General features: G+C 68.5%; 56 protein-coding genes (1 of these 56 running past the window's edge). 32 read left to right on the forward strand and 24 right to left on the reverse strand.

The window, feature by feature from the left end:
- Positions 1-262: the final stretch of a class II fumarate hydratase gene (locus ABL838_RS23055; RefSeq protein ID WP_418122089.1), read on the forward strand. Its footprint begins 1,136 nt before the window's first position; the window shows 262 of its 1,398 coding nt (coding positions 1,137-1,398); its start codon lies beyond the left edge, outside the window; its stop codon occupies positions 260-262.
- Between the two features lie 7 nt (positions 263-269).
- Here the strand turns inward: ABL838_RS23055 and ABL838_RS23060 are convergent, their stop codons facing one another.
- From ABL838_RS23060 to ABL838_RS23070, 3 genes are read right to left on the reverse strand one after another with little or no spacing between them, the layout of a single operon-like run.
- Entirely contained in the window at positions 270-491 is a 222-nt protein-coding gene (locus ABL838_RS23060) for an oxidoreductase-like domain-containing protein (RefSeq protein ID WP_184641181.1), read from the reverse strand.
- Between the two features lie 13 nt (positions 492-504).
- The gene (locus tag ABL838_RS23065) at positions 505-1,857 is read right to left on the reverse strand and encodes a sensor histidine kinase (protein WP_418122091.1); all 1,353 of its coding nucleotides are present in this window, start codon (positions 1,855-1,857) and stop codon (positions 505-507) included.
- 7 nt (positions 1,858-1,864) lie between these two features.
- Positions 1,865-2,548 carry a response regulator gene (locus ABL838_RS23070; protein ID WP_369661207.1) on the reverse strand — a complete coding sequence of 228 codons (684 nt, stop codon included), beginning with the start codon at positions 2,546-2,548 and terminating at the stop codon, positions 1,865-1,867.
- Positions 2,549-2,674: 126 nt separating this feature from the next.
- On the opposite strand from ABL838_RS23070, the gene ABL838_RS23075 reads away from it, so the two are divergent.
- Positions 2,675-3,373, forward strand: a complete 699-nt coding sequence (locus tag ABL838_RS23075; RefSeq protein WP_418122093.1) for a phosphatase PAP2 family protein — start codon at positions 2,675-2,677, stop codon at positions 3,371-3,373.
- Between the two features lie 4 nt (positions 3,374-3,377).
- Here the strand turns inward: ABL838_RS23075 and lpxO are convergent, their stop codons facing one another.
- The 3 genes from lpxO to ABL838_RS23090 form a co-directional block, all read right to left on the reverse strand.
- Positions 3,378-4,274 (reverse strand): lipid A hydroxylase LpxO, encoded by an 897-nt coding sequence (gene lpxO, locus ABL838_RS23080; RefSeq protein WP_126023442.1) that lies wholly within the window; start codon positions 4,272-4,274, stop codon positions 3,378-3,380.
- A gap of 111 nt (positions 4,275-4,385) precedes the next feature.
- The gene (locus ABL838_RS23085; protein WP_418122095.1) at positions 4,386-5,813 is read right to left on the reverse strand and encodes a sensor histidine kinase; all 1,428 of its coding nucleotides are present in this window, start codon (positions 5,811-5,813) and stop codon (positions 4,386-4,388) included.
- Positions 5,810-6,493, reverse strand: coding sequence for a response regulator (locus ABL838_RS23090; RefSeq protein WP_184641178.1), 684 nt, complete (start codon positions 6,491-6,493; stop codon positions 5,810-5,812). Before ABL838_RS23090 ends, ABL838_RS23085 begins: the two co-directional genes overlap by 4 nt.
- A gap of 231 nt (positions 6,494-6,724) precedes the next feature.
- Here ABL838_RS23090 and ABL838_RS23095 point away from each other — a divergent pair, with 231 nt between their 5' ends.
- Complete coding sequence (locus ABL838_RS23095) at positions 6,725-7,798, forward strand: alpha/beta fold hydrolase (RefSeq protein ID WP_418122097.1); 1,074 nt, start codon at positions 6,725-6,727, stop codon at positions 7,796-7,798.
- Between the two features lies 1 nt (position 7,799).
- Here the strand turns inward: ABL838_RS23095 and ABL838_RS23100 are convergent, their stop codons facing one another.
- Complete coding sequence (locus tag ABL838_RS23100) at positions 7,800-8,702, reverse strand: NAD(P)-dependent oxidoreductase (protein ID WP_418122098.1); 903 nt, start codon at positions 8,700-8,702, stop codon at positions 7,800-7,802.
- Positions 8,703-8,827: 125 nt separating this feature from the next.
- Between ABL838_RS23100 and ABL838_RS23105 the strand changes: the two genes are divergently transcribed.
- Positions 8,828-9,181, forward strand: coding sequence for a winged helix-turn-helix transcriptional regulator (locus ABL838_RS23105; RefSeq protein ID WP_184641175.1), 354 nt, complete (start codon positions 8,828-8,830; stop codon positions 9,179-9,181).
- Complete coding sequence (locus tag ABL838_RS23110; protein ID WP_418122099.1) at positions 9,178-10,368, forward strand: serine hydrolase domain-containing protein; 1,191 nt, start codon at positions 9,178-9,180, stop codon at positions 10,366-10,368. Before ABL838_RS23105 ends, ABL838_RS23110 begins: the two co-directional genes overlap by 4 nt.
- Positions 10,369-10,383: 15 nt before the next feature.
- Here ABL838_RS23110 and ABL838_RS23115 read toward each other — a convergent pair whose 3' ends face one another.
- Genes ABL838_RS23115 through ABL838_RS23125 form a run of 3 tightly spaced genes read right to left on the reverse strand, consistent with a single transcriptional unit; the run spans position 10,384 to position 11,781 of the window.
- A complete protein-coding gene (locus ABL838_RS23115) occupies positions 10,384-10,785 on the reverse strand; it encodes an OsmC family protein (RefSeq protein ID WP_418122100.1) in 402 nt (133 codons plus the stop codon).
- On the reverse strand, positions 10,782-11,309 hold the full coding sequence (locus ABL838_RS23120; protein ID WP_418122101.1) for an N-acetyltransferase family protein: 528 nt from the start codon (positions 11,307-11,309) through the stop codon (positions 10,782-10,784). Before ABL838_RS23120 ends, ABL838_RS23115 begins: the two co-directional genes overlap by 4 nt.
- Positions 11,310-11,313: 4 nt before the next feature.
- Positions 11,314-11,781 carry a winged helix-turn-helix transcriptional regulator gene (locus ABL838_RS23125; RefSeq protein WP_126023436.1) on the reverse strand — a complete coding sequence of 156 codons (468 nt, stop codon included), beginning with the start codon at positions 11,779-11,781 and terminating at the stop codon, positions 11,314-11,316.
- A gap of 128 nt (positions 11,782-11,909) precedes the next feature.
- Here ABL838_RS23125 and ABL838_RS23130 point away from each other — a divergent pair, with 128 nt between their 5' ends.
- Positions 11,910-13,211 (forward strand): D-amino acid dehydrogenase, encoded by a 1,302-nt coding sequence (locus ABL838_RS23130; RefSeq protein WP_418122102.1) that lies wholly within the window; start codon positions 11,910-11,912, stop codon positions 13,209-13,211.
- Between the two features lie 130 nt (positions 13,212-13,341).
- On the opposite strand, the gene ABL838_RS23135 is transcribed toward ABL838_RS23130, so the two are convergent.
- A complete protein-coding gene (locus ABL838_RS23135; RefSeq protein ID WP_418122103.1) occupies positions 13,342-14,427 on the reverse strand; it encodes a Rieske 2Fe-2S domain-containing protein in 1,086 nt (361 codons plus the stop codon).
- 347 nt (positions 14,428-14,774) lie between these two features.
- On the opposite strand from ABL838_RS23135, the gene ABL838_RS23140 reads away from it, so the two are divergent.
- The 8 genes from ABL838_RS23140 to ABL838_RS23175 all read left to right on the forward strand — a co-directional run bounded on the left by ABL838_RS23140 (position 14,775) and on the right by ABL838_RS23175 (position 22,796).
- Entirely contained in the window at positions 14,775-15,815 is a 1,041-nt protein-coding gene (locus ABL838_RS23140) for an ABC transporter substrate-binding protein (protein ID WP_418122104.1), read from the forward strand.
- Positions 15,812-16,348 carry a nucleoside deaminase gene (locus tag ABL838_RS23145; RefSeq protein ID WP_418122105.1) on the forward strand — a complete coding sequence of 179 codons (537 nt, stop codon included), beginning with the start codon at positions 15,812-15,814 and terminating at the stop codon, positions 16,346-16,348. Before ABL838_RS23140 ends, ABL838_RS23145 begins: the two co-directional genes overlap by 4 nt.
- A 30-nt stretch (positions 16,349-16,378) precedes the next feature.
- Complete coding sequence (locus tag ABL838_RS23150) at positions 16,379-17,209, forward strand: urease accessory protein UreD (RefSeq protein ID WP_418122108.1); 831 nt, start codon at positions 16,379-16,381, stop codon at positions 17,207-17,209.
- Positions 17,210-17,326: 117 nt separating this feature from the next.
- Positions 17,327-18,229, forward strand: coding sequence for an iron-containing redox enzyme family protein (locus ABL838_RS23155; RefSeq protein ID WP_418122109.1), 903 nt, complete (start codon positions 17,327-17,329; stop codon positions 18,227-18,229).
- Complete coding sequence (locus ABL838_RS23160; protein WP_418122111.1) at positions 18,226-19,173, forward strand: methyltransferase; 948 nt, start codon at positions 18,226-18,228, stop codon at positions 19,171-19,173. Before ABL838_RS23155 ends, ABL838_RS23160 begins: the two co-directional genes overlap by 4 nt.
- Complete coding sequence (locus ABL838_RS23165; RefSeq protein WP_418122112.1) at positions 19,173-20,270, forward strand: hypothetical protein; 1,098 nt, start codon at positions 19,173-19,175, stop codon at positions 20,268-20,270. Before ABL838_RS23160 ends, ABL838_RS23165 begins: the two co-directional genes overlap by 1 nt.
- Positions 20,271-20,284: 14 nt before the next feature.
- Entirely contained in the window at positions 20,285-21,103 is an 819-nt protein-coding gene (locus ABL838_RS23170) for a GNAT family N-acetyltransferase (protein WP_184641163.1), read from the forward strand.
- A gap of 148 nt (positions 21,104-21,251) precedes the next feature.
- Positions 21,252-22,796, forward strand: a complete 1,545-nt coding sequence (locus ABL838_RS23175; protein ID WP_418122113.1) for a diguanylate cyclase domain-containing protein — start codon at positions 21,252-21,254, stop codon at positions 22,794-22,796.
- A 5-nt stretch (positions 22,797-22,801) separates the two neighbouring features.
- Here ABL838_RS23175 and ABL838_RS23180 read toward each other — a convergent pair whose 3' ends face one another.
- Positions 22,802-23,680, reverse strand: coding sequence for a LysR substrate-binding domain-containing protein (locus tag ABL838_RS23180; protein WP_369661192.1), 879 nt, complete (start codon positions 23,678-23,680; stop codon positions 22,802-22,804).
- Positions 23,681-23,788: 108 nt separating this feature from the next.
- Between ABL838_RS23180 and ABL838_RS23185 the strand changes: the two genes are divergently transcribed.
- From ABL838_RS23185 to metC, 4 genes are all read left to right on the forward strand, one after another.
- Positions 23,789-24,382 carry a hypothetical protein gene (locus ABL838_RS23185; RefSeq protein ID WP_418117493.1) on the forward strand — a complete coding sequence of 198 codons (594 nt, stop codon included), beginning with the start codon at positions 23,789-23,791 and terminating at the stop codon, positions 24,380-24,382.
- Between the two features lie 88 nt (positions 24,383-24,470).
- Positions 24,471-26,054: a rhodanese-like domain-containing protein gene (locus ABL838_RS23190; protein WP_418122114.1), complete on the forward strand. Its 1,584-nt coding sequence runs from the start codon at positions 24,471-24,473 to the stop codon at positions 26,052-26,054.
- A 59-nt stretch (positions 26,055-26,113) separates the two neighbouring features.
- Positions 26,114-27,133: a Bug family tripartite tricarboxylate transporter substrate binding protein gene (locus tag ABL838_RS23195; protein WP_126023422.1), complete on the forward strand. Its 1,020-nt coding sequence runs from the start codon at positions 26,114-26,116 to the stop codon at positions 27,131-27,133.
- Between the two features lie 45 nt (positions 27,134-27,178).
- On the forward strand, positions 27,179-28,390 hold the full coding sequence (gene metC, locus ABL838_RS23200; protein WP_184641159.1) for a cystathionine beta-lyase: 1,212 nt from the start codon (positions 27,179-27,181) through the stop codon (positions 28,388-28,390).
- 4 nt (positions 28,391-28,394) lie between these two features.
- On the opposite strand, the gene ABL838_RS23205 is transcribed toward metC, so the two are convergent.
- The 6 genes from ABL838_RS23205 to ABL838_RS23230 form a co-directional block, all read right to left on the reverse strand.
- On the reverse strand, positions 28,395-28,916 hold the full coding sequence (locus ABL838_RS23205; RefSeq protein WP_418122116.1) for a lipocalin family protein: 522 nt from the start codon (positions 28,914-28,916) through the stop codon (positions 28,395-28,397).
- 163 nt (positions 28,917-29,079) lie between these two features.
- A complete protein-coding gene (locus ABL838_RS23210) occupies positions 29,080-29,508 on the reverse strand; it encodes a sel1 repeat family protein (RefSeq protein ID WP_418117498.1) in 429 nt (142 codons plus the stop codon).
- Positions 29,509-29,628: 120 nt separating this feature from the next.
- Positions 29,629-31,794 carry a TonB-dependent receptor gene (locus tag ABL838_RS23215; RefSeq protein ID WP_418122117.1) on the reverse strand — a complete coding sequence of 722 codons (2,166 nt, stop codon included), beginning with the start codon at positions 31,792-31,794 and terminating at the stop codon, positions 29,629-29,631.
- 241 nt (positions 31,795-32,035) lie between these two features.
- Positions 32,036-32,839: a class I SAM-dependent methyltransferase gene (locus ABL838_RS23220; RefSeq protein WP_418122119.1), complete on the reverse strand. Its 804-nt coding sequence runs from the start codon at positions 32,837-32,839 to the stop codon at positions 32,036-32,038.
- A gap of 126 nt (positions 32,840-32,965) precedes the next feature.
- Positions 32,966-33,172, reverse strand: coding sequence for a YbdD/YjiX family protein (locus ABL838_RS23225; protein WP_124462312.1), 207 nt, complete (start codon positions 33,170-33,172; stop codon positions 32,966-32,968).
- Between the two features lie 4 nt (positions 33,173-33,176).
- Entirely contained in the window at positions 33,177-35,252 is a 2,076-nt protein-coding gene (locus ABL838_RS23230; RefSeq protein ID WP_126023416.1) for a carbon starvation CstA family protein, read from the reverse strand.
- Between the two features lie 219 nt (positions 35,253-35,471).
- On the opposite strand from ABL838_RS23230, the gene ABL838_RS23235 reads away from it, so the two are divergent.
- The 13 genes from ABL838_RS23235 to ABL838_RS23295 all read left to right on the forward strand — a co-directional run bounded on the left by ABL838_RS23235 (position 35,472) and on the right by ABL838_RS23295 (position 50,347).
- Positions 35,472-35,879, forward strand: a complete 408-nt coding sequence (locus ABL838_RS23235; RefSeq protein WP_126023415.1) for a type IV pilin protein — start codon at positions 35,472-35,474, stop codon at positions 35,877-35,879.
- Entirely contained in the window at positions 35,873-36,430 is a 558-nt protein-coding gene (locus ABL838_RS23240) for a type IV pilus modification PilV family protein (protein ID WP_418122120.1), read from the forward strand. Before ABL838_RS23235 ends, ABL838_RS23240 begins: the two co-directional genes overlap by 7 nt.
- Complete coding sequence (locus ABL838_RS23245) at positions 36,427-37,572, forward strand: PilW family protein (RefSeq protein ID WP_418122121.1); 1,146 nt, start codon at positions 36,427-36,429, stop codon at positions 37,570-37,572. The genes ABL838_RS23240 and ABL838_RS23245 overlap by 4 nt, the downstream gene beginning before the upstream one ends.
- Entirely contained in the window at positions 37,569-38,141 is a 573-nt protein-coding gene (locus ABL838_RS23250) for a hypothetical protein (RefSeq protein WP_184641152.1), read from the forward strand. The genes ABL838_RS23245 and ABL838_RS23250 overlap by 4 nt, the downstream gene beginning before the upstream one ends.
- Before the next feature lie 43 nt (positions 38,142-38,184).
- On the forward strand, positions 38,185-41,265 hold the full coding sequence (locus tag ABL838_RS23255) for a pilus assembly protein (protein ID WP_418122122.1): 3,081 nt from the start codon (positions 38,185-38,187) through the stop codon (positions 41,263-41,265).
- A gap of 20 nt (positions 41,266-41,285) precedes the next feature.
- Positions 41,286-41,801, forward strand: a complete 516-nt coding sequence (locus tag ABL838_RS23260; protein WP_418122123.1) for a GspH/FimT family pseudopilin — start codon at positions 41,286-41,288, stop codon at positions 41,799-41,801.
- Positions 41,802-41,945: 144 nt separating this feature from the next.
- Positions 41,946-42,770, forward strand: a complete 825-nt coding sequence (locus tag ABL838_RS23265) for a DUF6502 family protein (protein ID WP_418122124.1) — start codon at positions 41,946-41,948, stop codon at positions 42,768-42,770.
- Positions 42,767-44,143, forward strand: a complete 1,377-nt coding sequence (locus tag ABL838_RS23270) for a DUF5666 domain-containing protein (RefSeq protein WP_418122125.1) — start codon at positions 42,767-42,769, stop codon at positions 44,141-44,143. Before ABL838_RS23265 ends, ABL838_RS23270 begins: the two co-directional genes overlap by 4 nt.
- Positions 44,144-44,228: 85 nt before the next feature.
- Positions 44,229-45,521: an FAD-dependent oxidoreductase gene (locus tag ABL838_RS23275; RefSeq protein WP_418122126.1), complete on the forward strand. Its 1,293-nt coding sequence runs from the start codon at positions 44,229-44,231 to the stop codon at positions 45,519-45,521.
- 135 nt (positions 45,522-45,656) lie between these two features.
- Positions 45,657-46,373, forward strand: coding sequence for a DUF3348 domain-containing protein (locus ABL838_RS23280; protein WP_418117509.1), 717 nt, complete (start codon positions 45,657-45,659; stop codon positions 46,371-46,373).
- Positions 46,370-49,003 (forward strand): DUF802 domain-containing protein, encoded by a 2,634-nt coding sequence (locus ABL838_RS23285; protein WP_418122128.1) that lies wholly within the window; start codon positions 46,370-46,372, stop codon positions 49,001-49,003. The genes ABL838_RS23280 and ABL838_RS23285 overlap by 4 nt, the downstream gene beginning before the upstream one ends.
- Positions 49,000-49,656 (forward strand): OmpA family protein, encoded by a 657-nt coding sequence (locus tag ABL838_RS23290; protein WP_418122129.1) that lies wholly within the window; start codon positions 49,000-49,002, stop codon positions 49,654-49,656. The genes ABL838_RS23285 and ABL838_RS23290 overlap by 4 nt, the downstream gene beginning before the upstream one ends.
- Complete coding sequence (locus ABL838_RS23295; RefSeq protein WP_418122130.1) at positions 49,649-50,347, forward strand: DUF2894 domain-containing protein; 699 nt, start codon at positions 49,649-49,651, stop codon at positions 50,345-50,347. Before ABL838_RS23290 ends, ABL838_RS23295 begins: the two co-directional genes overlap by 8 nt.
- Here the strand turns inward: ABL838_RS23295 and ABL838_RS23300 are convergent.
- The 5 genes from ABL838_RS23300 to ABL838_RS23320 all read right to left on the reverse strand — a co-directional run bounded on the left by ABL838_RS23300 (position 50,344) and on the right by ABL838_RS23320 (position 53,037).
- Positions 50,344-50,901, reverse strand: a complete 558-nt coding sequence (locus ABL838_RS23300; RefSeq protein WP_206169530.1) for a C40 family peptidase — start codon at positions 50,899-50,901, stop codon at positions 50,344-50,346. The two genes, ABL838_RS23295 and ABL838_RS23300, sit on opposite strands and share 4 nt — an antisense overlap.
- 134 nt (positions 50,902-51,035) lie before the next feature.
- On the reverse strand, positions 51,036-51,323 hold the full coding sequence (locus tag ABL838_RS23305) for an HU family DNA-binding protein (protein WP_125946996.1): 288 nt from the start codon (positions 51,321-51,323) through the stop codon (positions 51,036-51,038).
- A gap of 217 nt (positions 51,324-51,540) precedes the next feature.
- Positions 51,541-51,783, reverse strand: coding sequence for a hypothetical protein (locus ABL838_RS23310; protein WP_301505047.1), 243 nt, complete (start codon positions 51,781-51,783; stop codon positions 51,541-51,543).
- Positions 51,780-52,259: a type VI secretion system amidase effector protein Tae4 gene (locus ABL838_RS23315; protein ID WP_301505045.1), complete on the reverse strand. Its 480-nt coding sequence runs from the start codon at positions 52,257-52,259 to the stop codon at positions 51,780-51,782. Before ABL838_RS23315 ends, ABL838_RS23310 begins: the two co-directional genes overlap by 4 nt.
- Positions 52,260-52,410: 151 nt before the next feature.
- Positions 52,411-53,037 carry a DUF938 domain-containing protein gene (locus ABL838_RS23320; RefSeq protein ID WP_418122132.1) on the reverse strand — a complete coding sequence of 209 codons (627 nt, stop codon included), beginning with the start codon at positions 53,035-53,037 and terminating at the stop codon, positions 52,411-52,413.
- A gap of 205 nt (positions 53,038-53,242) precedes the next feature.
- Here ABL838_RS23320 and map point away from each other — a divergent pair, with 205 nt between their 5' ends.
- Complete coding sequence (gene map / locus ABL838_RS23325; protein WP_418122134.1) at positions 53,243-53,989, forward strand: type I methionyl aminopeptidase; 747 nt, start codon at positions 53,243-53,245, stop codon at positions 53,987-53,989.
- A 45-nt stretch (positions 53,990-54,034) separates the two neighbouring features.
- On the opposite strand, the gene ABL838_RS23330 is transcribed toward map, so the two are convergent.
- Positions 54,035-54,853 (reverse strand): class I SAM-dependent methyltransferase, encoded by an 819-nt coding sequence (locus tag ABL838_RS23330; protein ID WP_418122135.1) that lies wholly within the window; start codon positions 54,851-54,853, stop codon positions 54,035-54,037.
- Positions 54,854-54,965 lie beyond the last annotated feature (112 nt).

The following is a 54,965-nucleotide window of genomic DNA, read 5'->3' on the forward strand; positions in this document are numbered from 1 at the left end:
CAGCTCGCTCGTCTTCGCCAACAAGCTGGTGGCAGGCCTCGACGTCGATCGCGAGCGGCTCGAATCGAACCTGGGCAACGCGCTGCTTTCCGTGACCGCGCTAAACCCGGTGCTCGGCTACGACAAGGTGGCACGCATCACGCGCACTGCGGTGGAGCGGCGCATCCCACCGCGGGAGGCTGCCATTGCGCTCGGCTACCTGGATGCCGAGGCCTACGACCGGCTGGTCGACCCGATCCGCATGGCGAAGGGCGGAAGCTGACTGCGCCTCAGGCCAGCAACAGCGAAGCCTCGTCCCGCCAATAGTTCACCGCAGCCAGCCACCCCTCCCACACGCAGCCGTTGCAGCCGCGGCCGCAGCAGGTGGTGGGCTCGGGCGGCGGTGGGCGCAGCATGATGCCTTGGGCGTCGAGCAGCGCCTGCACGCGCACGATCAGCGCCTGTGCGCCGGCGAGGTTGGTGGGTTCGGGAAGCTGGTCGATGGGGTTCATGATGCAGGAATCTTCAGGCCAGCAGGTCCAGTTCGAGCCGCATCTTCGCTCCACCCGATTCGCTGGACCCGATCGTGAGCTGCCCGCCGTGCAGGCGCGCGACCTCGGCCACCAGATGCAGGCCCAGCCCCGCGCCACGCCCGCGCGGCACCAGCCGGTGGAATGGCGCCACCACGCGCTCGCGATCGGCCTCGGGAATGCCGGGGCCGGAGTCGAGCACCTCGAAGCCCGAGGGCTCCCACAGCCGCACCTGGATGTCGCAGCCCTGCCCGCCGTGCTCGATGGCGTTCTGGATCAGGTTGCTCAGCGCCCGCTCCAGCGAGGGCGCGTCGCCGCGCACCCACAGTGGCTTCGGCGCTTCCACCGACAGCGTGCAGCGGTTCATGATGGCCAGCGGCGCGATGTCGCCCGCCACGCGTTCGCACAGCGCCTTCAGGTCGACCTGCTGGCGGTCTTGCACCGCGACGTGGTCCAGTCGCTGCAGGTCGAGCAACTGCTCGGCCAGCGTCGCGAGCCGCGCCGAGGCCTGCAAAAGCTTCACTTTGAGCGGGCCGTCCTGCAGGCCTTCGAGATGGATCTGCAGCGTGGTAATGGGCGTGCGCAGCTCGTGCGCGGCGTCGGCCAGGAAGCGCTCCTGCCGGTCGTAGCCTTCGTTGAGGCGGTCGAAGGCGCGGTTCACGGCGTTGACCAGCGGGCGAATCTCGCTGGCCACGTTGGCCAGCGGCAGCCGCGTGGTGCGTTCGTGCACGTCGATGCTCTCGGCATGCTCGGCCGTGGCCACCACGCCCTTGAGGCCGCGCTTCACGACGAAGGGCGTGGCCAGGATCACGCCGAGGCAGGTCACCAGCGCCATCGGCGCCACCAGGAAAAGGAAGGCGATGGCGGTGCCCTTGAGCGTGTTCTTCACGGTCAGGGGGCTGCCCGTCTGCGTCATCACAGCCACCAGGCCCGCGCGCGTTTCCACGCGATCGAAACGAGCCTTGGGCCGGGTGTTGTCGCTCTCGGGGTTGATGGCCATGCGCTCCATGCCGTCGAGCGAATCGAAGAGCCTGGCGTAGCTGGGCGGCACGTCGCCGTTGCGCAACTCCGCGCCATGGCTGTCGCGCGCGATGAACCAGAAAGGAGGATCGGCCTCCCGCAGGCGCTGAACCTCCGGCGTGGGCTCGATCGCCAGTTTTCCGTCGGGGCCGCGCACCAGCGCGCGCTGGATGGCCGTGATGGTCTCCTGCCCGGTCTCGTCGACCACGCGGCCCAGCACCCAGGCCAGGCCGAGAAAGCCGCCCATCACCAGCGTGCCGACCACCACCTGCAGCAGGATCAGGCTCCAGATGAGCTGCCAGCGCAGCGAGAGCAGGCCTTGTCTCATGCAACCGTCATGCCGCCGGGCGGGCCGCGCAGATCAGGTAGCCCACGCCGCGGATGGCATGGATCTCGACCTGCGCGCCGGCCTTGTCGAGCTTGGAGCGCAGGCGAGACACGTGCGTGTCGAGCGCGTTCGACTGGATGTCGTCCGCATGGCCGTACACGCGGTCCTGCATGGCCTCGCGCAGCACGGTGCGTCCACGATGCTCCAGCAGCGCTTCCAGCACCAGCAGCTCACGGCGCGGCAGGGTGAGGCACTCTTCGCCGACATGGGCCTGCCGCGTGTGATGGTCGAAGCGCAGCTGCCCCAGCGTCATGACGAGGTTCGCACGCACCGCAGGGCGCCGCGCCAACGCACGCACGCGCGCCATGAGCTCGTCCATGGAGAAGGGCTTGGCGAGATAGTCGTCCGCGCCGCCGTCGAGGCTCAGCACGCGCTCCGCCACGTCGGTCATGGCTGTGAGTACCAGCACGGCGGCGGGAATGTCGTTCTGGCGCAGGAAGGCCACCAGCGAGAGGCCGTCGCCGTCGGGCAGGCCACGGTCGAGCACGATCACGTCGTGCTGCGCCGACAGCGCCGCGTCTTCGGCTTCGCGCAGCGAGCCCGCCACGTCGACCACCGCCTGGTTCTGCCGCAGCGCCGAGGCCAGGGCTTGAGCCAGATCGACTTCGTCTTCGACGAGCAGGATTCGCATGGGAGTACGTAGAAAAGGGAGACCAGTGAAAGGCCTGGCAGAGGCCAGGGCCGGCCATTCTAGGAGAGGCCTTTTCTGCAACCGGCGCAATGTTCACGCAATGCAGTTGCATAAGCTGCAACGCCGATGACCCGTCGCGCCGCGCCCTCCTCACCCTTCCCCTCCTCGTGTCCTACACCCTGGTACGGGGCAGTGGGCCGTCGCATCGCCACGCACTGGGTGGCGAAGATGATCGGCACCACGGCGGGCATCACGGGCTTCTTCGCCCTCTACTTCTGGGTGATGCACAACCCGCCGACGCCGCCCACCGTGATGCCGCTCACCGCGCTCGACCACTGGGTGGACGTGAGCGACGAGGCGATGCTCCTGTACGGCTCGCTGTGGTTCTACATCTCGCTGCCGTCCGCCTTCGCCAAGGACTGGGCCGAGTTGCGCGCCTGTGCGCGCGATGCCGCACTGATGGCGGGCATGGGCCTGGTGGTCTTCTGGTTCTTTCCGACGACGGTGCCGGCATTCGCGGTCGACTGGGCGCAATACCCGTCGCTGATGTTCCTCAAGAACGCCGACGCGGGCGGCAATGCCTTCCCGTCGTTGCACGTGGCCTTCGCTGTGTTCACCGCGGTCCTGCTGCAGCGTCAGCTTCGCGAGGTGCGCGCGCCGGCCTGGGTGCGCGTGCTCAATGTGCTGTGGGCCCTGGGAATCGTCTATTCGACTCTGGCGACGCGCCAGCATGTGCTGCTCGACGTGCTCGGCGGCACGCTGCTGGCGGCCGTCGTGAGCCGGGCAGGCACCGCGCGCGCCCGGCTGGCATGGAACGAGGCCTGAGCCCTTACCAGAAGATCCAGAGCGCCAGGCCGCCGAAGATGGCCCACTTCACGAGGTAGTACACCCGCTTGTCCCAGGCCTTCAGGCGCTTGCCGACCACGCGGATCTGGTAGATGTACTTGAACGCGCGGTTGATGCCGCCGGTCTTGTCGCCGGCATCGTTGGGCGATGCGGCCGCGGCCAGCAGGTTCTTCGCGAACCAGCGGTTCACCGCGCTGGCCCATCGGTACTTCAGGGGGCGCTCGATGTCGCAGAACAGGATCACGCGGTCGTGGTCGGTCGTGTTCTCGGCGTAGTGGATGTAGGTCTCGTCGAACACCACCGCCTCGCCGTCGCGCCAGTGGTAGCGCTGGCCGTCCACGTCGATGTAGCAGCCCTCGACGCCCGGCGTCCACAGGCCCAGGTGGTAGCGCAGCGAACCGGCGAAGGGATCGCGGTGGCGCACGAGGCGGCTGCCTGGTGGCAGCTCGGCGAACATGGCGGCCTTGATGGTGCCGATGCCCTTCAGCAACTCGGTGGTGCGCGGGCACAGCACGGCGGCCGAGGGGTGCGCATCGTCGTACCACTTCAGGTAGAAGCGCTTCCAGCCGCTCTTGAAGAAGGAGTTGAAGCCCACGTCGTTGAACTGGCTCGACGCCTTGATGCTGCCGCCGTTGCGCATGGCCAGCGCTTCCTCGCGGATCACTTCCCAGTTTTCCTCGAGCACGCGCATCTCGGGGAACTCGGCAGGCGACAGGTAGGGCGTACCCGGCACCTTCGAGAAAAGGTACATGAAGACGTTCAGCGGCGCCAGGAAGGTCGAGTGATCAGAGAGCTGCCTGAAGAAACGATGCCGTACCTGGCCGCGGAAATGAACGTAGAGCGCGCTGAGCGCGAAGATGGCAAGAATGACCCACTTCATGGGAAAGTGTCCTGTAAACAGCGCCGGGTAGTGTAATTCCTCGCCCCAATTCGGGGCTGACCACGCCCTTTATGCCCTTCGGCCCCTTTCGGCCATGCACCGGGGAAGGTTTCAGCTGCACAGCATGGGTTGCGGCGCGTCGGCCATGGCCAGCGGCAGCCGCACGGTGGCCAGCAGGCCGCCGCTCGCGGTTTCGCCCAGCGTCACTTCGCCGCCGTGGCGGTCGACCACCGACTTGACGATGGCCAGCCCCAGCCCGCTGCCGCTCTGGCTCTGGTCGGGGTTGCGGAAGAAACGGTCGAACACCCGCTCGCGCAGCGCGGCCGGCACGCCGGGGCCCTGGTCCGCCACCGTCAGCAGGGCCTGCGCGCCGTCGCGCGACACATGCACGACCACCGTGCCGTCGGGCGGGCTGTACTTGATGGCGTTGTTGATGAGGTTGTCGATCATCGAAACCAGGCTCTCGCGCTCGCCGAGCACCGGCACGCGGTCTTCGCACACCAGCTCCAGCTCGATGTTGCGCGAGCTGGCCAGGCTCTCGATCATGGCCAGCCGGTCCTGCACCAGCGCGTCGAGCGAAAGCATCACCGGCAGGGTGTTGTCCGAGACCGCGTCGCTGCGCATCAGCTGCAGCAGCTGCCCCACCAGGCGCGCCGCGCGGTCGTTGCTGCGCAGCAGGTTGCCCATGAGCTCGCGCTGGTGCTCGTCGGTGCTCTGCTCCTTCAGTGCCTCCACGTTCACGCGCATCGCGGCCAGCGGCGTCCGCAGCTCGTGCGCGGCGTCTGCGATCAGGCTGCGCTCGCGCGATGTGCTGTCGCGCACCCGCTGCAGCAGGCTGTTGATGCTCTGCACCAGCGGCTGCAGCTCCTTGTGCGGCGGGGTGTACGACAGCGGCGTGAGGTCGGCCGGCCCGCGCTCGGCGGTCTCCTGGCTCACGCGGCGCCAGGGCCGCAGCGCGAGGCGCACCGAAAGCCACGCGGGAAACACCAGGAAAGGCAGGCTGATGACCAGCGGCAGCAGGTAGTAGCCCCGATACATCACGGTGACGGTGAGCCGCCAGACGCTGGGCTCCGCCAGCATCACGCGGATGTCGGAGTCGGGCGAGGCGATCGTGCGCGCGCGCCATTCGCGGTTGCCCGCCTTCACGGTCTCGATGAGGTTCGGCGCGGTGTTGAGGATGACGGGCACGGCCGCCGTCGAGCGGTAGACCAGTCTGTCGCCCTGCCACACCTGCATGACGGGCGAGGTGTCGGAGGCCGCGTCGCCGTCGCCGATGGTTTCGAGCAGCGCGGCGTCGAAGGCGGCGAGCGTCTCCTGCTGCTTGTCGGGCCGGTCGGCGGTGTTCTTGGCGATGGAAATCACCGTCTGGAAGATCTTCTCGAACTTCAGCAGCTCGGGGTCTTCGTAGGAGTCGTACAGCAGAAGCGCGATGGCCATGGTCCACAGCAGGGCGACCACGCCCATCTGCGCAAGCAGCAGGCGCCGCATCAGGGAAGGTTGTTTCCAGTTCTTCCAGCGCTGCGCCAGCGCCTGAATCATTTCTGCGTGCTCCGCGCCAGCGATTGCACGTCGATCACGTAGCCGATGCCACGCACCGTGCGGATATAGCCCTGGCCGATCTTCTTGCGCAGGTTGGAGATGTGCACCTCGAGCGAATTGCTGCCGTTGGCCTGGCCACCGGGCAGTACCTGCTCTTCCATCACGCGGCGCGTGACCACGCGGCCGGTGCGCTTGAGCAGGAGCGCCAGCAGGTCGAACTCGCAGCGCGAGAGCTCGACCGGCTCGCCGTCGACGATCACGCCGCGCGTGGGCTCGTGCAGCGCCAGGCCGCGCATGCGGATGGTCTCGTCGTTGAAGCCGTAGCTGCGGCGCGCGAGCGCACGAACGCGCGACAGCAACTCGGCCAGCGCGAAGGGCTTGACCAGGTAATCGTCGGCGCCGTCGTCCAGGCTGCGCAGCCGGTCGTTGAGCGCGTCGCGCGCGCTGAGCACCAGCACCGGCAATATCTGGCGGTCGCGGCGCAGGCGGAACAGCAGGTCGAGCCCGTCGCCGTCGGGCAGGCCGAGGTCGAGCAGCACCATGTCGAAAGTGCCGCCCTCGAGCGTGCGCAGGGCGTCGTCGAGTCTGCGGACCCACACCACATCCATGCCTTGATTGGCCAGCGCGATGCGCACGCCATTGCCGAGGTCAAGGTCGTCCTCAACAAGCAAGAGATTCATGAGCCTCCACGTGAACTGAACACTCCGCTTCCGGAATGTGGCGGAAGTATCTGCCAGGCGCCAAGGCGGTACTTCAGGAAATCTTCATGAATGCCGAAGCAGCTCTTCAGGTGCGGCCGGGACACTGGAGCCATCCCCTGCACACGGAAACGGAACACCCAAGTGAATCGATTGCCCTCCCTGCCGGCACATACTGCCCGAGCGGACCGCTACTGCCCACGGCGCCGGGACGTGCTCCATGCCATTGGCCTGGCCGGCCTTGCGAGCCTCGCGGCCTGCGGTGGCGGCGGGCATGGTCATGGCGGCGTAGAGGTTGGCGGCGTCGGCACCGGCGGTGGCGGCAAGCCCACGGTCATCGACCGCCGGGTAAAGGTGTCGGCCACACCCGAAGTCTCGCTGCAGGTGCGCGACTGGCAGCCGCCCGGCAGCAGCACAGGGCCTGTCATCGTGCTGCTGGCAGGACTCGGCGGCAATGCGCGCTACTTCGACAGTCTCGCTCCCGCGCTGGCCGCCAGGTCGCGCGTGATCGCGATCAGCCGGCGCGGCTACGGTCTTTCGGACAAGCCGATGCCGGTGAAGACCGTCACGCAGTTCTATGAGGTGGATACGCTGGTTGCCGACCTGAAGGCGGTGCTCGATGCGCTGGGCGTGCAACGCGTGGTGCTGGGAGGCCACTCGATTGCGGGCAACGAACTCACCCGCTTCGCGGGCCTTTACCCCGGCCGGACGCAGGGCCTGATCTATCTCGACACAACCTTCGACTACACCGTCGAAGGCGACAGCGGCGGAGAGAAGATTCCAGAGAACCCGCTGCTCGACGAGCCCAGGCCGACGCTGAATGACGGCCGCTCGCTGCAGGCTGCCATTGCTTTCTTCCGGCGCAACTCGAAGAACTGGTGGCCTCCGCTGGAGGCGAACCTGCGCGATGCGGTAGACATCCATGGCGATGGCAGCGTGAGCCTCAACACCCCTGATGAAGTGGAGACCGCCATGCACGCTGCTTCCCGTTCCTATTCGCCCGACTACAAGGCCATACGCGCGCCGTCGCTTGTCGTGACTGCGCTGCCTTCCGACAACCGCGACATGTTCCCATGGCTGGAATTGCCGCTGGATGCGAAGACGCAGAAAGACGCTGCCGACTACCTGCGCATCTTTCGCCGCGCGTCCATCACGAATTCGAACCAGCTCGTGGCAGCGCTCGACACGTCCAATCGCCTGACCCTGGACCACGCCAACCACGGCGACTTCATCATGGAGCGCGAAGCCGAAGTGCTGCGTGCGATCCAGTTCATGACATGGGCCTGAGCTATGCCTGCACGCCCTTCACGCGCAGCAGCTTGATCAGCGCCGCGAGTTCCTCGCCACCCAGGCCGGCCTCGTCCGCTCGCCGGAAGATGCCCGCCGCGAAGGCCGGAAACTCGGTATCGATGCCCGAGGTTTGCGCCGTCTCCAATATGCGTTTCGTCGCCTCGACCGAGATGCGCATCGGGCTCTGCGAAATGGCGAAGTCGCCCGACTGGATGACGGAGCCTTCGTGCTGAAGAAAGCCGGCGAAGGTCGGCATGATGCCCGCGACGATGCGGCCGTATTCGGCCACGTCGAAGCCTTCGTGCTCGGCAATGCGCGCGCCGTGGATGAAGCCGAGCATCGTGCCGTAGATGGTGGAGAGCGTGGCGAGGTCCATGGCGGCCGCCGCGCTCGCGGCCTCGCCGAGGTAGACGATGCCGCCGGCCAGCGCCTCCAGCCACGGCCGCGCCTCGTCGTACGCAGGGCGCGCGCCCGATACCAGCAGCGGCGTGTCGGGCCGGCCCATCTGGTCGGGCGCGGCCTGGATGGCGCCTTCGACGTACGCGGCGCCGTGCTTGTGCGCCCATGCATGGGCATCTCGCGCGTCCTGCGGGCTGCCGGTGGTCAGCTGCACAAGCAGGCGGCCGTCCATGGCGGCGGCCACGCCGTCCATCGCGAGGATGGCCTCGGCGGCGCGGTAGTCGTAGACGCACATCACGACCACACGCGCAGCGCGCACGGCCTCGCTCGCGCTGCGCGCCAGCACCGCGCCCTTGGCGACCAGCGCGCCGGCCTTGTCGGCGCTTCGGTTCCACACCGTGACCTTGTAGCCCTGGTCCAGGTAGATCTGCGCGATGGCTGCGCCCATGGCGCCCAGGCCCAGGACGCTGACTTCCTTGATGCCGCAGCTCTTGCTGCTCATGACGATTCGCTTGATGGTTGTGAAGACGGACGTATCGTAGAAATTGAGCTCCGATATGGTCAAGTACCTACAATTAAGTGAGGTACTTACCAAAATGTATGTATTACCTACTGATGGGGATGAAGATGAAATCCAGGAAACCCTACAACTGCGGCATCGGCCCGGCCTTCGACGTCATCGGCGGCAAGTGGAAGGCGGTGATCCTGTGGGAGCTGCATGTGCAGCCCCTGCGCTTCGGCGAGCTGAAGCGGGCGCTGCCGGACATCAGCGAGAAGATGCTGATCCAGCAGCTGCGCGAGATGGAAACCGACGGCATCGTCCACCGCGAGGTATTTCACGAAGTGCCGCCGCGCGTGGAGTACTCGGAAACGAAGCTTGGCGCCACGCTCAATGCCGCGCTCGCGCCGCTGGCCGACTGGGGCGACCGCTATGCCAGGCGCGTGGAAGCCGCGCGCACGCGGGCCGAGGCCGCGAAGTGACGACGACACGGGCGAAGACCGCGGCCGCGCTGCTCTTGCTGTGCGCCGCCCTGCATGCTTCGCCGGGCATGGCGCAGACGGCGTGCACACCCTCGCCCTCCTGGGCCGGCCCACCGATGCGCTCCGCGCCCGAGGCGGTCTGGCAGAAGGACTTCAAGCGCTCCATCGACGGCGAACTGCCCGCCCCGCTTCGGAAGGCGCTCGGCGACGCGCTCGACAAGATGCTGCAGCACGTGCCCGCCGCCAGCGTTGCTGTCGCGATTCCCGGTGAAGGCACCTGGTCCGCCACGCGCGGGCTCGCTCGCAAGGAGCCGCCGCAGCCCGTGGTGCCCGACCAGCCCTTCCAGGTCGCGAGCACCGCCAAGACGCTGACGGCCGCTGTCGTGCTGCAACTGGTCGAAGAAGGAAAGCTGAAGCTCGACGACACCATCGACAAATGGTTTCCCGACGCGCCGAACGCCAAGCTCACCACCATCGAGCAGCTGCTGCGCCACACCAGTGGCCTCGTGAGCTTCAACGCGTTGCCCTCGCTGGGCACAGCCTACCGCACGCCCGCCGAAGTCATCGCGCTCGGCACTGCGCAGAAGCCGCAGTTCTGCCCCGGCGCGAACTGGAGCTATACCAACACCGGCTACGCGATGCTCGGCGTGATCGTCGAGAAGGTAGACGGCGCCCCGTTCTCGGAGGTTCTTTCGAAGCGCCTCATCAAGCCGCTGGCGCTGAGCCACACGGTCATGCGCAAGCCGGGCGTCGAGTTGCCGGTCGCCACAGGTCACGCGTCCGGGCGGCCAGTCGATGCACCCGACCAGTACGCCACGCCCTACGCCGCCGGCGCGCTGGCATCGACGGCCGGCGACCTCGCGGTGTTCTGGCACGCCCTGCTCGCGGGCAAGGTGCTGCCCGGCCAGTCGGTGCATCGCATGTTCACCGGCATGCCCGCGATGATCGGGCCCTACGCGGGCAGCAACTCGTTCTACGGCATGGGCGTGCAGTTCTACGACGTGCCCGACGGCCCCGGCCTGATGCTCGGCCACAGCGGCGGCATCGAAGGCTTCACGAGCATCGTGGCCTATGTGCCGGCCGACGACGTGTACATCGCCGTCGCGTTCAACGAGAAGAAGGTGCCGGCGGAGGCCGGCCTGTGGGCGCTGCTGCGCGCGGTGCGCACTTATCGCACGCTGCAGTGACCGGAAGGAGCGGGATCAGTCCGCCCAGCCGGTCTCGATCTCGGTCTTCACCTCGGTCATGAGCTTGTGCACCGGGCACTTGCCGGCCACGCGCAGCAGCTCGTCGCGCTGCGCCTCGCTGAGGTTGCCGCTCAGGCGCAGGCCCGACTTGAGGCGGTAGACGCCCTTGCGCTCCTCGCTGTCGTCGCGATCGACCACCACTTCGATGTCTTCCACCGGAATGCCCTTGCGGCGCGCGTAGATCAGCACGGTGAGCGCCTTGCAGGCCGCAAGCGATGCGTCGTACAGGTCGTGCGGCTCCGGGCCGGCGTCGCTGCCGCCGCCTGTAGGAGAAGCATCGACCGGGATCTCGTGGTTGCGGATCTTCAGGATGTGGCGGGTGCCGGTGATGCCGTCGCGGCGGATCGTGATGCTCATGCGTGTTTCCTTGGGGAAGTGGTTGCGGTGAGGGGAGAAAGCGTCTTCACGTAAAGGATGGTGGTGAAGCCGCTGTGCCATTCGAGGTCGGGGTAGCGGTCTGCCTCGCGGTAGCCGAGCGCGAGGTAGAAGCCCTGGCTCTGCGTGTTGAAGGTGTCGGTCTCCAGCCGCGCGAGCTCCACGCCGTCGACGCGCATGCCGTCTTCCGCGAAGGCCATCAGCGCCCTCGCGATCCCCTTGCGCTGGTGCCTGGCCGGTACGTGCAGGGCATGCACGAAATCGTGCTCCCAATGCACCATGCCGACCACCTCGCCGTCGATTTCGGCCACGAAGAATTCGGGGCCCTTCTCGTCGATGTAGCCCAGGGGCGCGCCGCTGTCGCGGTAGGCCTTCGCGGCCTCGGGTGTGAGCTGCGGCAGCCAGGTACCGGCGAAGGTGTCGTCGAGGATGGCCTTCACCGCGTCGAAGTCTTCAAGGCGCCAGGGGCGGATCATGACGTCGGGAACGTCGTTGTCGGTGCTCATCGATTCAGCGGTCTACAGCCAGCATCAGCGTTTCCTTGATTTCTTCCATCACCACGTAGCTGTGCGACTCGGCCGCCACCGGCAGCTTCTTGAGGATGTCGCCCAGCAGGTGCCGGTATTCGCTCATGCCGCTCAGCCGTGCCTTCACGAGGTAGTCGAAACTGCCCGACACCAGGTGGCATTCGAGCACCTCGGGCATGTGCAGCAGCTCCTTGCGGACCTTGTCGAACACGTCGCCCGACTTGGCCGAGAGCTTGATTTCCACGAACACAAGCAGCGTGCGGCCCAGCGCCTCGGGCGACACGTGGGCGTGATAGCCGGTGATGACGCCGTCGCGCTCCATGCGCTTCACGCGCTCGGCGCAGGGCGAGGCCGACAGGCCGATGCGCTCGGCCAGTTCGGTCATCGACATGCGCCCCTGGCGCTGCAGGACGTCGAGGATCTTGCGGTCTATGCGGTCGAGTTCGGGCATTTCACTCCGGGGGCGGCCTTGGAAGGTTTGCGGCAGTGTATTCCACTGCCGAATCGAGTAAATCAGTGGAATCCACTGCCTTGAGGACTTTAGATTCCATTCATTCCATTTGAATCGGCGAATACACCATGAAAGTCATCGTTCTCGGCGGCGGCGTGATCGGCACCACCACGGCCTACTACCTCGCCCGCTCGGGCGCCGAAGTCACCCTGCTCGACCGGCAGGCCGGCCCCGCCGAGGAAACCAGCTTCGGCAACGCCGGCCAGGTGTCTCCCGGCTACTCCACGCCGTGGGCCGCGCCGGGCATTCCGCTGAAGGCGATCAAGTGGATGTTCAAGAAGCACGCGCCGCTGTCGATCCGCCCCGACGGCACGCTGTTTCAGCTGCGCTGGATGGCCGCCATGCTGCGCAACTGCTCGCCCGAGGCCTATGCGGTGAACAAGGAACGCATGATGCGCGTGGCCGAATACAGCCGCGGCTGCCTGCAGCAGCTGCGCGCCGACACCGGCCTGCAGTACGAGCAGCGCACCGGCGGCACGCTGCAACTCTTCCGCACGCAGGCCCAGCTCGACGCGGTGCAGCGCGACATCGCGGTGCTCGAGGAATGCGGCGTTCCCTATGAACTGCTCGACCGCGATGCGCTCGCCCGCATCGAGCCCGCGCTGGCCGGTGCGCGCGACCGGCTGACCGGCGGCCTGCGGCTGCCCAACGACGAAACCGGCGACTGCCATCTCTTCACCCGCGGCCTCGCCGAGATCGCGCGCGGCCTGGGCGTGGACTTCCGCTTCGGCCAGACCATCGCCGCGCTCGAGACCGACGGCGGCCGCATCACCGGCGTGCGCACCACCGCCGGCAAGATCCTCACGGCCGACCGCTACGTGATGGCCTTCGGCAGCTACTCGCGCGCCGCCATCGCCTCGCTGGGCCTGGACATTCCGGTGTACCCGGTCAAGGGCTACTCGCTCACGGTGCCGCTGCTCGACGAATCGCTCGCGCCACAGTCGACGGTGCTCGACGAGACCTACAAGGTGGCCGTCACGCGCTTCGACAACCGCATCCGCGTGGGCGGCATGGCCGAGCTCGGCGGCTTCGACCTGCGCCTGAACCCTGCCCGCCGCGCCACGCTCGAAAAGGTCGTTACCGACCTGTTCCCCGGCGGCGACGTGCCGAACGCCACCTTCTGGACCGGCCTGCGCCCGATGACGCCCGACAGCACCCCCATCATCGGCGGCACGCGCTACGCGAACCTGTTCCTCAACACCGGCCACGGCACCCTGGGCTGGACCATGGCCTGCGGCTCGGGCAAGCTCATCTCCGACATGGTGATGGGCCAGCGCCCCGAGATCCGCACCGACGGCCTGGCGATGGACCGCTACGAATCGGGCTCGTCGCGCGTCCAGCAACCGCGCCCTGCTTCAGTCACTGCCTGAGGAGGCGGGGCCAGAACGCAGAAGTCGCGAAAACCACGCAGAAATCGCAGAAGGAAAAACAATAATTCTTTTGATCCCTTCTGCGACTTCTGCGTAACTTTTGTCTTTCTTCTGCGTTCGGATCCCGAATTCAAGCAGCCTTCGCAATGGGAATCACGGCGTTCTCGTCCATCCCGCGATAGACCTCCGCTTCCCCATGCTTCGCAAGCAGCTGCATCAGGTGCTTGCGGATCAGCATCCCGGGCCGGTCCGACTCCATCGAATACTCCACGCCGCGCCGGCGCGTGTCGACCAGCGCGTCGGGATCGGTCGATTCGAGGATGTCCTTGTCCTCGCGCGTGATCACCTCGTCGAAGTCGATCAGCATCTGCGCGGTGCAATCGGCCTCCGTGTCGTTGCGGAACAGCCACTGGCACAGCTGCATGCGGCCGTCGTCGATGGGCGTGAAACAGTTGATGATGATGTGGCGCACGCCGCTGGGGTACTCGATGTCGAGCCGGCGCGAGAACGGCAGGAAGTAGGCGTTGCGCATGTGGCGCGTGGTAATGGGGTCGGTCACGCCGCTGATCGCATGGAACTTCACCGGGTTGGTCGCGTCGATGATCGTCTCGGCGTAGAAGCCCGAGTCGTTCTCAACCAGTTCGTACTTGCTCGGCTTCGGGCTCGCGGCCACGCCGAAGGTGGCGCGGTGCACGAAGCTGAAGTGCGAATTGTCGAAGGAGTTCTCCAGCGCGCGCATCGGGCTGGTCTGCCACTCTTCGTAGAACTGGAAGATGGTGCGGTAGCCCAGGTCGTCGAACTCCGGAATCGAGGGGATGTCGGCGATGGGCTCCTCCAGTGCCACCCATGCGTAGCCGTAGCGCGCGGTGCAGCGGTAGGCCGTGGTGCGGTACTCGGGCGAGATCCTGCGGTCGGCCTCGTACTGCGGAATGCGGATGACCTGGCCGCTGCGGTCGTAAGTCCAGCCGTGGTAGCCGCACTGGATCGCGCCGGTGCCGCAGGCCTGGCCTTCGCCGTCCACGCACCAGCCCTTGGAGAGCCTCGCGGTGCGGTGACAGCAGCGGTCGCGCAAGGCGGCGGGCTGGCCGTCGGCATCGATGAAGAGGACGATGTCTTCGCCCAGCAGCCTGAAGGGCTTCGGGCCGTTGGCCAGTTCGGTGAGCGGCATGACGGCATGCCAGAACTTGCGGAAGACGGGTTGACGGGTGACGAGCATGCGCGGACTCCTTCTGTGGTCGTGTGGGGACGAACTGAAAGAGCAATTTCCTGCCTGGACCCGGCGATGCCGGCGGCTGAACGCTTCTACTCTGCGCAGGCTGCCTTGCAAGTTGCGCGCCCGGATTGTGCGCGCGGCCGGCCACGCCTCCAAGCCCCAGGCCCAATCCCGAGCAAAAGCCCTTGGCATGCCTCGTGCATCACCGCCCGCAAGAGTAGAAGCGTTCAGCAGCGCACGCACCACGACTGTGCGCCCGCCCGGAAATTGCTCTTGAAACGCCCGCCGCCTTTCTTCCTTCACCGGGAAAGGGCGACCGGATTCAAGACACGAAGCTTCCGAGGCCTCACATGCAACGTCGATCCTTCCTCGCGGCCACTACCGCAACCATCGCAACCATCGCCGCCCCCGCCGTGCTTGCGCAGAACGGCAAGCTCACCCCGCTCAAGTTCACGCTCGACTTCCGCATCAACGGGCAGACCGCGCCCTTCTTCCTCGCGCTGGCCAAGGGCTACTACAAGGACGAAGGGCTCGACGTGAGCATCGACACCGGCGCCGGTTCGGTCGCCTCCATCACGCGAATCGCGAGCGGCGTCTACCAGTTGGGGCTGGGCGACATCAGCTCGCTGGTCGAGTTCAACGCGCAGAACCCCGGCACGCCGATGGTGCAGGCCGTCTACCAGTACTACAACCGCGCACCGTTCGCGATCATCGGCCGCAAGGACCGCGGCGTGACCGGCGACTTCAGGAGCCTCGCGGGCAAGAAGGTCGCGGCCGCCGCCGTCGAATCGACACGCCGCGCATGGCCGCTGGTGGCACGCAAGCAGGGCATGCGCGCCGACGCCTTCCAGTGGCAGACCACGGACTTCAGCGCGCGCGACAACGTGATGGTGCGCGGCGACGTCGATGCCGCCACCTACTTCCACGACTCGGCCGTCTCGCTCTTCGCGCGCATGAAGCCCGAGGAACTCTCGGTGCTCAAGTACGCCGACGCGGGCGTGAACCTGTATGGCAACGCCATCCTCGCGGGCAGCAACCTCATCGCGCAGAACCCGAAGGTGGTGGCCGCCTTCCTGCGCGCGAGCAATCGCGCCATCGTCGAGACCTTCGCCAACCCGGCGCCCAGCATCGCCGCGATGCGGCAGCGCGAGCCCATCCTCGATGAGAAAATCGAACTCGAGCGCTGGGGCATCACCGCGCAGTACGTCGGCGCGGCCGACACGCAGGGCCATGGCCTCGGCGACATCAGGAAGCTCACGCTGGAGCAGCAGGTCGACGAGGTGGCCGAAGTCTTCGGCCTGAAGGTCAAGCCCGCGTCCGACGCCATCTTCAACACTTCGATGCTCCCATCGCGCAGCGAACGCACTCTTCCGAAATCCTCCAAGGCATGAACGATTCCATCGACAGCAACAGCATCGGCACCTTCTATCCGCCAGAGACCGCCCTCGACGAACGCGACGGCCGCTACCTGCGCAAGGCCATCGTGTGGTCGCACGCGGCGCGGCGCAGGGGCAACCGGCCCTTCGGCTGCGTGATCGTCTCGGCCGCCGGCGAAGTGCTCTCCGAGGCCGGCAACAGCAACACCGAGACCGGCGACTGCACCGCCCACGCCGAGGTCAACGCGCTGCGCGCGCTGGCCGGGCGCGGACTCTCTCGCGAGGAACTGGCCGGCGCCACGCTCTACGCCTCGGGCGAGCCCTGCGTGATGTGCGCGGGCGCGATCTTCTGGTCGAACATCGGCCGCGTGGTGTTCGGCATCGACGCCGAGCGGCTGCGCGTGTTCCGTGGCGAGCGGCAGGACCAGCGCGACGCGGAGCTGTCGTGCCGCGACGTGTTCCGCGCCTCGCCGCATCCCATCGAGTGCATAGGCCCGGCTCTCATCGATGAAGCCAGCGCCGCGCACGACGGCGCCTGGAAGGTCTGAGTCCCGAAGCAGCCGAACTAGACTCGCCGGATGCCCTGGCACGCCCGTCTCCATCTCTCCTACCAGCAGGAATCCGCCCGCACCCTCGCCCGCTTCCGCCATGACGGCCCGCTGCGCATCCTGCAGAGCCTTTATCCCGAGGGCGATGCCGTCTGCCACAACGTGCTGGTGCATCCGCCCGGCGGGCTGGTGGGCGGCGACACGCTCGACATCGACATCGAGGGCGCCGACGGCAGCCACGGGCTCATCACCACGCCCGGCGCCTCGCGCTTCTACCGCTCCGAGGGCGAGCTCGCGCTGCAGCGCACCCGCATCCGCCTTGCGGCAGGCGCGCGGCTCGAATGGCTGCCGCTCGAAGCCATCTGCTACAGCGGCTGCCAGGCCGAGAACCGGCTCGGCATAGAGGTCGAGCCCGGCGCCGAACTGATCGGCTGGGACGTGACCGCGCTGGGCCTGCCCAACGCCGGCCAGCCCTTCGAGCGAGGCACCTATCTGCAGCACATCGAGGTGCCCGGCATCTGGCTGGAGCGCGGACGCATCGACGCGGCCGACCACCGGCTGCTGCAGAGCCCCATCGGCCTGGGCGGCCACCGCTGCATGGCGTCGCTCTTCTTCGTGGCGGGCTCGCCGGTGGCGCGCGCCCGGCGCGATGCCCTGCTCGCGCATGCGCGCACGCTGCTCGAGGGGAGCCCCCTGGCCGAGAGCGCCGGGGCCACCAGCCCGCATGCCGAGGTGGTGGTGCTGCGCGTGCTGGCGCCCGTGGTCGAGCCTGCGATGCAGCTGCTGCGGCAGGTCTGGCAGGCCTGGCGTGGCGAGCTGTGGCAGTTGCCTGCGGCCACGCCGCGCATCTGGTCGACCTGAAGCGGTTTCTCTACGCGCACCGGCCACCAGGGCCGAATCTGTAGGCGCCGTCTGACGGACAGCCGCCGCGCAAAGGCGCACTCTGCCCCTTTGCCCAGCGGATGACGAGGATCGGCCATGTCCACTGACGACACCCCGGACGCCAGCGCAGACACCAGCACGCAGCTTCACCGCCGCCTGGCGCGGTTCAACGCCGTGCGGCTGAGGCCCGGCATTCCTTCGCCGTGGTGGAAGGACGAACTCGCCGACGAGCACGCCTGCCGCCTGCTGGAAGGCGAGCATCTCGAAGCCCTGCGCGCCACCGTGCAGGCGGCGGCATCGGCTTCCACCGGCAACGCGGCCCACTTCGTCGCCTGGTTCGAGTCGCTGGAGCAGAACGGGCCGGGCCAGCACCATCCGCTCTTCGACTGGCTGGCCGGCGAAGCCACGCTGGCGCAGATGCGATGGTTCCTCACGCAGGAGGCCGCGGGCGAAGCGGGCTTCGAGGACCTGCTGGCCTGCACGCAGGTCAAGCTGCCGCCGCAGCCCAAGCTGGAGTGCGCGCGCAATTTCTGGGACGAGATGGGGCACGGCAAGCAAAGCGCCATGCACGGCCAGATGCTGGAGCAGATGGTGCGCGAACTCGACCTGCATCCGGCCATCGACACCACCGTGTGGGAGTCGCTGGCGCTCGCCAACACCATGGTCGCGCTGGCGACCACGCGGCGCTACGCCTACCACTCGATCGGTGCGCTCGGCGTCATCGAGCTCACGGCCCCGGGGCGCGTGAAGCTGGTGGCCGCCGGCATGCGCCGCCTGGGGCTGAGCGGCCGCGCGCGCGCCTATTTCGACCTGCACGCGGCGCTCGACGTGTCGCACTCGCGCGCATGGCTGCGCGAGGTGATCCGGCCGCTGGTCGAGGCCGATCCGTCCTGCGGGCAGTTCATCGCCGAAGGCGCGCTGATGCGGCTGGCCTGCGGAGAGCGCTGCTTCGAGCGCTACAGCGCCGAACTGCGCGAGGCCGAGGAGCTGGCCGCATGATGAACGCGGCCGATGTGCTGCGGCAGGTGGCTGGCACAGGCTATCGCTTCACCACCGTCACGCCGCTCACCCACCAGCGCGTGCTCGCCCGGCGCGGGCGCGAGCCAGGCGCCACGCTGCGCGACATCTTCGGCTGGAACCTGTCGTTCGAGCCCCGCACGGTGCCGCCGGAACTGCTGGCCGCCATGGAGCATGCCGGCATCGTGCGTCGCACCGGTTCGCTGCTGCGCAGCACGGTGCGCATCGCCAGCCTGGGGGACGACCTGTTCCTTCACTCGGCCTACCCCACGGTCGAGGAAAACGCCGTGTTCTTCGGCCCCGACACCAGCCGCTTCGCGCGCTTCATCCGGCATGCGCTGGACCGGCATCAGGCGCAACGCAAGCCGCTGCGCGTGCTCGACGTGGGCTGCGGCAGCGGCGCGGGCGGCATCGCGGTGGCGCGCGCGCTGGCCGCCACGGGCACGCCCGCGACGATCGTGATGAACGACATCAACCCGCTCGCGCTGCAGTACGCGGCCGTCAACGCGGAGGCGGCGGGCGTCGAGGTCGCGCTCGCGCAGGGCGATGCACTCTCGGCCGTCGAGGGCGACTTCGACCTCATCGTGTCGAACCCGCCCTACCTCGACGACGCCGCCCAGCGCGCCTACCGCCACGGCGGCGCGCGGCTCGGGCGGGCATTGAGCGCGCGCATCGCGGCCGAGTCGCTGAAGCGGCTGGCACCGGGCGGGCAGCTGCTGCTCTACACCGGCGTGGCGATGGTCGACGGCGAAGACCCCTTCCTCGCCGAGATACAGCCGCTGCTGGCGGCGCCCGCCTTCGAGTGGTCGTACGCCGAGATCGACCCCGACGTGTTCGGGGAGGAGCTGGAACGGCCGGTGTACGCGCACATCGACCGCATCGCCGCCGTGGGCCTCGTCGCCACGCGCAGGCCGGAGGCCGGGTGATGGCCGCGGAACTGGAGCTTGGCGGCGCCGACACCTCTCGGCTGGCCGTGGTGCGCGAATGCAGCGTGCTGGAGCGCATGCCCAAGTGGCTCATCTGCGTGCCGCTGGTGGTGCAGTGGCTGTGGCTCTCGCTGCGCCATGGGGGCGCCACCGTGCCCTGCGCCGCCAATCCGCACATCACTTCGGGCGGCATGGCGGGCGAAGGCAAGCTCGAATACTTCCGGGGCATGGGGCCGCTGGCGCGCTCGGTCACGGCCGACTACTGCGCGGTGTTCAACGACGGCACGGCGACGGAGGATTCGCTGCGGCAAACCATCGCCGCGGAGGCCCTTTGCTTCCCGCTGGTCGCCAAGCCCGACCTCGGCCTGTGCGGCTACGGCGTGCGCCTGCTGCCGGACATGGCTGCACTGCTGGCGTACCTGGCGGTCTTTCCTCATGGCGAGACGGTGGTGCTGCAGCGCTACCTGCCGCAGGATGGCGAGGCCGGCATCTTCTACGCGCGCGATCCGGTCACCGGCGAAGGCCGCATCGTCGGGCTGGCGCTGCGCTACTTTCCTCGCGTGACGGGCGACGGCCGCAGCACGGTGGCCCAGCTCGTGGCGGCCGACGTGCGGGCGCGCCGCATCGCGCGCTCGCCGCGCCACGAATGCAGCGTACCGTTCGGCAGCGTGCCGGCGGCCGGGCAGCAGGTGCGGCTCGCCACCATCGGCTCCACCCGCGTCGGGGGGCTCTACCGCGACGCCGCGGCGCTCATCACCGCCGAACTGGTGCGCGCCGTCGACGCCGTCGCGCGCGACATGCCCGACTTCCGCTTCGGCCGCTTCGACGTGCGCTACGAGAGCCTGCGCGAACTCGCCGCCGGGCGCGGCTTCACGATCATGGAAGTCAACGGCGCGGGCTCCGAGGCCATCGAGGCCTGGGACCCGGACATCGGCGTGATACAGGGCTTGCGCATGGTCTTCGCCAAGCAGCGGCTGCTGTTCGCCATTGGCGCGGCGCAGCGCAAGGCCGGCGTGCGGCCCATCGGCCTGCTCGCGCTCGCACGGCTCAACCGGCGGCAGAACCGCCTGGTCGGCCGCTATCCACCCTCCAACTGAGTGGCCACACGCACATGGACATCGCCTCTTCGCAAGCCCGGCCCGACCGTTCGTTCACTTCGCCCGCCGCCATGCCCGCGCTGGAAACCCGCTGGGCCGACTGCGAGGACGATGTGCGCGACGCCCAGCGCCTGCGCTTCCGGGTGTTCGCACTGGAGATGGGCGCGCACCTCACGCCGCCTGAAGGCACCCCGCCCGGCCTCGACGCCGACCGCTTCGACAGCTACTGCGACCACCTGCTGGTGCGCTCGGTCGACCCTGTGAACGGGCCCGGCCCGCTCATCGGCACCTACCGCGTGCTCACGCCGGGCGCGGCACGCAGGGCCGGCGGCTTCTACACCGACACCGAGTTCGACCTCTCCCCGCTCGCCCCGCTGCGCGGCAACGCGCTGGAGCTGGGCCGCTCCTGCGTGGACGCCGACTGGCGCTCGGGCAGCGTCATCATGGCGCTGTGGGCCGCGCTGGGGCAGTACATGGTCGACCACGCGCTCGACACCATGATCGGCTGCGCCAGCATCGGCCTGGACGACCAGGGCGCGAGCGCCGCGCGGCTGTGGCACCGGCTGTGCCGCACCCACCTGGTGGAAGAGCGCTGGCGCGTGGAGCCGCGCATCGCGCTGCCGCTGGACGCCGAGCCCGACAGCGATGCCGACAGCGACACGCCGCCGCCGGCCGCTCCGCCGCTCATCAAGGGCTACCTGCGCTGCGGCGCGCGCCTGCTCGGGCCACCCGCGCTCGACGTCGCCTTCAACACGGCCGACTTGCCGCTGATGCTGCGGGTGGACGACGTGGCACCGCGCTACCGGCAGCATTTCTTCGGCATGGCGAGCTGAATCCGGCCGACGGACAAAGGCGGAAGGAGGCCCAAAGAAGGGCCTGGGCAGCGCTTCGGATACAGTCCCGCACCTACCCGCCTCCAGACCCGACGCCAGAGTGAATCTCCGAAAATCCGCAAACAGCCTGGTTTTCCGTCTGCTCGTCATGGGTCTGGTGATGGCGGTCGTGGGCACCGCTGCCAGCTACATCCAGCTCACCCGCTTCCTGCGCGAGGACCTCACCAGGTCGGTGGCGACGCAGCAGACGGCGCTGGCCACCTACGTGGCCCGCGACGTCGACAACTACCTGGGCGAGCGGCTGTCGTTCCTGGAGCGGCTGGCGGGCGCCGTGCCGCCCGAACTCCTGGCGCAGCCCGGGCAGCTGCGGGCATGGCTCGCCGAACGCAGCACGCTGAGCGCCCTCGTCCCCCTCGGACTGACGGTCGCCGACACCGGCGGCAAGCGGCTCGACGATGCCGGACAGCTGGTCACGGACAGTCCGGAATTCACCGCCGCGCTCGCCGGGCAGCGCGCGGTGGGCCGTCCTCACGCCACGCCGTCGGGGCACTCGGCGCTGCCCATGGCCGTGCCCATGCGCAACGGCGCCGGCCAGGTTGTCGCGGTGCTGCTGGGCACCGCCGACCTCACGGCCGACGGCCTGCTCGACCATCTGCAGGATGGGCGTGTAGGCCAGTCCGGCGGCATTCTCGTGATCTCGCCGCGCGACCGGCTCTTCGTCGCTTCCACGGACGTATCGATGTCCCTCAAGCCCACGCCGCCGGATGGCGTGAACCTGCTGCACGATCGCGCCATGGCGGGCTTTCGCGGCAGCGGGACGACGCGCAACGCCAAGGGCATCGACGAAATCTCCGCCATCGCCTCGGTGCCGACGAGCGGCTGGTTCGTGGTGGCGCGGCTGCCCGTCGCGGAGGCGCTGGCGCCGGTGGGGCGGATGCAGTCCTTCATCCTGGCGCAGCGCGGGCCCGCGGTGTCGGCGGTGCTCATCGTGCTGGGCCTGGTCATGGCCTGGCTGCTGCGACCGCTGTTCCGCGCCGCCGACCAGGCCGACCGCATGACCCGCGGCGAACTCCCGCTCGCGCCGCTGAAGGTGGTGTGCGACGACGAGATCGGCCATCTCACGCAGGCCTTCAACCGCCTGCTGGCCAAGCTGCTCGACAACCAGGAGGCGCTGGAGCGCTTGGCCCACCACGACACGCTCACCGGCCTGCCCAACCGCAAGCTGCTGGACGACCGGCTGCAGCAGGCGCTGGCCCACGCCGGGCGGCAGGGGCACATGGTGGCGGTGCTGTATCTCGACCTCGACGGCTTCAAGAGCCTCAACGACACCTTCGGCCACGAGGCCGGCGACAGGGCCTTGCAGGAAATCGCGCGCCGGCTGCAGGAGCTGGTGCGGCAGACGGACACGGTGGCCCGCATCGGCGGCGACGAATTCGTGCTGCTCGCCACCGGCCTCAAGGAGCCCGCCGAACAGGGCGCGCTGGCGCTGGCGCAGCGGTGCATCGACGCGATCACCGAGCCGCTGCCGCAGGAGCAGGCCGGCATGGCGATCGGCGTGTCGGTCGGCATCGCGCTGGGCAACGGGAGCGAGGCGCCGCGCGACCTGCTCGCCGCGGCCGACAAGGCCATGTACCGGGCCAAGCAGGGCGGGCGCGGCAGCTATGCGATGACGAGCGCGGCCACCGAGGGTTGATCGAGCTACGCCGGCATGTCCGTGCGCGGCAGCCGCAGCTGCTTCTTGAGCGTCTCGAACACCTGGCGCGTGACCGGGTTCACCACGTGGCTGCGCACGTAGAGGTAGTAGGCCAGGTCGGGCAGCCTCGGCATGCCGTCGCCGGCGCCGAGAACGCGCAGGCCGGCGTCGAGCTGCTCCACGCCGCGCGCCGTCACGCCCAGCCCGGCGCGCAGCGCGGCCTTGATGCCGATCAGGCTCGACGATGTGTAGCGCGGCGTCCAGGCCACGCCCGCGGTGTCGAGCGCCTCGTGGCCGATGCGGCGGAAGATGCTGGGCCCGTCGGCCATGATGAGCGGCACCGGCTTGGCCGGGTCGTGCACGTAGCTTGCGGCGCACAGCCACACGGTGGGCGAGTTGCGCAGCACCACGCCTTCGAACTGCGACTGCGCGTCGGCGCGGTTGGAGATGATCATGTCGACCTCGCCGCTCTTGAGCGAAGTCATCAGGTAGGGGCTGCGGCCGATGTGGATGTCTAGCTGCAGCAGCGGCGATGTGCGCGCCACCTCGGCCAGCAGCAGCGGCAGCATGGTCTCGGCAACGTCGTGCGGCGCGCCGATGCGCAGGTTGCCTTCGAGCTGCCCCTGCCGCAGGCTGCGCAGCGCCTCGTCGTTCAGCGCCAGCATGTGGTGCGCGTAGGTCAGCAGCTTCTCGCCGTGCTCCGTCAGCCGCTTCTGCCGCCCCTGCTTGGCGAAGAGCGGGTGGCCGATCTGCTCCTCCAGCCGCTGCATCTGCTGCGTGATCGCCGACTGCGTGCGCCCCAGGTGCACCGCCGCCGCCGCGAAGCTGTGATGGCTGACGACGGCCGCGAAGGAGCGCAGCAGTTCGAGATCGAGCGTGGGCATGTATTAATTTTATTGAAGTGTTTCCTGCGCCAGCTGGATTGTTGCGTCACGCCCCCGTCACTACAGTGGACGCACATCGAACAGGTAACCCCACTGGAGAAAGACCGAATGAGCAGCACCCCGTCCGAGCAACGCAGCCAGGCCGTCGAGGCGTCCATCGCCACCATGAAGAAGGCCATCGGCGGCGGCGAGCCCACCCGCGAGAAGCTCGCCGTGGTGCTCGACGCGCTGCAGGGCCTGGCCGCGCGCACCGCGTACTGGGGCGCCGCCGACTTTCCGCCGCCCGAGGCCGGCGAGCACCAGGCCCGCTACCTGATCGCCGAAGACGCCGACCAGAGCTACGCGCTCTACCTGAACGTGATGCGCCCGGGCAAGAAGATCGTGCCGCACAACCACACCACCTGGGCCTGCATCGCGGCGGTGGAAGGCACCGAGCACAACCGCGTCTACGAGCGCACCGACGACGGCAGCGTGCCGGGCGTGGGCAAACTCGAGCAGACGGAGCTGGTCGTCGTCGCGCCCGGCAAGGGCATCGCGCTGATGCCCGAGGACATCCACTCGGTGGAGATCCAGGGCGAGCAGGTGATCCGCCACCTGCACATGTACGGCCGCGCACTCGAAACGCTGAACAGCCGCACCGCCTACGACCTGGAAGCGGGCACGTACCAGACCATGGGCATCGGCGTGCAGACGCGCCGCTAGCCGCTTCTTCTTTCACCTTTTCTCGTTGTTCATGCGGGCCGCGCGCAGCGGCCTCGCAGGACCTCATTCGTCCCGACGCCCCGCCTCCATGACCCACACCATCGACCCGAAGACCCTCAAATCCTGGCTGCACGACGGCGGCGAGATCGCGCTGCTCGACGTGCGCGAGCACGGCCAGTACGGCGAAGCCCACCTGTTCTACGGCATTCCCCTGCCCTTCAGCCGGCTGGAGATCGACGCGCCGCGCCTCGTGCCGCGACGCGGCGTGCGCACGGTGGTCTACGACGAGGGCGACGGCGGCGAGGTCGCCGAGCGCGCCGCGGCACGGCTCGCCGCGCTGGGCTACACCGACGTGCACGTGCTGCAGGGCGGCGCCCGCGCATGGAAGGCCGCGGGCTACGTGCTCTTCGCGGGCGTCAACCTGCCTTCGAAGACCTTCGGCGAACTGGCCGAGGAGGTCTATCACACGCCGCGCGTCAGCGCCGACCAGCTGGCCGACATGCTGGCGCGCAAGGACAAGGTGGTGGTGCTCGACGGCCGCCCCACCAGCGAGTTCCGCAAGATGAACATCCCCGGCGCCACCTGCTGCCCCAACGGCGAGCTCGCCTACCGCGTGCGCCGGCTGGTGCCCGACACCACCACGCCCATCGTCATCAACTGCGCGGGCCGCACGCGCAGCATCATCGGCGCGCAGACGCTCATCAACCTCGGGCTGCCCAACCCGGTGTATGCACTGGAGAACGGCACGCAGGGCTGGTACCTCAACGACCACAAGCTGGAGCACGGCGGCACGCAGCGCTATGCCGACGACAGCGGCAACACCGACCTGCGCCCCGCCGCCAAGGCGCTCGCAGCGCGCTTCGACGTTCCCAGCGTGAACGCGCAGACCGTGCGCCAATGGGCCGACGACGCCAGCCGCAGCCTCTTCCTCTGCGACGTGCGCACGCCGGAGGAATTCGCCGCCGGCACCCTGCCCGGCGCGCAGCACACGCCTGGCGGCCAGCTGATGCAGGCCGGCGACCAGTATTTCGGCGTGCGCGGCGCGCGGCTGGTGCTGTTCGACAACGACGGCGTTCGCGCGCCCACCATCGCGAGCTGGCTGCGGCAGATGGGGCACGACGCGAGCGTGCTCGAAGGCGGGCTGGCGAGCGGGCTGGCTCTCACGCCGGCTGAGGCGCCTGCCGCACCCGCGCTCGACACCATCGACGCGAAGACGCTCGCAGCGCGCATCGAGCGCAACGACGTGGCCGTGATCGACCTGCGCGGCAGCATGCAGTTTCGCGCCGGCCACATCGCGCAGGCGCGCTGGTCGATCCGCCCGCGCCTCGCCGCCGACCTCAAAGGCGAGCCCCGCCAGCTCGTGCTGGTTGCCGACGACGCGGCGCTCGCCGCATGGGCAGCCTCCTGCGAACTCGCCGGCGTCTCGCCCGCCCCGCTGCTGCTGTCCGGCGGCATGGCCGCCTGGAGCGCCGCAGGCCTGCCCGTGAAGGCCACGCCCGCGCTGCCCGCCGACGCGGACTGCATCGACTACCTGTTCTTCGTGCACGACCGCCACGACGGCAACAAGGAGGCCGCGCGCCGCTATCTCGCATGGGAGACCGGTCTCGTCGCGCAGCTCGATGCGCAGGAGCGCGCGGCCTTCCGGCTGCCGGGCACCGCATCGCACGCCTGAGCCCTCATCGGTCCCGCTTTCTGTTCGTCCTTGTCAGTTCCTATTCCAGGAGTTCCGTCATGTCGTTCGCCAGCCGCATCCCGCACATCGCCCATATCGCCAGACTTGCCGCCGCAGCCGCCTGGCTCGCGGCGCTCGCACTCCAGCCAGCCACCGCCGAGCCAATGGCGCCGCGCAACGGCTTCCCGTCGCAGCCGGTGAAGTTCATCTCGCCCTTCCCTCCGGGCGGCGGCAACGACGCGACGGCGCGCCTGGTCACCACCAAGCTGCCGGAGATCATGGGACAGGCCGCCCTGGTCGACAACCGCGGCGGCGCGGGCGGCAACATCGGCGCCAAGGCGGTGGCCGACGCCAAGCCCGACGGCTACACCGTGCTCACTTCGCAGGTGTCGATCATGGCCGTGAACCCCTCGCTGTATGCCTCGCCGGGCTTCGACCCGATCAAGAACTTCGTGCCCATCACGCAGATCAACGCCGCGCCGCTCGCGCTGGTGGTGGAGGCCAACTCGCCCCTCAAGAGCTTCGCCGACCTCGCCGCCAAGGCCAAGGCAAGCCCCGGCAAAGTGACTTACGCGACGCCGGGCAACGGCACGCTGTCGCACCTGGTGGGCGTGGTGCTCGCCAAGGACAACGGCGTGGAGATGACGCACGTGCCCTACAAGGGCGCCGGGCCGGCACTGACCGACCTGATCGGCGGACAGGTCGACGTGATGGTGACCTCCACCGCGTCGGTGGCGGGCATGGTGCAAGGCGGCAAGCTGCGCGTGCTGGCCGTGACCAGCCCGCGCCGCATCGGCGTGTTCGCGAAGGTGCCCACGCTGGAAGAGCTGGGCTATGCCGGCGCGCGCTTCGAGGACTGGTATGGCTTCTTCGCCCCCGCCGGCACGCCGCCGGAGCGCGTGGCCTTCCTCAACGAAGCCATCGTGCGCACCCTGCGCCTGCCCGAGGTGACAAAGCTCGTCACCGACGGCGGCAGCGAAGTGGTGGCCAGCACGCCCGATGCTTTTGCTGCGCAGCTGAAGCAGGACATCGAGCGCTGGTCGCGCATCGTCAAGCTTTCGGGTGCGCGCGCCGACTGATTGAAGCAACATAGCGGCCCAGATTCGCCTTTCCAGCAGAACACGATGCCCGACTCGCACCACGCTTCCTCCGGCCTGACGCTGGACACCCGCCTCACCCGCACCGGCAAGGCCCCGTCCCATGCCGGAGGCGTGCCCGTCAACACGCCGCTGGTGCGCGCCAGCACCGTGCTCTTCGACAGCGTGGGCGCCATGCGCGACGCTCGCGCTCGGCGCGACGAGGAGCGCATCTTCAGCTACGGCGCGCGCGGCACGCCCACCACCTTCGCGCTGGAAGACGCGGTGAGCGAGCTCGAAGGCGCCTGGCGCACGCGGCTTTTCCCGACCGGCCTCGCGGCCATCGGCATGGTGCTGCTGTCGTACCTGAAGCCGGGCGACCACGTGCTGATGTCCGACAGCGTGTACGAGCCCACGCGCAACCTCGTGCATTCCTTCCTGGAGCCCTACGGCATCCGCAGCACCTTCTTCGCGGCGGACGGCAGCGGCATCGAGGAACTGTTCGAGCCGAACACGCGGCTGGTGTACGCCGAATGCCCCGGCTCGCTGGTCTACGAGATGTGCGACCTGCCGAAGCTGGCCGAGCTGGCGCATGCACGCGGTGCGCTGCTCGCGGCCGACAACACCTGGGGCTCCGGCGTCCAGTACCGCCCGCTCGCGCTGGGCGCAGACATCTCGACCATGGCCGCAACCAAGTACCTCTCGGGCCACTCCGACGTGATGATGGGCACCGTCGCCACCACCGAGGCCGCATGGCGCCCGCTCAACGAACGCTGCGACGCCTTCGGCATGACCGTGAGCCCCGACGATGCATGGCTGGTGCTGCGCGGCATGCGCACGCTCTCGGCACGGCTGCAGATGCACGAGCGGCATGCGCTGGAAGTGGCGCACTGGCTGCAGGAGCGGCCCGAAGTGGCGACCGTGTTCTGCCCCGCGCTGCCGCAGCATCCGGGGCACGAGATATGGAAGCGCGATTGCAGCGGCACGAACGGGCTGCTGTCGATCGAGCTGCAGCCGGGCGTCGGGAACGCGGCGGTCGAGCGCTTCGTCGATGCGCTCAGGCTCTTCGGCCGCGGCTCCTCATGGGGCGGCTACGAGAGCCTCGTCGCCTGGACCAACATGCGTGCCGCGCGCAGCGTGACCGACTGGAGCGGGCGCGGCGCGGTGGTGCGGCTGCACGTCGGGCTGGAGTCACCGCGGGACCTGACGGCGGACCTGGCGAGCGGCTTCGAGGCGATGGCCTCTGCCAGCGGCGCCTGAATGGCTACTGCTTCGCGGCGCCGGCCTGTTCCTCGGGCCAGCGCTGCGGCACGCGGCGCAGGTTCTCGACCGAATACCCCAGCGCCTTGAGGCGCGTGACCGCCGCCTCGTAGGCCGGCTCGGGAATGCTCGGCGTGCGCGCCATGATCCACGCGTAGTCGCGCTTGCTGCGGCCGATGATCGTCAGGCCGTAGTCCTTGTCGACGTCGACGATCACGTACTCCGCCTTCACCGGCCACACGAACTGCATGCCCCACACCGCGTTGCCGGTGCCGGGCACCACGCGGCCCACCGGGTTCATGGTCTTGAGCGGGCCGTCGAAGCCGCCTTCGCGGTAGCGGAAGCGGGTGTCGATGCGGCCGTCGGGCTGCAACGTGTACGACTCCACCGCGTTGAAGGCATCGCGTTCCGGCCGTGTCGGGATGTTGCCGATCACGTACCAGTCGCCCATGAAGCGCTGCAGGTCGACCTGCTTCGCCGTCGGGATGGTGGGCGGCGACACCGCGCACCCGGTAACCAGGAGCATCGCCGCCACGCCTGCCGCGATGAGAAGAGCCGGGCCGGCCAATGGGTGTTTCGGGTGTCGCTTCATCTTGCTCGTGCCTCCGATGGAAGAGCCCCAGCCTAGCGACCTCCCCGGCAGGCCTGCGTCGGACGGCGCCTTCGCCCATGATCGGGCGCCCGGCCCTTCAGCCGCAGGCGCGGCGCCCGTCGGGCGAACTGCGCAGGCGGTTCAGGAAGGTCAGCTGCACCTTCGCCGTCTCGCTGCCCTGCACCGCCGCGCGGCGCATCCATTCGCCGGCCTCGCAGCGGTCGGCCTTCACGGCGGTGCCGTAGAGCGCGGGGCCGGTCATCAGCACCATCCCGAGCATCTCCTGCGCCTCGGCGTGGCCGTGCGTGGCGGCATCGCGCAGGTGCTGGAGCATGGCGCGGTAGTCGCGAGCGGCCTGGGCCTCCAGCGCAAGCTGGAAGCGCTGCTCGGCCTGCAGGTCGATGTCCGCGCCCGAAGGACGCGCCGCGCTGATCGCGGCCGCCAGCATCAGCACGCCCGAGAGCACCACACGCAGGCGCAGCGAGAGGCCGGTCATCCGGCCGAGGTCGAGTTGTTCGGTTGGCATCGATAGGCTCCACGGACGTTGTTGTCGTGGAGGCATCGTCGCGCCGCGGCGCCGAACGGAAAAGCTGGAATTCGCGCAGGCGGGCTCAGCCGCAGACTGAGCCCGCAACCGCATCCGGGATCAGAACTTCGCGGTCAGCATCACCTGCAGTTCGCGCCCCGGGCCCGGCATGATCAGGTTGTCCACGCTGCCGTGCGCCGACACGTAGTACTTGCGGTTGGTGATGTTCTTCAGGTTCGCCGAGATCTCGTAGCGCCCGGTCTTGTAGCTCGCGGCCAGGTCGGCCGTGACGTACGAGGGCAGCGTGACGAGGTTGCTCAGCGACGCGTAGCGCGAGGCCACGTAGTTGACGCCGCCGCCGGCGCTCAGGCCGTTGCCCAGGTCTTTCATGAGCCACACGAAGGCCGAGTGCCGCGGCGTGAGCGGCGCGATCTTGCCCTGCACCGGCATCGCCGGGCCGATCGGCAACTGCAGCGAGCTCACCGTGGCCAGCGACTTGGTCATGCGCCCGTCGAGATACGCGTAGCCCGCGCTGACGTCCCAGCGGCCCGGCAGCTTGCCGGCCAGCGCCAGCTCCATGCCGTTGGTGCGCTGCGTGCCGACGTTGATCTGCCGCGCGGGGTTGGCCGGGTCGGTGTTCTTGATGCCCGAGCGCTCCAGGTTGAACAGCGCCGCGGTGACATTGAGCGCGCCGTCGAGGAAGTCGAGCTTGGCGCCGATCTCCTTGTTCACCGTGATCTCGGGGTCGTTGGCGGTGTTGCTGGCCGACAGCGCGAAGGTCTCGGCCGAAGGCTGGAACGAGCGGCTGTACGACACGTAGTACGACTGGGTTTCGCTCGGCTGCCAGACCAGGCCCGCGCGCGGGCTGAACTTGCGGTCTGTGCGCGACAGCGGCGCGAGCGTGCGCTCGAAGGAGGTGTCCTGCCCGAACACGTCGTAGCGGCCACCCACCAGCGCCTTCCACTGCGGTGCCAGCGTGATCTGGTTCTGCGCATAGAGCGCAGCCGTCTTGAACGTGGAGTTGCTCGGAATCGCGCTGGCGGCGGTGTAGCTCGAAAGCGGCAGCGGCGCCGGCACGGCCACCGGGTTCAGGATGCTCACGCGCTCGTATCCGGTGGCCGAACTCACCGAGTACAGGCGCTTGTCCTGCTGGCCGAACTCCGCGCCGACCAGCCATTCCTGCCTGAAGCCGCCGAGCTCGTTGCGCCACGTCAGGTCGGTCTGATTGAACCAGCCGCTCTCGTCGCGGTCGACGAAGCCGCGCGTGCGGCCGACCGTGAGGCGCACCGGGTCGGTGGTGCCGCTGGGCAGGGTGTTGAAGCGGTCCAGCTTGTAGCTGTAGTAGCGCGTGGTGTTGCGCAGGGTCAGCGCATCGCTGAAGCGGTGGTTGAGCGTGGCGGTGAACGACTGCACCTTGGTCGTGGTGGTGTCGTCGCGCTTCGCGAACGCCGAGCCGTAGTAGGTGCCGATGGGCACGTTCACGGGGCGGCCGTTGAGCGCCGGGATGCCGAAGTCGGTGAGGCGCTGGTCGTGGGCGTTGGTGTACTGCAGCAGCAGGTCCGTCTGCGGGCTGAACTTGATGGCCAGCGAAGGCGCGATGTTGTAGCGGTCGATGAACTGCTGGTCGCGGTAGCTGCCCGACTTCTCTCGCGCCACGTTGAGGCGGAAGGCCATGTTCTCGCCGATGGGCGTGTTGAGGTCTGCGGTGGCGCGCTTGAAGTCGTGCGAGCCCAGGCCGAGCGACACCTCGCCGAAGGGCCGCTCGAAGATCGGCTTCTTGGTCACGCGGTTGACGAGGCCGCCCGACGAGCCGCGGCCGTACAGCACGGCCGCCGGCCCCTTGAGCACTTCGATGCGCTCGGTGTCCGACAGGTCGCGGAAGTACAGCGCGTCGTCGCGCACGCCGTCGACGAACCAGTCGGCAATGGCGGTGAAGCCGCGGATCACCACCTGGTCGCGCTGGCCGTCGCCCGCGTTGAACGACACGCCGGGCGCGTTGCGCAGCGCGTCCTGCATCGAGGTCGCGCCCTGGTCGCGCAGCAGCTGCGCCGGCAGCACGTTGACGGCCTGCGGAATGTCGCGCAGCGGCGCGCTGCCCTTGGTGGCCGTGCTGCCGACGGAAGGCGCGTAGCCGACATCCTGTTCGGAAGTGACGGTCACCTCCTTGAGCGTGGTGTCGGTGCCCTGGGCCTGGGCCGCGCAGTGGGCAGCGGCCAGGGCGGCGACGATCAGGGACGGATTGCGCAGGCGAAGCTGAAGGCGCGGCGCGCGAGAACGGACGGACATGGCAGGAATTCCCTCAAGGCGATTTGTTTTTGAAATCGCGAAGCGCCACGCCGGCGCCTCCATCGCTTCGACGGAGAAACCGTGTGTGCCCTGCCTTGAACGAATCTGGGTTGGGTGCCTTCGCCGGCCCGCACCGGCGCGGTGGCCGGGGCTTCGGACGAGGGATCGCGTCGCGCGACCCGCGAATTCTAAATAAATGCAACCGCGTTCCGGGCCGGCTCTCCGGCCGCCGCTGCGGCGCTCAGCGCGCGCGGGCCCGCGTCAGCAGGTAGCTCTGGTGCACCACGTTGTCGACGTAGTAAGGCTCGGCGAGCGCATCGAACTCGGCCCGCAGCGCCGCCAGCTTCCGCGGGTCTTCGGCAAGGCCTTCGACCAGCTTGCGCATCGGGCCGACCGAACGCTCCAGGAACAGGCGGAAGTGCCCCAGGCTCAGGGCCGGAAAGTGCATGGTGCCGCGGCCGAAGAACGGCGCGTCGAAGTGCTGGCCCAGGCGCTCCGTGACGATGGCCGGGTTGCCCCATTGAGGTGGCGGCGACGCGCCGGCCGGTGGCGGCGGCGAGTTGCGCCCGATGAAGGCGAACATGCGCCCCACGAAGTGCTCGGGCGGCCAGGTGGCGAAGGCGATGCGCCCGCCGGGCTTCAGCACGCGGCGCATCTCGGCCACGGCCACTTCGGGGCGCGGCGCGAACATGTGGCCGAACTGGCTGAGCACGACGTCGAAGGAGGCGTCGGCATACGGCAGGTTCTCGGCGTCGCCTTCGGTCCAGGCGATGTCGCCGTGTCCCGCAATGGCGGCGTTCTCGCGCGCGGCTTCGAGCAACTCGGGCGTCAGGTCGAGCCCCGTGACGCGTGCGCCGCGGCGCGCCGCCGTGACGGCCACCACGCCGGTGCCGGTGCCCACGTCCAGCACGGTCTCGCCTTGCGCAACCTGCGCGAACCTGACGAGATGACCGGCCACCGGCGTCGTGAACATGGCGGTCGGCGCGAAGGTCGACCACATCTCGCGCTGCCGGCTCTTGAACTCTGCAAAGGGATCCTGCGACATATCACCCTCCATTCCAGCCACGGGGCTGCGGACATGGAGGGGACTCTAGGCCCGGGGAATGGGCCCGTCCATCCCGCGGGACAGGGCTTCGATCGGAAAGAGCTGTAACGCAATCCCGCGCCAGGCTCAGCAGCAGCGCCCCTTGCCCGCCCCGTAGCGCGCCTCCAGCCGCTCGCGGAAGAAGGCCTCGTAGCTCATCGGCGGCTGGTCGGGATGGGTGGCCGCCATGTGGGTGAGGTAGGCGTCGTAGTCGGGCAGCCCGACCATGAGCCGCAGCGACTGCTTGAGCGAGCGCGCGAAGTAGCGCCCGGCTTCCGGCAATGCGAGGCCCATGGCTTCAGTGGGCCGCCGTCGCGGCGGCGGTACCCATCGGCTCGAACGGGGTCTCCTGCGCGGTCGGCCGGTTGGCCGCGCGCGCAGCGATGCAGGCCTTGATGCTGTAGACCAGCACGCTCAGCACCACGAAGATGAAGAGCGCGCACAGCGCGGCGTCGAGGCGGTCGTTGAAGACGATGCGCGACATGGCCTCCGGCGTCTTGGCCGGCGCCACCAGCACGCCGTTGGCGATGCCTTCGGTGTACTTGGCCGCGTGCGAGAGGAATCCGATCTTCGGGTCGGCCGAGAAGATCTTCTGCCAGCCCGCGGTGAGCGTGCACGCCAGCAGCCACGCGGCCGGCGCGATGGCCACCCACGCATAGCGCTCGCGCTTCATGCGGAAGAGCACCACCACGCCCAGCATCAGCGCGACGGCGGCGAGCATCTGGTTGGAGATGCCGAACAGCGGCCACAGCGTGTTGATGCCGCCCAGCGGATCGACCACGCCCTGGTACAGGAAGTAGCCCCAGGCCGCCACGCACAGCGCGGTGGCGACGAGGTTGGCCGGCAGCGAGTCTGTGCGCTTGAGCGCGGGCACGAAGCTGCCCAGCAGGTCCTGCAGCATGAAGCGGCCGGCGCGGGTGCCGGCGTCCACGGCCGTGAGGATGAAGAGCGCCTCGAACAGGATCGCGAAGTGGTACCAGAAGGCCATCATGGCCTGCCCGCCGATCGCCTGGTGGAGGATGTGGGCCATGCCCACGGCCAGCGTCGGCGCGCCGCCGGTGCGCCCGAGGATGGTGGTCTCGCCCACGTCCCTGGCAGTCTGCAGCAGCATCTCGGGCGTGATCACGAAGCCCCAGCCCGACACCGTGGCCGCAACCTGCTGCGCGGTGGTGCCGACCAGCGCGCCGGGGCTGTTCATCGCAAAGTAGATGCCGGGCTCGATGCACGAGGCCGCCACCAGCGCCATCACCGCGACGAAGGACTCGGCCAGCATGCCGCCGTAGCCGATGAAGCGCGCATGGCGTTCGTTGTCGAGCATCTTGGGCGTGGTGCCCGAGGAGATGAGCGCGTGGAAGCCCGAGACGGCGCCGCAGGCGATGGTGATGAACAGGAACGGGAACAGGCTGCCCGACCACACCGGGCCGTTGCCCTGCGCGAACTGCGTGACGGCAGGCATCTGCAGCGTGGGCATCACGAACACGATGCCGATGGCCAGCGCGATGATGGTGCCGATCTTCAGGAAGGTCGACAGGTAGTCGCGCGGCGCGAGCAGCAGCCACACCGGCAGGCTGGCGGCGACGAAGCCGTAGCCGACCAGCATCCAGGTCAGCGCCTTGCCGTCGAAGGTGAAGAGCGGCGCCCACTCGGGGTTCTGGCTCACGGCCTGGCCGCCGAAGATGGCCAGCATCAGCAGCACGAAGCCGATCACCGACACCTCGCCGATGCGCCCCGGGCGGATGTAGCGCAGGTACACGCCCATGAAGAGCGCCACCGGAATCGTCGCGGCCACCGTGAAGGTGCCCCAGGGCGATTCGGCCAGCGCCTTCACCACGATCAGCGCCAGCACCGCGAGGATGATGATCATGATCATGAAGGTGCCGAACAGCGCGATCATGCCGGGCACCGGCCCCATCTCCTGCTTGACGAGGTCGCCCAGCGAGCGGCCGTCGCGCCGCGTTGAGATGAACAGCACGATGAAGTCCTGCACCGCGCCGGCGAACACCACGCCGGCCAGCACCCACAGCAGGCCGGGCAGGTAGCCCATCTGCGCCGCCAGCACCGGCCCCACCAGCGGGCCCGCACCCGCGATGGCCGCGAAGTGGTGGCCGAACAGCACGTTCTTGTCGGTCGGCACGTAATCCAGGCCGTCGTTGTGGCGGTGCGCCGGCGTCTTGCGGTTGCCGTCCAGGCCCAGGACCTTGTCGGCGATGAAGAGGCTGTAGTAGCGATAGGCGATGAGATAGGTGCAGATCGCGGCGGCCACCACCCAGAGGGCGTTGACGCTTTCGCCGCGGGTCAGGGCCACGGTGGCGAGCGCGAACGCGCCGACCACGGCCACGACCAGCCACACCAGATGGCGGCGGATGCTGTGCATGCGGATGTCTCCTTGGGATTGAACCCGGGGAGTTTTGCCGGGCCCAGGCGCCGACGCATCCGTCGCACCGCGCGGAGCATGCGCGTGGCTTTGCGTAATGGAAAACCCTGGATTCCGCCGTGGCGGACACCGCACACCGGAGCTTCCAAGCCCTTGCATTTCCCTCAGATGTGATAAATTCACATAATTAACAATGTGAAACATTCCTTCCGAGCCACGATGAACCAGCATTCGCAGGCACGCAGACGCAGCAGCGGCTTCACATTGATCGAGGTCATGATCACGGTCGCGATCGTGGCCATCCTGGCTTCGATCGCCCTGCCGAGCTATCAGCAGTACATCATTCGCTCGAAGCGCTCGGCGGCCCAGGCGCAGATGATGGACATCGCCAACCGGCAGCAGCAGTACCTCATCGCCAACCGCGTCTACGCCGACAAGGCGGCGCTCACCGCCAGCGGCTACAGCCTGCCGTCGGAGGTTTCGGCGAACTACAGCTACGACGTCACCCTCTCGACCTCCGGCGCGCCGGGCTACACGCTCACCTTCAGGCCGACCGGCGCGCAACAGGGCGACGGCGATCTCACCCTCACCAGCGAAGGCGTGAAGTCGCCGTCCGGCAAATGGTGAAAAACCGTCCCCTGCGCCGCCAGCGCGGCACGACTCTGATCGAAGTGCTGGTCACGCTGCTCGTCGTGGCTTTCGGGCTGTTCGGCCTCGTCGGCCTCCAGGCCCGCATGCAGGCCTCCGAGATGGAGTCGTACCAGCGCTCGCAGGCGCTGATCCTGCTGAACGACATGGCCAGCCGCATCGCCATCAACCGCCGCACCGCGGCCAGCTACGTCACCAGCGCACCGCTGGGCGCCGACGCCGCCTGCCCCACCGCCACCGGCACGCGGCAGCAGGTGGACGCCAAGGAGTGGTGCGACGCACTGCAGGGCGCCGCCGAGGTCTCCGGCGGCAGCAAGCTCGGCACCGTGATCGGCGGGCGCGGCTGCGTGGAGGACATGGGCAACAACGAGTACCTGGTCACCGTCGCCTGGCAGGGGCTGGGGCCGATCTCGGCGCCGCCGGCAGGCGTGGCCTGCGGCAAGGGCCAGTACGACAGCGGCACCACGTGTACCGACGACAAGTGCCGCCGCGCCGTGACCACGCTGGTGCGCATCGGATCGCTCTCATGAGCCGCCCGCGCGCCTTGCAGCACGTCCGGCACGCCCAGCGCGGCCTGACGCTGATCGAGCTGATGGTGGCCATCACCATCACGCTCATCGTGGTGGCCGCGCTGCTCGCGCTCTTCCTCAACGTGAACAACTCCCAGCGCGAGCTGGAGCGGGTCAACCGGCAGATAGAAAGCGGCCGCCTCAGCGTCTTCGTGCTCGAGAACGAGCTCTCCCATGCCGGCTTCTGGGAGAACTACATGCCCGAGTTCGACGACCTCACCGTCACCGGCGCTCCCACGCACGTGCCCACCGGCGCCCTGCCCGACCCGTGCCTGCCCTACTCCGTCGCGAACTGGACCGACGACTACAAGCGCCAGCTGCTCGACCTGCCGGTGCAGACCTACGACAGCGTCCCCGCCAGCTGCACCGACCTGCTGAAGAACAAGAAGGCCGGCACCGACATCGTCGTGGTGCGCCACGCCGAGACCTGCCTGCCCGGCACGCCCAACTGCGAGGCGGACACCAGCGGCGCGATGTATTTCCAGTCGTCGCTGTGCGGCACGCAGAAGCCCTCCTCGTTCGACCTGTCGACCGCCGGCTTCGGCAACATGTTCCAGAAGGACTGCACCACTCCCTCGCCCAAGCGCAAGCTCGTCGCCGACATCTACTACGTGCGCGACTACGCCGACACCGTGGGCGACGGCATTCCCACGCTGGCGCGCTCGCGCTTCGACTTCGTGGGCGGCACGCTGGCGCAGCAGCCGCCCACGCCGCTGATCGAAGGCGTCGAGGGCTTCCGCGTCGAACTCGGCCTCGACACGCTGAGCAAGACCGGCGCCGCCGTCGACTACACCACGGCTATCGCCTGGGCCGACCCGGCGAACAAGTCCACGCCGGCCAACCGGGGCGACGGCAGCCCCGACGGCAACTTCGTGCACTGCACCACCAGCCCCGCCTGCACCGCCGACCAGCTCGTCAACGTAGTGGCCGTCAAGCTCTTCGTGCTGGCGCGCAGCTCCGAGGCCTCGCCCGGCCACACCGACACGCGCACCTACCAGCTCGGCGGCGCCACGCTCGGGCCTTTCAACGACCACTACAAGCGCCACGCGTTCTCCACTTCCGTGCGCCTGAGCAACGTCACCGGCCGAAGGGAGACGCCATGAACACCAGCGTGCCGTTCGCCCGCGGCGCCGGCCAGCGCGGCGCCGCCCTGCTCATCGGAATGATCATGCTGCTGCTGATCACCCTGGTGGTCACCGCGGCCTTCAACCTGAGCAACGCCAACCTCAAGGCAGTGGGCAACCTCCAGACGCGCAACGAGGCGGTGGCCGCCGCCAACCGCGCGATCGAGGAAGTCGCCACCAGCCTGCTCGTGCCCGGCAGCGACGGCAGCCCCACGCTCGCGCCGCCGCAGCGGACGGTGAGCATGGTCGACATCGACAACGACGGCATCACCGACTACAGGGTGGACGTCGCTCCCCCCGTTTGCGTGCGCGCCACCAAGGCACTCGACACCGGCAGCGGCGGCAGCACCGGCCCGGGCGGCGTCACCGGCGGCGCATCGAGCAGCGGCTCGGGGCTCTCGACGCTGCCCGACCAATACAACTCCGTGTGGGACATCAGCACCACGGTCACCGACGCCCGCAACGGCAACGGCGCCACCACCTCCGTGCGCCAGGGCGTGCGCGCCCTGCTCAACAAGGCGCAGTTCGAAGCGTTCTGCGCCTCCTAGGCATGCCAATTCAAGACAACCCGACGACGAACAGGCCCGCACCATGATCCGGAAACTTCTCGCTTCGCTGTGGACGGCCGCCGCGCTCACCGCGTTGACGGCGCTGCCGGCGGGCCCGGCCCACGCCGAGGACATCGATCTCTTCGTGGGCTACAACCCCAGCGCGGCGCAGGCGCCGAACGTGCTCTTCGTGCTGGACAACACGGCCAACTGGAACCAGCCCTTCACCGCCGAGATGACCGCGCTCGCCTCGGCCTTCGAAAGCCTGAAGGCCAACAAGTTCAAGGTCGGCCTGATGATGTTCACCGAGACCGGCCAGGGCAACTCCAACTCCGACGGCGGCTACGTGCGCGCAGCGGTGCGCACGCTGGACGACGGCACCAAGATCAAATACGGCGCGCTCATCCGCAGCCTCGACAAGCTCGGCGACAAGTCCAACGGCGGCAAGGCCGGCAAGACCATGGCCGAGGTCTACCGCTACCTGGCCAGCGGCACGCCGATCGCGGGCAACGGCAAGGTCAAGGCCGACTACAGCGGCAACACGAGCGGCACGACGGCCTCGAAAGCCGTCTACGCGCTCACGCGCAACGCGCTCAGCGGCTTCTCCGCCACCACCTACGTCGGCCCGAGCACCGAGAACTGCACCGGCACCTACGTCATCTACATCAGCAACGGCGCGGCGCAGGACAACACCAGCGACAGCCAGACCTCCAACGCCGCCCTGCGCGCCGCGGGCGGCGACACCACGCAGATCGCCCTGAGCCCCAGCGGCTCGCAGGACAACACGGCCGACGAATGGTCGCGCTTCCTGCAGACCAGCATGGGCGTGAAGGTCTACACCATCGAGGCCGCCAAGGCGACCGGCGGCCAGGGCCCGGGCTGGACCTCGCTGCTCAAGAGCATGGCCACCCAGAGCAAGGGCGAGTACTACGACATCTCGGCCAAGCCCGACCTGGGCAGCGCGCTCGGCGCGGCGCTGGACGACATCTTCAGCAAGATCCAGTCGGTCAACAGCGTGTTCTCCTCGGTGAGCCTGCCGGTGAGCGTGAACACCCAGGGCACCTACCTGAACCAGGTGTTCGTGGGCATGTTCCGCCCCGACCAGGACGCCTTCCCGCGCTGGAACGGCAACCTCAAGCAATACAAGCTCGGGCTGGACAGCAGCAACCAGCTGATCCTGCAGGACGCGGCGGACAACAACGCGGTGAACAACCAGACCGGCTTCGTGGCGCCCTGCGCGCGCAGCTTCTGGACGCCCGCGCCCAGCGACACCGACCTGTACTGGAGCTTCAGGCCCTCCGGCGACTGTCTGGGCAAGGAAGCCGCCGACAGCCCCGACGGCAACGTGGTGGAAAAAGGCGCGCAGGGCTACATGCTGCGGCGCATGGTCGTCGCCAACCGGAACATGAAGACCTGCACGCCGGGCAGCTGCACGGCCCTCACCGCCTTCGCCGACGGCAACTCCGCCATCACCAAGGCCGCGCTGGGCGTCACCGCCGACACCGACCGCACCACGCTCATCAACTGGGCGCGCGGCCTCGACAACAAGGGCGACGAGCGGCCCGACGCGCAGGGCAATCCCGTCACCTCCAACTCGATGCGCCCCTCGGTGCACGGCGACGTGGTGCACTCGCGGCCGGTGGCCATCAACTACGGCACCGACGCCGCGCCGCAGGTGGTGGTGTTCTACGGCGGCAACGACGGCGTGCTGCGCGCCGTCAACGGCAATCGCACCGACGCCATCGGCTCGGCCGCCGCGGGCGACGAGCTCTGGTCCTTCATGCCGCCGGAGTTCTACGGCAGCATCAAGCGGCTGTACGACGACACCACGCGCATCAACTTCCCCGGCCTGCCGGTCACCATCGGCGCGGTGGCGCCCAAGCCCTACGGCATGGACGGCCCCGTCTCGGCCTATCGCCAGGGCAGCACCGCCTGGCTCTACGCGAGCATGCGTCGCGGCGGCCGGCTGATCTACGCCTTCGACGTCTCCTCCGCCACCGCGCCCACGCTGAAGTGGCGCAAGGGCTGCCCCAACCAGGGCGACGACACCGGCTGCGACAGCGGCTTCGAGGGCATCGGCCAGACCTGGTCGGCTCCCAAGGTGATGCGCGCCAGCGGCTACGGCGGCGGCAACAGCCCGCTGCTGATCTTCGGCGGCGGCTACGACAAGTGCGAGGACGTCGACACCAACAGCGCAGTCCAGGCCTGCGGCACCGCCGCCAAGGGCAGCGGCATCTACGTGCTCGACGCCGACACCGGCGCGCGCCTGCAGATGTTCCCTACCGCGCGGCCGGTGGCCGGCGAGGTCACCGTGGTCACCGATTCGCTCGGCATCGCGCGCATCGCCTACGCGGCCGACCTGGGCGGCAACGTCTATCGCATCGCGCTCGGCAGCGGCGCACCTTCGGCCTGGACGATGACGCAGGTCGCCTCTCTGGGCTGCGACACGGTGACCACCTGCACGCCCAACCGCAAGTTCATGTTCGCGCCCGACGTGGTGGAGGACAACGGCGCCTTCGTCATCCTGCTCGGTTCGGGCGACCGCGAGAAGCCGCTGCGCTACTACAACGTCGCGCTCGGCGTGGCCAACCGCTTCTACATGCTGGTCGACAAGCCCACCGACAGCACCTGGCTGAGCAGCGAAACCAGCAACTGCGGCGCCGGCAACGGGCTGCTGTGCCAGGCTTCGCTGCTGCCGATCACCGACACCTCCACGCCGACCTCCTCCGACCTTGCCACCAAGAAGGGCTGGTATCTCGCCCTTGCCGCCGGCGAGCAGGTGGTGACCAGCTCGGTCACCGCCTACGGCGTCACCACCTTCAACACCCACACGCCGAGCAACCCGAACACGCAGACCTGCCGCGCCGACCTCGGCACCGCGCGCGTCTACAACGTGTCGTACGTCAATGCCGCGCCCCAGGGGCCCGGCGGCCGCTTCCAGAACGTGGTGGGCGGCGGCCTCGCGCCCTCGCCCGTGGTGGGCCGCGTCCAGCTCGACAACGGCACCATGCGCGACGTGGTGATCGGCGCCAACCCCGACTCCTTCCTGAGCCCCAAGGGCACCTCGCCCAAGGCCGCGTTCAAGCAGCCCAAGGGCCGGGTCTACTGGTTCATCCAGAAGTGAGCCCCTGGAGCACCGGCAGCATGCGCAAACGCCCCCGCACCGCCCGCGCGCGTGGCTTCACGCTGATCGAGCTGATGGTCACCGTGGCCGTGCTGGTGGTGCTCGTCGCCATCGCCGTGCCTTCGTTCGATGGCATCCGGCTTTCCATGCGCCTGAGCAACTACGCCACCTCGCTGGTGGCGGGCAGCCAGCTCGCCCGCAGCGAGGCCATCAAGCGCAACGCGCCGGTCACCCTCTGTGCCTCGGCCAACGGCAGCAGCTGCAGCACCAACGGCCAGTGGGAAGCCGGCTGGATCGTGCTCAGCGGCACGCAGGTGCTGCGCGCGGAAAGCGCCGCGGCCACGGGCTACCTGCTGCGGGAAGCGGGCGGCGCGAGCGCCATCGTGTTCCAGGCCACCGGCGTGGGCGCCAGCCAGAGCCGGATCACCATCTGCCGCAGCACCCCGAGCGCCAACCAGTCGCGCGCCGTGAGCATCAGCGCCACCGGGCGCACCAACATCACGAGGTCGAACGACGGTACCTGCACCGCGACCTAGCCGCCCTCCGCCTACCCCGGAAAGGCCATCTTCGCGGACGAACGACAATAGCCAGCTGCGAAGGAGCCCGGACGGCGGCCCGGCCCCCTTCTCCATCCTTCCTCTTGTCCCGCACGCACAGAACCAGGAGCAACGACCGCATTCATGGAACACCGGCTGGATTGGGCCCTTGCCGCCTGCGCTCGCATCCTTCGTCCGGTGGTCCGGCTGGCGCTCGCCATGGGCGTCAAGCACCCCCACCTCGAAGAGCTGCTGCGCGACCTGCTCATCGAGGAGGCGCAGCGCTCCTGGCGCCAGCAGGGCGTGAAGCGGCCCAACCTCAGCCAGATCTCGGTCACCACCGGCCTGAACCGCAAGGCCGTCACCGCCAAGGTCCGAGCCACCGTCGATCCCCTGCCCCACACCGAACTCTCGGCCGCCGCCAAGACCTTCACGCTCTGGCTGCAGATGACGGTCGACAACGAGGACCTGCGCCGCATTCCGGTCACCACCGAGGACGAGGCGCCCTCCTTCGAGCGCGTGGCCCGGCTGGCCAGCCGCGGCAACATCCACCATCGCACCATCCTGGATGAGCTGGTGCGCCTGAACATGGTCGCGGAAGGCAACGGCACCGCCGAGCTCATGGCCGACGGCTTCGTGCCGGTCGAAGACCTGCAGTCGATGCTCGCCTTCCTGGGCGACAACGGCCGCGACCACCTGCTGGCCGCCGTCTCCAACACCCTGGGCGAAACGCCCCGAATGTTGGAGCGCTCGGTGTACGCGCGCGGCCTCACGCTGGAAGATTGCGAGAAAATCCAGCTTCTCGCGCGCGAGCGCTGGACCGCCCTGCACCACGAACTGGCCCGCGAGATGACCGAGGCCGTCGATCGCGCGCCCGCCGACAGCAAGGCCCGCATCCGCGTCGGCATCTATACCTATTACGAAGACGACGAAGCCGCGCAGAAGAAGAGCGGGCCGCCCTCACGATGAACACGATCCTTACCCTCCCGCGTTCCTTCCGGCTCGCGCAGCGCCTCCTTCGCGGCCTGCTGCTTGCGGGCGGCATGGCCATGCTTCTTTCTTGCGGAGGCGGAGGCGGCGGCGGTGGCGCAGGCAGCGCGTCCGGCCTGGGCGTTGCAGGCGTATCCGGCTCCGGCACCACCACGGAAACGGGCGGCGGCGGCGGTGGCGGCGACAGCGGCGCCTCCGGCGGGTCCAGCGGCAATGCAGGCAGCGGCGGCGACGGCACCAGCACCGCGGGCAACACCAACGGCGACGGCTCCGGCGTGGGTTCCGGCGGCACCGGCGTGAGCGCGGACGCGGCCGGCATCGGCGCGGCGGACGGCCTGGGCAGCATCATCCTCAACGGCCTGCGCTACAACACCGACAGCGCCGCCTTCAGCCTCGAAGACACCAGCGAATTGCAGATCGGCATGAGCGCGCGCGTGGCCGGCAAGGTCGACGCCGACTTCACCAGCGGCGTCGCCACGCAGGTCGTCTCGGCCGCCGAACTGCGCGGCGCCGTCTCCGCCATCAACCTCGCGGACGGCAGCTTCACCGTCATGGGCAGCCGCGTGACCACCGACACCGCCACCGTCTGGGGCGACGCCAGCGGCCCGGCCGACCTGCGCGACGGCGCGGTGATCCAGGTCTGGGGCCTGCCCGCCTCGCCGGGCACGCTGCGAGCCACGCGCGTGCACATCGCGCCCGCCTCCGCCGAGCCGCTGGCGACCGGCACCGTGCAGAACCTCGACCTTGTCGGCCGGCAGTTCACGCTCGGCCTGCTCACTGTCGACTTCGGCCCCGGCGTCGACACCGCCAGCCTGGCCGAAGGCGCCATCGTCCGCGTGCGCGGCACCGTGGCGCCGGTGGCAGGCCGCTTCACCGCCACCACGGTGAAGGGCTGGTACGCCATCCCCACCGCCGACGGCATCGCGCTGCAGCTCGCGGGCGTCGCCACCGACTTCGCCTCGCTCGGCGACTTCCGCGTGCTCGGCAACAAGGTCGACGCGCGCAACGCGCAGATCACCGGCGGCCCGGCCGGCTCCATCGGCAACGGCGTCAAGGTCGAGGTCGACGGTTTCCTCTCGGGGCAGGTACTCGTGGCGAAGAAGCTGCGCATCCGCTACGTGCCCGGCACGGGCGGGCCGGCCTCGTTCACGGTGATCGGCCCGGTCTCCGGCTACCAGTCGCGTTCCGACTTCATCGTGCGCGGCCAGCACGTGAACGCCGGTGACTCCGCTACCATCTTCGAAAACGGCACCCCCGCGGACCTGGGCAACGGCAAGCGCGTGACAGTCGTCGGAGACCGCGTGGTCGACGGCGTGCTCATCGCCCAGCGCGTCACCTTCGCGCAGCCCTGAGCCGGGCTGGGCCCGGTACACCGGGCGGCGCCGCGCAACACAGGCCACGTCGTCCGCGGCGCGACCGGATCGATCGATCGGAGCCATGGAAACGCCAACCGCCCAAGCGAGCGAATCCCCGACGCCACGCTGCTGCATCGCAGGTGGTGGCCCTGCCGGCATGGTTCTGGGCCTGCTGCTGGCCCGTGCCGGCGTGCCGGTGGTCGTGCTGGAGAAGCATCTCGACTTCCTGCGCGACTTCCGCGGCGACACGGTGCACCCGTCCACGCTCGAAATCCTGCACGAGCTGGGACTGCTCGACGCCTTCCTGCAGCGCCCCCACGACCGCGTGGACGAGCTGCGCGCCAGCTATGAGGGCCGCGCCGTGCCGGTGGCCGACTTCACCCACCTGCCCTCGCACAGCAAGTTTCTCGTGCTGATGCCGCAGTGGGAGTTCCTGGACTTCATGTACGACGAGGCCCGGCGCTACCCGGGCTTCGAGCTGTGGACCGACGCCGAGGCCATCGGCCTGCTGCAGGAAAAAGGCCGCGTCAACGGCGTGAAGGTGCGTCGCGACCGCCGCGCCGGCCAGCCGCGCGAGGTCGAGCTGCATGCTTCGCTCGTGGTGGCCGCCGACGGCCGGCATTCCGCGCTGCGCGACGCGGCGGCGCTGCCGCACATCAGCTACGGCGCGCCCATCGACGTGCTGTGGATGGCCGTTCCGAGGCTGGCCAGCGACCCCGACGCCACCGCGGGCCACATCGCAGGCGGCCACATCCTGGTGACGCTGAACCGTGGCGACTACTGGCAATGCGCCTTCGTCATACCCAAGGGCGGCCACGATGCGCTGCAGGCGCGGGGCATGGTCGCCTTCCACGAAGAAATCGGCCGAATCGCGCCCTTCCTCGCCGAAAGGCTGCCTTCGGCGCTGCCCGACTGGGATTCGGTGAAGCTGCTCGAAGTGACGGTCGACCGGCTCGAAAGCTGGTCGTGCCGTGGCCTGCTGTGCATCGGCGACGCCGCGCATGCGATGTCGCCCGTGGGCGGCGTCGGCATCAACCTCGCGGTGCAGGACGCGGTGGCTGCCGCCAACCTGCTGGCCCCCGCCCTGGCCGGCGAAGCGACCGACAAGGAAATCGACGCCCTGCTGCCCCAGCTGCAGCGCCGCAGGGAATGGCCGGTGCAAGTCACCCAGGCCGTGCAGCGCTTCATACAGGACCGCGTGCTCATGGCCGTGCTCGACGGCGCTGCTACAGCCAGGCCGGGGCGTCGCCTGCCCTTGCCGCTGCGGCTGCTGGCGCGCTGGCCGCTCTTGCGCCGGCTGCCTGCAAGGGCCGTGGGGCTGGGCGTGCGGCCGGAGCATGTCCGGTCGCCGAACGCGCCGCGCACGCCCCAATGAAAACGGCGCTGAAAAACTGGCATTTCGTTACACAGCCGGCGTCCTGACCCACCGCCCGGAGGGGCCCGGACAGAGGGCGCTGTTGTAGACTGCCGGGTTTTTCGAAGAGGCGCGTTCAGGCGGATCCAGGAGGTTATGGGGCAAGTTTTCAAGCGCTCAGGTTTCAACGGCTCGGCGCTCATTCGCTTGCTTTCCCGACTGGCCGAGGCTGACGTCCGCGAACCCGCAAACCCCACCGCCGACCGGCTGAGCCAGTGGTTCGGCTGGACCGACGCCATCTCGCTTTCAGCCGCGCTCGACGGCACGCCCGCAACGGCGCAAACCAGCATTCGCGCTCCCCGCAACACCGAAGAAAGCGAATGCAACCGCGTGAAAAGCGCGCTGGCCAACGCCATCGTCGAAGACAACACCTTCGGCGCCGGCAAGGACGCCACTTCGGACTTCGCCCCCTACCGCCGCCGCTACCTCGCCCGGCAGCAGGCCATGGAAGCCGGCGTGGGCTCGCTGCGCAGCAGGCTGCGCTCGGCCATGGCTGCCAGGTCGCCTGCCATGGCGCGGCTGGCCTCGGTCGACGTGGTGATGGCGCAAGTGCTGGAAGCGCGCGAGCACAGCCTGCTTTCGGCCGTGCCGGGGCTGCTGGAGCGGCATTTCGAGCGCCTGCGCAAAGCGGGCGAAGCGCCGGCAGCGGAAGAAGCGCAAACGCCGGACGCCGCCGCCCCGCCCCCCGACGCATGGCTGGACGTGTTCCGCAAGGACGCGCAGGACGTGCTGCTCGCCGAACTTGATTTTCGATTCCAACCGGTCGAAGGGCTGCTCGATGCCCTTCGCACCCAGGCCACCAGGACCCCATGACCCGATTCCTTCAATACGCTGTGTTTGCCGCCGGCCTGGCCGTCGTCGGCTGGGTGGGCGCCGGATACATCGGCACCAACACGCTGGCGCTGGCCGTCACCTTGATCGTCGGCGCCTTCTACATCATGGGCGCGCTGGAGCTGCACCGCTTCCAGCAGGCGACCGCCACGCTGACCGGGGCCGTCTCCGGCCTGTCCGCCCCGCCCGACAACCTGGGCGCATGGCTCGACCGCCTGCATCCCTCGCTGCGCAACGCCGTGCGCCTGCGCATCGAGGGCGAGCGCGTGGGCCTGCCCGGCCCGGCGCTGACGCCGTATCTCGCCGGCTTCCTGGTGCTGCTGGGCATGCTGGGCACCTTCGTCGGCATGGTGGTCACGCTCCGAGGCACCGGCATCGCGCTCGAAAGCTCGACCGACCTGCAGACCATCCGCGATTCGCTCTCGGCCCCCGTCAAGGGCCTCGGCCTGGCCTTCGGCACCTCGGTGGCCGGCGTGGCCGCATCGGCCATGCTGGGCCTGGCCTCGGCCCTGAGCCGCCGCGAAAGGCTGCAGGCCGCGCAACTGCTCGACACGAAGATCGCCACCGTACTGCGCGTCTTCTCGCAGACGCACCAGCGCGACGAATCCTTCAAGCTGCTGCAGCAGCAGGCCCACGCCATGCCCGAGCTGGTCGGCCAGCTGCAGGCCATGATGCTGGCGATGGAGCGGCAGAGCCAGGCGCTGAACGAGCGCCTCGTCGCCGGCCAGGACAGCTTCCACAGCAAGGCCGAAGCCGTCTACGGCAACCTCGCCGCTTCCGTCGACCAGTCGCTGAAGCACAGCCTGACCGAGAGCGCGCGCGTCGCGGGCGCGGCGATCCAGCCCGTGGTCGAAGCCACCATGGCCGGCATCGCACGCGAAACCGTCGCGCTGCACGACACCATTTCGAAGACGGTGCAGCAGCAGCTCGACGGCCTCTCCGGCCGCTTCGAGGCCACCACCACCCACGTGGCCGACACCTGGAAGAGCGCGCTCGCCGAGCACCAGCGCACCAGCGAAACACTTGCCGGCGACATGCGCGGCTCGCACGACCAGTTCGCCCAGAGCTTCGAGCAGCGCTCGACCGCGCTGGTGGACGCCGTGTCCGCCCGCCTCGAAAGCGCCGTCGGCAAGGTCTCCAGCACCTGGGACAGCGCCCTGGCCCGGCATCAGCAGGTCAGCGAGAAGCTCTCCGGCGATGCGCACCAGGCCCTGTCGACCGCTGCGGCCGCCTTCGAACGGCACTCCGCATCGCTGCTTCAATCCGTCGATCAATCGCACGCGAAGTTGCAGGCCGAGCTGGCATCGCGCGACGAACAGCGCCTTGCCGCCTGGACCCAATCGCTCACCGCCATGGCCGCATCGCTGCAGCAGGAATGGCAGCAGGCCGGCACGCACAGCGCAGGCCAGCAGCAGCAGCTTCTCGACGCCATGACGCAGACCGCCCGCGAGATGACGGCGCAGACCGAAGCGCACGCGAAGAACACCATCGCCGAAATCGCGAAGCTGCTGCATGCCGCATCGGAAGCGCCGCGCGCCGCGGCCGAGATCGTGTCGCAGATGACGCTGCGCGACGAACAGCGCCTCTCGGCCTGGACGCAGTCGCTCGCGGACATGACCGCGTCGCTGCGCCAGGAGTGGCAACAGACCGGCGAGCACAACGCGAGCCAGCAGCAACAGCTGCTCGACACCATGGCGCAGACCGCTCGCGAGATGTCGGCCCAGCACGAAGCGCACGCGAAGAACACCATCGCCGAGATCGCGCAACTGCTGCAGGCGGCGGCCGAAGCACCGCGCGCCGCTGCCGAGATCGTGTCGCAGATGACGTCGCGCGACGAACAGCGCCTCTCGGCCTGGACGCAGTCGCTCACCGATATGGCCGCATCGCTGCGCCAGGAATGGCAGCAGGCCGGCGAGCACAGCGCGAGCCAGCAGAAGCAGCTGGTCGACACCATGGCGCAGACCGCGCGCGAGATGTCGGCCCAGTCCGAGGCGCATGCGAAGAGCACCGTCGCCGAAATCGCACAGCTGCTGCAGGCTGCAGCGGAAGCGCCGCGCGCCGCGGCCGAAGTGATCACCGAGCTGCGCCAGAAGCTCGCCGACGGCATGGCCCGCGACAACGCGATGCTGGAAGAGCGCAGCCGCATCCTCGAAACGCTCTCCACCCTGCTCGACGCGGTGAACCACGCTTCCACCGAGCAGCGCACCGCCATCGACACGCTGGTGTCGGCGTCGGCCGAGATGCTGGAGCGCGTGGGCAGCCGCTTCACCGAGCGGGCCGATGCCGAGTCCGAGAAGATGGCCTCCGTTGCCGCGCAGATCACCGGCAGCGCCGTCGAGGTGGCCAGCCTGGGCGAAGCCTTCGGCCTTGCGGTGCAGCTCTTCAGCCAGTCGAACGACAAGCTCGCGGGCCACCTGCAGCGCATCGAAGGCGCGCTGGGCAAGTCCATCGCGCGCAGCGACGAGCAGCTGGCCTACTACGTCGCGCAGGCGCGCGAGGTGATCGACCTGAGCATCATGTCGCAGAAGCAGATCGTCGAAGACATGCAGCAGATCGCCAACCGGCAGCAGCAACTGCAGCCTCAGCAAGCGCCCGCGGACAGCGAAGCATGATCCGCGACGACATCGAGGCCGGCTTCGACGAACCGGGCGTGCCCGTGTGGGCCGTGTTCGGCGACCTCATGGCCGGCCTGCTCGGCGCCTTCGTGCTGATACTGGTGTGCGCGATCGGCATGCAGCTCGAACTCGCTTCGAAGCTGGAAACCGAAGTCAGGCAACGGCAGGCCGAAGCCAAGCGCCTGCAGACGCTCGAGCAGGCCCTGGCCGCGCCGCTCGCGGCGGGCCGAGTGACCCTGAACAACGGCCGCATCGGTATCAGCGGCAACGTGCTCTTCGCCTTCAACTCCGCCGAGCTGCAGCCCGAAGGCCGTCAACTGCTCAAGAGCCTTGCGTCCCCGCTGACCAGCTACCTCAAGTCGCGCGACGAGATCCTGATGGTGAGCGGCTTCACCGACGACCGGCAGATGCGCGACAACGCGCGCCAGTTCGCCGACAACTGGGAGCTCTCGGCCCAGCGCGCGCTGACCGTGACGCGCGCGCTGATCGAATCAGGCGTTCCGTCGTCGTCGATCTTCGCGGCTGCGTTCGGCTCCGAGCAGCCCGTCGCATCGAATGCCGACGCCGACGGCCGGTCGAAGAACCGGCGCGTGGAAATGGCGCCCACGCCGCGCCCCTCCAGCAGCGCGAACGCGAAGCCCCGTGACTGAGGCCGAAGGCAGCGAAGCCGCACGCGACATCGGCGCGATGGTCGCTGCCGCCCTCTCACGCGGCGAGCAGCGCTTCGACCCCGTGCGCTTCCGCTTCATCGAGGCGATGGCGAAGCGTGCCAGCGCGCACGGCGGCGAGGCGCGGCGCATGCTGGACGACAAGGTGGCGACGCTTCTTGCGGCCTATGACGAAGATAGGACGAAGGCGCAGCCCACAAGCACCGTGGAGCAGGAAGCCGCTACAGAGCCCAGTCCGTTCGCGAAACTCGCCGAACATATCGCGCGCCATGCACCGATGCCCGGCAATGCCCCGGCTGCACCCGCTACTGCAGCAAAGGCCGGAGCCGCCACCAAGGCCTCTGCTGCGCCTCCCGCGCCCGAACTCAAATCGATTCGCTACTTTCAGAGCACCTGGTCCAAGCTCAGCGCCGACCGGCGCCTGACGCAATCGCTGTCGAAGGTGCCCGAGAACGCGGGCCCGCTCAACTCGCACCACCTCGTGCACCGCTCGCTCACGCTGATGCACAACCTGTCGCCGGAATACCTCAACCGGTTCATGGCGTATGTCGATGCGCTGTCGTGGGTGGATCAGCTGAACGCCGGCAGTGGCGCTGCTGCAGCCGCACCAGCGAGCGCGACAGGCTCACGCGGCGAGCCTGCGAAGAAGAGCAGCAGAAGCAAATCGAGCTAAGGCCTGCGCGCCTGCACCGTCTGGCGCGACCAGTACACACCATCGAGCCGATCCAGCCGCACCACGCCGCCAGTCGAAGGCGCATGCACGAAGCGGCCACCGCCCACATAGATGCCCGCATGCGAGGGCGTGGACGAGCCGAAGAGCACGAGATCGCCGGTGCGAAGCTCCGACACCGGCACCGGGCTGCCGAAGCCCGTCATGCGCGCCACCGTCCTGGGCGGCGATTCGCCCACGCTGTTGAGATACACGTAGCCGATGAGGCCGCTGCAGTCGAAGCCGCCGTCGGGCGTGTTGCCGCCGTAGCGGTACGGCGTGCCCACCAGGCCCAGTGCATGGATCGCGATGCTGTTCGATTGTTCGGGCGTCAGCGAGCTGCTGACCGCGGGCCCTGTCGCACCGCCCTGACGTGGCCCCGATGGCCCGGCGCAGCCCACGATGAGAAGACAGAACCCGATGGAAGAGAGAAGACGCAGCAGCCAGCGCTGCAATGCGGAGGAGGAAGAAGAAAAAGAAGTCGGCGTTGTCGGCACAGCAGGCGCGTGGTCGTGCATGTCGGAGGGCTGGGCTTGTGAACGTGCACAAACTCTAGCGCGGAATGCCGCTGTTTCCTGAAGATGCCGGCCCTCCGCGGCCCGCACTGCTGCGCGGGCGCCACGGAGGGAATGAGGGAAGGAAGACGGAAGGCTTACTCGGCCGCGGGCGCGTTGACCGCGTCTTTCAGCGCCTTGCCGGCGGTGAACTTGGGAGCCTTGCTGGCCTTGATGGTCATCTTCTCGCCCGTCGAGGGGTTGCGCCCTTCACGCTCGGGGCGGCTGGCAACGGCGAAAGTGCCGAAGCCGATCAGTTGCACCGTGTCGCCCTTTGCCAGGGCACGCGACAGGTTGTCGATGGCGGAGTCGAGCGCGCGAGCGGCATCGGCCTTGCTGAGGTTGGTGTCCGTGGCGATGGCGGCGATGAGGTCGGTCTTGTTCAAAACGGATGGTCTTTCTTGCTTGGATCAAACGGTGGAAAAAACGGTGGCGCGAATGCACACCGGGCTTGAATGTAATCGCGCTCGCGGGAAGCGATGGAGCGCCGATGCGTTTCAAAAGTGAAACATCGTGATCGATGCACGGGAGTGCATAGGAATCGGGCACCAGAGCGAGCAACGCGAAGACGTTGCCCGCCGCGCGCATCGCGCCAAATGCCCTTCAGCGCTGCGCACCCTTCTTGGTGCGCGAGCGCCGATATAGCCAGTTGCCGAAGACTCCGCCGGCGACGACACAAAGGGCCTGCACCAGCAAGGCGATCATGAAGGAATCGGAGAGGTCGTACTCGCTGCGCGCCATGTTCATCTCGTACCAATGGCCGATGGCGACCAGGATGAAGTTGGAGACGAGGCCGAGCAGCAATGCGCCTGCAGCGATGAAAAGAATTCGAACGACGAGACTCATGGGATGTACCAGAACCAGATGGCTTCTGCCTTTCTCATGTCAGTTGCCCATCCTTCAATCGACAAATGCCAATGGATACGAAACCAGGAAGAAAACTTGGTCAAGCGCGAGCCATTCCACAGATCGATGTGGTCTCCTTGCCGCCCTTCACCCCAGTAGTTCTGGATGAAGATGATTCCGGTGCGGCCTGCAATCTTCTCGAATCCTTCCTTGCCTGAGTATTTTTCGGTTCGATACAACAGCCCCGCTGCTGGCGAGTCGAGCCAGCTTGCAAGTTCCTGCGCGCGGATCGGGTATCTGGGCTTGTCCTTCTGCCATGAATAGACTCCCTTGAAAGACCGCATATCCATGGCAGACCGAATGAAGGCTGCTCCCACATCGATCGCGCACTGATCCGTATAGACCTTTTCATCCAGCAACGTATCGTCGCCCCTGATTTTTGGATGATTGGCCCAAAGCGTTGCAAACGTCGGCATTGATTCCCCCTGTTAGTTCTTCTTGGTCTCACCCTCCGATATTGAAGAGTGAGCGGGGCAGGGTACCTGATCTCAAAGAACATCCAGTGAAATCAGGGACATCAGAAAACCTAAATCCAGCTTGCAAGCATCGGCTACATGCAGTGAAGAATCAGGGCGAGCCAAAGACCAGCAATAGATTGTTCGCAGGCATCACATGCCTCTCCCGCAACACAAGCCCCACCCGCTGCGCCTCCGCGGCCACATCCTCGATACGCCGTATCCCCCACGCAGCATCCCGCCCACGCAAGTCCTCATCGAACGCTAGGTTGCTCGGCGCCGTCGCCACTTCATCCTCGAAGTAAGGCCCATACGTGACCAGCACCCCACCAGGACGCAGATGCCGCGCAGCCCCTTGCATCAGGCCGACGCACGCGGCCCAGGGCGCGATGTGGATCATGTTCGCGCAGTAGATCGCATCGAACTTCTCCCCTCCTTCAGCGAAGGCGAAACCCTGCGATGGCCATCGGGATGCCGTCACGTCGAGCAGAAGCGGCGCGCGAAGGTTGGGCAACGCGGCCTGCTCGACTCGGGCGGCAATCCCAGGCAATGCGCGCGCATCGGCATCAGTAGGCTGCCAGGTCCATCCACTCAACGCCGTGGCGAACGAGACGGCATGCTGGCCCGGGCCGGATGCGATCTCCAGCATGGCGCCCTGTTCGCCGAGGATGCCGGCCAGTGCATCGAGGATGGGCTGCTTGTTGCGTTCGGCGGCGGGGCTGTGGGGAAGGTCTGGCATTTGGGAAGGCACCTGAACGGGGTGAATGGGAGCGAGTACGCCGGAGCGAGCAAGAATATTCGAATGACTGGCGAAGATGCCCGGAAATTCGATGCGGCATATAACAATGCACTCCAGCCGCCCCGCTCCATTGCAGCGACGGGCCCCTGCCCGGCGGGCCATCCATCATCAGCCCGCGCCCATCTTTCACAAGGACCCGACAGACATGACCATCGAAACACAAGACGACGTCATCGCCCTCAAGCGCATCGGCCGCATCGTTTCGCTGACGCTGCAGCGCATGCTCGACGCGGCGGAACCCGGCATGACCACGCGCGAGCTCGACCTGATCGGCCAGCGGCTGTTGGAGGAGCACGGTGCGCGGTCTGCGCCGAAGCTCACATACAACTTTCCGGGCTCGACCTGCATCAGCATCAACGAAGAGGCCGCGCACGGCATTCCCGGTGACCGCATCATCCGGGCCGGCGACGTGCTGAACGTCGACGTGTCGGCCGAGCTCGGCGGCTACTTCGCCGACACCGGCGGAACCACCGTGGTGCCGCCCACCACTCCGCAGAAAACCCGCCTGTGCCACGCCACCCGCACTGCGCTGGCCGAAGCGATGAAGACCGCCAGGGCCGGGCAGCCGATCAACCGTATCGGCGCCGCCATCGAGCGCACTGCGAAGGCGTACGGTTTCAAGATCATCGAGAACCTCGCGAGCCACGGCGTCGGCCGGGCGCTGCACGAGGAGCCCGAGCACATTCCCGGCTACTTCGACCCTTCGGACACGCGCACGCTGCACGAAGGCATGGTCATCACCATCGAGCCCTTCCTGTCGACCAAGAGCCGCATCGTCACCGAGGCTTCCGACGGCTGGACGCTTGCGGGCGCGAACGGCAACCTGTCGGCGCAGTACGAGCACACGATGATCATCACCAAGGGTGCGCCCATCGTCGTGACCCAGCACTGACGAAAGACGAAACAAGCAGGCGCCACGGACGGCGCCGCTGCTCACCTACCCCGCCGCCACGATCACATGCGCCTGGATCTTGCCGGCCACCGGGCCTTCGCCATGGCGGCTGGCAATGACCTGCGCCGCCCGGTCCGTCGCCGCCTGGAGCGCGCCGGCATCGCGCGCCTCGATCTCGTTGCGCAGCGGCGTTCCCTGGCAATAGGCGGTGGCAACGTCGCGCGCCGAGGGTGAGCGGCTCGTCTTCTCGCGCGTCTCGATCTCGATGCTGGTGAAGCCCGCGCGGCTCACGTCGCTGCGGATCAGCGCGATGTCGTGATAGCCGTGCGGCGTGCGAGCCAGGAAGCGCGGAGGGTCTTGCGGAAAGATTTCCGCGACGGCGCTGGTTACCTCGTCGGCAAAGGCGTTGTCCTCGATGCGGTCCCACACGGTGAACACAAAGCGCCCACCCGGCCTCAGCACGCGGCGCGCCTCGGCATAGCCGGCGGTGCGGTCGGGGAAGAACATCGCGCCGAACTGGCAGAAGACGACATCGAACGAGGCGTCTTCGAACGGCAGCTTGAGCGCGTCGGCCTGCTGCCATTCGATGTCGATGCCGCTGCTGTCGCCCTGACGAGTGGCGGCGTAGTCGAGCATGGGCTGGTTGAGGTCGGTCACCACGTAGCGCGTGCCGGTGCGCAGCCTGGGCGCCAGCGCTCGCGTGACCACGCCGCTGCCGGCGGCTGTTTCGAGGACCGCGCCGGGGGAGAAGCCGGCGACCAGCTCGGCCGTGTCTGCGGCGTAGGCCTCGAAGATCAAGGGGACCATGAGCGTGTCGTAGAGCTTGGGGATCGAGCCTGCGAAGAGCTTGTCGCTTTCGGTCATGGGTGGCTCCTTGGAAGTGGGACTGCGGGCGCCCTGTTCGAGTTACCCAGCTCCAGTTCGGGGCAGGCGGCCTCGACTGGTGCGCTGCCTGATCGAGCATCGGCTGCGTTGT

Origin of the sequence: Variovorax sp. 160MFSha2.1 (genome assembly GCF_048305075.1) — a bacterium.
Classification (GTDB): Bacteria; Pseudomonadota; Gammaproteobacteria; order Burkholderiales; family Burkholderiaceae_C; genus Variovorax; species Variovorax guangxiensis.

Coding starts and splice junctions, on each gene's coding strand:
- ABL838_RS23250 (WP_184641152.1), top strand. CDS start 37,569: ATGAACACCAGCGTGCCGTTCGCCCGCGGCGCCGGCCAGCGCGGCGCC.
- metC (WP_184641159.1), top strand. CDS start 27,179: ATGCCCGACTCGCACCACGCTTCCTCCGGCCTGACGCTGGACACCCGC.
- ABL838_RS23180 (WP_369661192.1), bottom strand. CDS start 23,680: ATGCCCACGCTCGATCTCGAACTGCTGCGCTCCTTCGCGGCCGTCGTC.
- ABL838_RS23130 (WP_418122102.1), top strand. CDS start 11,910: ATGAAAGTCATCGTTCTCGGCGGCGGCGTGATCGGCACCACCACGGCC.
- ABL838_RS23260 (WP_418122123.1), top strand. CDS start 41,286: ATGCGCAAACGCCCCCGCACCGCCCGCGCGCGTGGCTTCACGCTGATC.
- ABL838_RS23275 (WP_418122126.1), top strand. CDS start 44,229: ATGGAAACGCCAACCGCCCAAGCGAGCGAATCCCCGACGCCACGCTGC.
- ABL838_RS23265 (WP_418122124.1), top strand. CDS start 41,946: ATGGAACACCGGCTGGATTGGGCCCTTGCCGCCTGCGCTCGCATCCTT.
- ABL838_RS23160 (WP_418122111.1), top strand. CDS start 18,226: ATGATGAACGCGGCCGATGTGCTGCGGCAGGTGGCTGGCACAGGCTAT.
- ABL838_RS23060 (WP_184641181.1), bottom strand. CDS start 491: ATGAACCCCATCGACCAGCTTCCCGAACCCACCAACCTCGCCGGCGCA.
- ABL838_RS23085 (WP_418122095.1), bottom strand. CDS start 5,813: ATGATTCAGGCGCTGGCGCAGCGCTGGAAGAACTGGAAACAACCTTCC.
- ABL838_RS23185 (WP_418117493.1), top strand. CDS start 23,789: ATGAGCAGCACCCCGTCCGAGCAACGCAGCCAGGCCGTCGAGGCGTCC.
- ABL838_RS23230 (WP_126023416.1), bottom strand. CDS start 35,252: ATGCACAGCATCCGCCGCCATCTGGTGTGGCTGGTCGTGGCCGTGGTC.
- ABL838_RS23135 (WP_418122103.1), bottom strand. CDS start 14,427: ATGCTCGTCACCCGTCAACCCGTCTTCCGCAAGTTCTGGCATGCCGTC.
- ABL838_RS23165 (WP_418122112.1), top strand. CDS start 19,173: ATGGCCGCGGAACTGGAGCTTGGCGGCGCCGACACCTCTCGGCTGGCC.
- ABL838_RS23170 (WP_184641163.1), top strand. CDS start 20,285: ATGGACATCGCCTCTTCGCAAGCCCGGCCCGACCGTTCGTTCACTTCG.
- ABL838_RS23290 (WP_418122129.1), top strand. CDS start 49,000: ATGATCCGCGACGACATCGAGGCCGGCTTCGACGAACCGGGCGTGCCC.
- ABL838_RS23105 (WP_184641175.1), top strand. CDS start 8,828: ATGAAATCCAGGAAACCCTACAACTGCGGCATCGGCCCGGCCTTCGAC.
- ABL838_RS23225 (WP_124462312.1), bottom strand. CDS start 33,172: ATGGGCCTCGCATTGCCGGAAGCCGGGCGCTACTTCGCGCGCTCGCTC.
- lpxO (WP_126023442.1), bottom strand. CDS start 4,274: ATGAAGTGGGTCATTCTTGCCATCTTCGCGCTCAGCGCGCTCTACGTT.
- ABL838_RS23100 (WP_418122098.1), bottom strand. CDS start 8,702: ATGAGCAGCAAGAGCTGCGGCATCAAGGAAGTCAGCGTCCTGGGCCTG.
- ABL838_RS23220 (WP_418122119.1), bottom strand. CDS start 32,839: ATGTCGCAGGATCCCTTTGCAGAGTTCAAGAGCCGGCAGCGCGAGATG.
- ABL838_RS23090 (WP_184641178.1), bottom strand. CDS start 6,493: ATGAATCTCTTGCTTGTTGAGGACGACCTTGACCTCGGCAATGGCGTG.
- ABL838_RS23175 (WP_418122113.1), top strand. CDS start 21,252: ATGGGTCTGGTGATGGCGGTCGTGGGCACCGCTGCCAGCTACATCCAG.
- ABL838_RS23270 (WP_418122125.1), top strand. CDS start 42,767: ATGAACACGATCCTTACCCTCCCGCGTTCCTTCCGGCTCGCGCAGCGC.
- ABL838_RS23210 (WP_418117498.1), bottom strand. CDS start 29,508: ATGCCAACCGAACAACTCGACCTCGGCCGGATGACCGGCCTCTCGCTG.
- ABL838_RS23190 (WP_418122114.1), top strand. CDS start 24,471: ATGACCCACACCATCGACCCGAAGACCCTCAAATCCTGGCTGCACGAC.
- ABL838_RS23140 (WP_418122104.1), top strand. CDS start 14,775: ATGCAACGTCGATCCTTCCTCGCGGCCACTACCGCAACCATCGCAACC.
- ABL838_RS23285 (WP_418122128.1), top strand. CDS start 46,370: ATGACCCGATTCCTTCAATACGCTGTGTTTGCCGCCGGCCTGGCCGTC.
- ABL838_RS23280 (WP_418117509.1), top strand. CDS start 45,657: ATGGGGCAAGTTTTCAAGCGCTCAGGTTTCAACGGCTCGGCGCTCATT.
- ABL838_RS23320 (WP_418122132.1), bottom strand. CDS start 53,037: ATGCCAGACCTTCCCCACAGCCCCGCCGCCGAACGCAACAAGCAGCCC.
- ABL838_RS23240 (WP_418122120.1), top strand. CDS start 35,873: ATGGTGAAAAACCGTCCCCTGCGCCGCCAGCGCGGCACGACTCTGATC.
- ABL838_RS23120 (WP_418122101.1), bottom strand. CDS start 11,309: ATGAGCACCGACAACGACGTTCCCGACGTCATGATCCGCCCCTGGCGC.
- ABL838_RS23235 (WP_126023415.1), top strand. CDS start 35,472: ATGAACCAGCATTCGCAGGCACGCAGACGCAGCAGCGGCTTCACATTG.
- ABL838_RS23315 (WP_301505045.1), bottom strand. CDS start 52,259: ATGCCGACGTTTGCAACGCTTTGGGCCAATCATCCAAAAATCAGGGGC.
- ABL838_RS23215 (WP_418122117.1), bottom strand. CDS start 31,794: ATGTCCGTCCGTTCTCGCGCGCCGCGCCTTCAGCTTCGCCTGCGCAAT.
- ABL838_RS23310 (WP_301505047.1), bottom strand. CDS start 51,783: ATGAGTCTCGTCGTTCGAATTCTTTTCATCGCTGCAGGCGCATTGCTG.
- ABL838_RS23330 (WP_418122135.1), bottom strand. CDS start 54,853: ATGACCGAAAGCGACAAGCTCTTCGCAGGCTCGATCCCCAAGCTCTAC.
- ABL838_RS23245 (WP_418122121.1), top strand. CDS start 36,427: ATGAGCCGCCCGCGCGCCTTGCAGCACGTCCGGCACGCCCAGCGCGGC.
- ABL838_RS23125 (WP_126023436.1), bottom strand. CDS start 11,781: ATGCCCGAACTCGACCGCATAGACCGCAAGATCCTCGACGTCCTGCAG.
- ABL838_RS23255 (WP_418122122.1), top strand. CDS start 38,185: ATGATCCGGAAACTTCTCGCTTCGCTGTGGACGGCCGCCGCGCTCACC.
- map (WP_418122134.1), top strand. CDS start 53,243: ATGACCATCGAAACACAAGACGACGTCATCGCCCTCAAGCGCATCGGC.
- ABL838_RS23155 (WP_418122109.1), top strand. CDS start 17,327: ATGTCCACTGACGACACCCCGGACGCCAGCGCAGACACCAGCACGCAG.
- ABL838_RS23145 (WP_418122105.1), top strand. CDS start 15,812: ATGAACGATTCCATCGACAGCAACAGCATCGGCACCTTCTATCCGCCA.
- ABL838_RS23300 (WP_206169530.1), bottom strand. CDS start 50,901: ATGCACGACCACGCGCCTGCTGTGCCGACAACGCCGACTTCTTTTTCT.
- ABL838_RS23070 (WP_369661207.1), bottom strand. CDS start 2,548: ATGCGAATCCTGCTCGTCGAAGACGAAGTCGATCTGGCTCAAGCCCTG.
- ABL838_RS23195 (WP_126023422.1), top strand. CDS start 26,114: ATGTCGTTCGCCAGCCGCATCCCGCACATCGCCCATATCGCCAGACTT.
- ABL838_RS23115 (WP_418122100.1), bottom strand. CDS start 10,785: ATGAGCATCACGATCCGCCGCGACGGCATCACCGGCACCCGCCACATC.
- ABL838_RS23150 (WP_418122108.1), top strand. CDS start 16,379: ATGCCCTGGCACGCCCGTCTCCATCTCTCCTACCAGCAGGAATCCGCC.
- ABL838_RS23205 (WP_418122116.1), bottom strand. CDS start 28,916: ATGCTCCTGGTTACCGGGTGCGCGGTGTCGCCGCCCACCATCCCGACG.
- ABL838_RS23075 (WP_418122093.1), top strand. CDS start 2,675: ATGACCCGTCGCGCCGCGCCCTCCTCACCCTTCCCCTCCTCGTGTCCT.
- ABL838_RS23065 (WP_418122091.1), bottom strand. CDS start 1,857: ATGAGACAAGGCCTGCTCTCGCTGCGCTGGCAGCTCATCTGGAGCCTG.